We start from the raw sequence: 42,239 nt of genomic DNA, 5'->3' as shown, positions 1-42,239 counted from the left end.
CCCCCACAAGCGGGGTAGCTAAAAAGGCCCCGTCCCAAATTAGCTACCCTGTTCCGCTGTAACTCGTGGTGAGGTCGTGGGCCTAAAAAGGTGTGCGTGCGCTTGCCGTTCGTATCTGCTATCATTCCTAGTCTGTGCGCTCATGCGGGCGTGGCGGAATTGGTAGACGCGCCAGATTTAGGTTCTGGTGGGATTCCCGTGAAGGTTCGAGTCCTTTCGCCCGCACCAACGCACCTGCGTCGGCCTCGGCCGTCGCGACACTTTGTTGCATAAAGGTACCAGCACCTCAGATAAGCTGGGCAGTATGAGGAGGAACGTGTTGAACATCACCGCTTCTGACGTCAAGGACGCCAAGCTCACCGCTACGGTCACCATCCCGGCCGCCGACGTCGACGCCGCGATCAAGAAGGCCTACAAGGACACCGCCAAGAAGTACCGCTTCCCGGGCTTCCGTGCCGGCAAGGCTCCCCGTCCGGTCATCGACGCTGCTCTTGGCGCCGAGGCCACCCTCGCTCAGGCCACCAACGATCTGATCGCCGCCAACGAGCCCGCCGTCCTCAACGAGCTGGACATCGTCCCCACCAAGAACGGTGACTACAAGGAGCTCGACCTCGCCAAGGATCACGAGGACTACACCTACACCGTCGAGTTCTCTCTGCGTCCTGCCGCCGAGCTCTCCTCCTACGACGCCGTCGAGATCGAGATGCCTCCCGCGGAGGTCACCGAGTCCGAGATCAACAACCAGGTCGAGATGCTCCTCAACTACCGCGCTACCTTCGAGGACGTCGAGGATCGTGCCGTCGAGGCCGAGGACTACGTTACCGTCGACCTCAAGGCCGTCGAGAACGCCGACAACTTCGCTGCCGAGGGCCGCATGCTCATCGCCGGTAGCGACAGCAACCCCAAGGAGTTCAACGAGGCTCTGATCGGTGCTAACGTCGACGACGTCAAGACCGTCACCTGGACCGACGAGGTCGAGGATGGCGAGGAGGCCGAGACCCACACCGTCGAGGTCACCGTCAAGGGCATCAAGGTCCGCAACACCCCCGAGCTCACCGACGAGCTCGTCAAGTCCGACTTTGGCTTCGACAGCATCGACGCTATGCGCGACGCCATCAAGCTCGAGATCGAGCAGGACAAGGCTTCCCGCCTTCCGGCCGAGAAGGAGAACCGTTGCGTCGCCGCTCTCGCCGAGCGTCTGCAGCTCGAGGAGATGGACGCCGACTACGAGCAGTCTGTCTTTGAGGAGCTTGGCCAGAACTTCCTGTCCAACCTCGCTGCCCGCGGCATGACGCTGGACACCTGGCTGCCCGCTTCCGGCCTGACCATGGAGCAGTTCATCGGCGACCTGCACAAGCAGGCCAACGATGTTGCCCGTGAGTCCCTGGCGCTCGACGCCCTCGCCCGTGAGCTCAAGATCGAGGTCACCGAGGACGACGTCAACGCCGAGTTCGAGAAGGCCGGCGTCAAGGACGTCGAGGCTTCCAAGGCCGAGTTCATCGCCGATGGACGCATGCCTGCCGTCCGCGAGTCCATCCGTCGCTCCAAGGCCGTCGACCACCTGGTCGAGAACGCCAAGGTGACCGAGGTCGACGAGACCGCCAAGGACGCCGAGTAATTCTCGCCACCTTTCCCGCGAGCGCATGCAGGCGCCCGTGATGGGGTAAAGTTATAAACCGGTTATTCGGTTGCTTCGTACGGTGCCAGCCAATGCATAGCATGCGGGCACCGTACGTTTATCTAGAACCAATTTGGTCCGCAAGAGAGAAATGGAGATGCGTATGATCGCTAAGTTCGATTCCGCCCTCGTGCCATACGTTATCGAGCAGACGCCGCGCGGCGAGCGCAGCTACGATATCTATTCGCGCCTGCTCAACGACCGCATCATCTTCTTGGGCGAGGAGATCAACTCCGTCAGCGCCAACCTGGTCGTTGCCCAGCTGCTGCATCTTGAGAGCCAGGATGCCGAGAAGGATATCTCGCTCTACATCAATTCGCCCGGTGGCGAGGTCTACTCCGGCCTAGCGATTCTGGACACTATGAACTTTATCAAGCCGCAGGTCTCCACCATTTGCGTCGGTATGGCCGCGTCTATGGCCGCCGTGCTGCTTTCGGCCGGCGCCAAGGGCAAGCGCTTCTGCCTGCCGCACTCCAAGGTCATGATTCACCAGCCCAGTGGCGGTGCCCAGGGTCAGCAGACCGAGATCGAGATCGTGGCCGAGGAGATCAAGAAGACCCGTCGCGAGCTCAACCAGATCTTGTCCGACGCCTCGGGCCAGCCGATCGAGAAGGTCCAGGCCGATACCGAGCGCGACAACTACCTGACCGCTGCCGAGGCCCTCGACTATGGCCTGATCGACCGTATCGTCACCTCGCGCGATCTTGCCGCGAAGGACGCCTAGGATGGCCGGTAACATGCAGGACAACTTTGACGAGAACGGCAACCCCATCCGCTGCTCCTTCTGCGGAAAAGAGCAGGGTCAGGTGCGCCGCCTTGTAAAGGGCCCCACCAACATCTTTATCTGCGACGAGTGCGTTGCCGCCTGCTCCGAGATCTTGGAGGAGTCGCTGGCTTCGGACTTTATGGATGCCGCCCGCAACGGCAAGCTGCCGGGCTTCCTCAACGACCACGGTCAGGCTGCCGGGCAGCCTGCCATGGATCCCGAGGCCGAGGGCTTTGAGCTCGAGGACGACGTGCGTCAGGTCATTACGCACGTGCCGACCCCGCACGAGATCTATGACGAGCTTTCGGCCTATGTCATGGGTCAGGAAGACGCCAAGCGCGCCATGTCGGTTGCCGTGTACAACCACTACCGTCGCGTGATCGAGGGCGGCGCCGCGCTTTCGGCCTTTGACGAGGCCTCGGGTGCGGGTTCGCGGCTCGACGACGATATGGACGAGGTGGAGCTCGCCAAGTCCAACATCTTGCTGCTCGGTCCCACCGGTACCGGTAAGACCTTGCTCGCCCAGACGCTCGCGCGCATCCTCGAGGTGCCGTTTGCCATCGCCGACGCCACCGCACTCACCGAGGCCGGTTACGTGGGCGAGGACGTGGAGAACATCCTGCTCAAGCTCATCAATGCTGCCGATGGCGATATCGAGCGTGCGCAGGTCGGCATCATCTACGTGGACGAGATCGACAAGATCGCCCGCAAGGCCGAGAACCTCTCCATCACCCGCGACGTTTCGGGCGAGGGCGTTCAGCAGGCGCTGCTTAAGATCCTTGAGGGCACGGTGGCAAGCGTTCCGCCCACCGGCGGCCGCAAGCACCCCCAGCAGGAGCTGCTGCAGATCGACACGACCAATATCTTGTTTATCTGCGGCGGTGCCTTTGTGGGTCTGGACAAGATTATCGCCGATCGCGTGGGCAACAAGGGCGTGGGCTTCAACTCCGAGATCGCCGGCCCCACCTCGGTCGACGAGAACGACCTGCTGCGTCAGGTGCTCCCGCAGGACCTCAACGCCTTTGGTATGATTCCCGAGTTTGTGGGACGTACGCCCGTCGTCACCCAGACACAGGCGCTCGACGAGGACGACCTGGTGTCGATCCTGACCGAGCCAAAGAACGCCGTTGTGCGTCAGTACCGCAAGATGTTCCAGCTCGAGGACGTTGAGCTTGAGTTTGAGGACGCCGCCCTGCACGAGATTGCCCGCATGGCGCTTGCCCGCAAGACCGGCGCCCGCGGCCTGCGCTCCATCTGCGAGGACGTGCTGCAGCAGACGATGTTCGACCTGCCGAGCGAGGAAGGAGTCGCCAAGGTCATCGTGACCGAAGCCTCCGTAAAGGGCACCGAGCAGCCCCAGCGCATCTACGGGTAAACCTGCCAAAAAGGGACAGGTTTATTTTGGCAGGTTTTATCAGGGAGAATGACGTTTGCCCATATAAAACCGACCAAAAAAACCTGTCCCTAAACGGTAGGTTTCGCAAATGTGAATTTGAATAGCCTCCGACCACCCGCGGTCGGAGGCTATTTTATATATACGCAATAACCCCAACTACCTGTGTTATTCTGTGTGTTTGTTTAAGCCTCAGCGAAGTCGTATCAGACTGAAGTAATTGATACCTAAGGGGAGGAATGCAGACCCTGGCGGGCCTACATTCCTCCCCGGTGGGACGGGAGAGATATATGGAAGAGATGCCCAAAAACTACGATCCGTCGACCAACGAGCCGGCGATCCTGCAGAAGTGGCTCGACGGCGGCTACTACAAGCGCCGTGAGGGCGTGGGCGACTGCACTGTCACCATTCCGCCTCCCAACGTGACCGGCAAGCTCCACATGGGTCACGCCACCGACGATTCCATCCAGGATGCCATCATCCGCATGGCCCGCATGCGCGGTAGGTCCACCCGCTGGGTGCTCGGTACCGACCACGCCGGTATCGCCACGCAGACCAAGGTCGACAAGAAGCTCAAGAGCGAGGGCATCAGCCGCCTGGAGATCGGCCGCGATAAGTTTGTCGACGCCTGCTGGGATTGGACCCACGAGTACGGCGGCATCATCGTCGAGCAGATCAAGCGTATGGGCTGCTCCGTCGACTTTGATAACGAGCGCTTTACCATGGACGAGGACTACGCCCAGGCCGTGCGCAAGGTGTTCTGCGACTGGTACCACGACGGCCTGATCTACCGCGGCAAGCGCATCGTCAACTGGTGCCCCAACTGCACCACCGCCATCTCGGACGACGAGGCCGAGTACAAGGACGAGAAGGGTCACCTGTGGCACCTGCGCTACCCGCTGACCGAGCCGGTCAACGGCCAGGACTACATCGTCGTCGCCACTACGCGCCCCGAGACCATGCTCGGCGACACGGGCGTGGCTGTCTCCCCGAAGGACCCCGAGAAGGCCGCCTTTGTGGGTAAGACCGTCAAGCTCCCCATCGTCGACCGCGAGATCCCCATCTTTGAGGATTGGCATGTCGACGCCAACTTTGGCTCCGGCTTTGTCAAGGTCACCCCGGCCCACGACCCCAACGACTACGCCATGGGTCAGGCCCACGACTTGCCGCAGATCAACATCTTTGACGAGCATGCGGTGGTCGTCGAGGGCTACGGCGAGTTTACCGGCATGACCCGCGAGGAGTGCCGCGAGGCCGTCATCAAGTGGTTTGAGGAGCACGACCTGCTCGATCACGTCGAGGATCACGATCACTCCGTCATGCACTGCTACCGTTGCGACTCCGCACTGGAGCCGTGGCTGTCCGAGCAGTGGTTTGTGGCCGTCGACAAGCTCAAGGGGCCGGCGCTCGATGCCGTCAACTCCGGCAAGGTGACCTTCCACCCCGCGCGTTGGACGCAGACCTATACCACCTGGATGGAGAACCTCAAGGACTGGTGCATCAGCCGCCAGCTGTGGTGGGGCCACCGTATTCCCGTGTTCTACTGCGAGGACTGCGGCTGGGAGGATGCCCTTACCGAGGACACCGACGTGTGCCCTAAGTGCGGCGGTCATCACGTGCATCAGGACGAGAACGTGCTGGACACCTGGTTCAGCTCGCAGCTGTGGACTTTCGCCACGCAGGGCTGGCCCCAAAAGCCGGAGCTGCTCGAGGGACATCACCCCACGACGGCACTCGTCACCGCGCGCGACATCATCGCGCTGTGGGTCGCCCGCATGGTCATGAGCTCGCTGTACTTCCTGGACGAGGTGCCGTTTAAGGATGTCGTCATCTACCCGACGATTCTTGCCAAGGACGGCAGCCGTATGTCCAAGTCCAAGGGCAACGGCGTTGACCCCATGGATCTCATTGGCATGTACGGTGCCGACGCCATGCGTTACAACCTGCTGACGCTCTGCACCAACAACCAGGACGTCAAGTTTGACGCGAACATCGACAAGAAGACCAAGAAGCTTATCGACAGCCCGCGTACCGAGCAGGCCAAGTCGTTTGTGACCAAGATCTGGAACGCGAGCCGCTTCCTGCTTATGAACATGGAGGGCTACACGCCCGGCGAGCCCGTCGTGGAGACGCCGGCCGACGCCTGGATGTTCAGCCGTCTGGCCAAGGCCGTCAAGATGGTTACCGAGGGCATCGAGAACTACACCTTTGGCGACATGGCCCGCGGCGTTCAGCAGTTCTTCTGGAACGAGGTCTGCGACTGGTACGTCGAAGTCACCAAGGCGCGCCTGAAGGGCGAGGGCCGTCTGCAGGCGCAGCGAAACCTGATCTTTGTGCTCGATACCTCTATTCGCCTGATGCACCCGCTCATGCCGTTTGTCACCGAGGAGATCTGGGACAACATGCCGGCGAGCGTGCTCGACCTGGACGCCGAGGGCAACGTGGACCGCGCCGAGGCGCTCATGATCGCCAAGTGGCCCGAGCCTGCCGACTATGTCAAGTATGTCGACGAGGACGCCGAGCGCGCGTTTGAGCTGTGTCGCACCGTCGTTTCTGCCGCCCGCGCCACGCGTTCGCGTTATCGCTTGAGCCCCAAGGCCGAGCTCGACGTGGTCGTGCGTGCCGGTGCCGAGGATATCGAGAAGCTCGAGAGCCTGCGCTCGACCATCGAGCCGCTGGCCAATACCGCCTCGCTGGTCATGGGTACCGATGTTGAGAAGCCGGCCGCGAGTATCGCCGTGGTCGACAGCGGCGTCGAGGTCTTTGTGGTGCTCGAGGGAAAGGTTGACCTTTCGGCCGAGAAGGCACGTCTGGAGAAGGAGATCGTCGCGGCCCAGAAGGAGCTCGCCGGCTGCGAGAAGACGCTCGCCAACGAGGGCTTTGTGGCCAAGGCCGCGCCCGCGGTGGTCCAGAAGAAGAGGGACCGTGCAGCTGAGCTCAAGGAGATCCTGGAGGCGCTGACTGCTCAGGTTGCTGACTTCTCGTAAGCGTTACTGGGGGACGCGGTTTGGGGCTTTGCTCGCTACTGCGGACAGTCCTGCTCGCACGAAGGCCACATTAAGTGGCCTTCGGCTCGTGCGGAACTTGTATCGAGCAAAGCCCCAAACCGCTCCCATGGCGGTTACGTGGTTGCTTGCAACTGGTGGGTTAGGCCACTTGGTTGTGGCCTTGATTCTGCTGCAGAGCGATGTTTGGCTGATATTTTGAATGGGAGGGGCTCGTTGTTGATTCGGGCCTCTTTTTATGTTGAGGGGACTTTGGGTTATGGCTAAGCGTTCTGGCTTGTATACCGTTCCTTTTGAGTTTGATTTGCTTTCGTTTGGTGAAGCTGTGGGGCTTGCTGCCGATACGGGGCGGATTTCTGGGGATGCTGGTCCTCTGCTCGAGACAGTTGTCGATATGCTCGATGAGCTGGGGCGGCCGGACGAGTACTTTGATTGCATTCAGGTTGCCGGTACCAATGGCAAAACTTCGACCACGCGTTTTTCGGCTGCTATCCTTCGCGGCGAGGGGCTCAAGGCTGCGCTTTATACGTCGCCGCAGCTTGTTCGCTATCCCGAGCGCATGGAGGTCGATGGGCACGTCGTGAGCGATGAGGCGTTTGCCCGTGGCGTTTCTGCTGCTGTTGAGGCGGGGCATCGAGTGAATGCGCGCCGCGTGGTGGCGGGGGAGCGTGCCTATACCATCACGCCTTTTGACCTGCTGACGGCCGCCGCGCTTGTGGTGTTTGCCGAGGCTCGCGTGGATGTCGCCGTGCTCGAGGTCGGCATGGGCGGTCGCTGGGACGCCACGAGCGCGACCGATCCCGTCGCCGTTGCCATCACGGGTATCGGACTCGATCACACGCGCATTCTGGGCGATACGCTCGGGGCCATTGCGGGGGAGAAGGCTGCGGTCATTAAGCCCGGACGCCTGGTTGTGCTGGGCGAGGGCACGCATGAGCCGAGCGTTCAGCGCGTTATGGACAACCGTTGCCGTGAGTGTGATGTGGTGCCGCTGGTGGTGAGCCACGCCACGACCAAGGTGCCGGCGCATGTGGGCGATACGGTTGAGTTTAGCTGTACCACGCCGCGTGCGATTTATACGTCGAGCATGGTTAAGCCGGCGTATCAGCCGCAGAATGCCGCGTGCGCGATTATGCTCTGCGAGGGGTATCTGGGTCGCGAGCTCGACCACGAGGCGCTTGATGCTTCGCTTATGGGCTGCCCTACGCCGGGCCGTTTTGATGTGTTGGGAACCGACCCGCTCAAGCTGATCGACGCCTGCCATAACCCCCAGAGCTGCGAGAACTTTGTGAGCGCCTTGGATGAGATCGATCCGTGCGTAGAGAATCGCCCCACGTTGCTGTGCGCCGCGCTGGCAGACAAGGACGTGGCGGGTATCGTCGACGTGCTGATCCCGGCCTTCCCGCGCGTGGTCGTCACGCAGACCGATTCCGATCGTGCCCTGCCGGCGGAGGAGCTTGCTGCCCTGGTGGACTCCGATAAGCTCGCAGGCGTGTACCCCAGCGTGTCCGAGGCCCTCGCAGCCTTTGAGGCCGCAGGCGAGCCCTTCGTAGCAGCAGGCACCATCACCCTGGCCGGCGAAGTTGCCGGTCTGCTCCGCTAGATCCCTTCCGCAGGGTAGCTAGTTTGCCTGCTCGCCACGAAATGGGCCTATCTACTACGTTTGACCGGCTACCCTCAACTATGCCGAGAATCGCAAAATCAAAACCGCAGGTAGAAGGCTTGCCAATTTTCAAAAAATACCCGCATGGTCGCCCCATGCGGGTTAAACGTAGTAGATAGGCCCATTTCGTGGCGGCATTCATGTGATGCGGCAAAGGGGCTGTCCCTTTGCCGCATTGCCTAGTCTAGGCGGACCGGATCGTGGGGGTAGGCGTTGAGGATCTCGACGCCGCTCTCGGTGACCAGGGCAAGGTCCTCGATGCGGACGCCGGTGCGGCCGGGGAGGTAGATGCCCGGCTCGATGGAAAACGTCATGCCCGGCTCCACGACCTGCTCGTTGACGAGCGAGACGTCACCCGGCTCGTGGTCTTGCAGGCCGATCGAGTGTCCCAGACGGTGCGTAAAGTGCTTGCCATAACCCGCGTCCTCAATCACGTCGCGCGCGGCACGGTCCAGATCGCACATACGCACGCCCGGTGCGATGAGCGCCTCAGCGGCCTCGTTGGCGCGGCGCACGATGTCGTAGATGCGTGCCGTCTCCTCGTCCGGCTCGCCCCAAAAGAACGTGCGCGTCATGTCCGAGCAATAGTTGCGGCGACGCCCGCCAATGTCGAACAGCACCACGTCGCCACGCTTGAGTACCGTATCGTCTGGCTCGTGGTGCGGGTCGCCGGCGTTGGCGCCAAAGCTCACGATGGGCGGAAAGCTAAAGCCCTCGCAATCGTGCTTGCGATACAGGCCAAGCATCTGGTCGGCGATCTCGCGCTCTGTCACGCCTTCGTGGACGAGCTCGATCGCGTCGGCCATCACGGCGTCGTTAGCGGCCGAGGACACGCGCATAAGCTCCTGCTCGGCGGCGTCTTTGTAGGTTCGCGCGGCGGTCACGGCAAAATCGCCTAGGAAGAATTCGCTCGCGGCATGACGATCCATAAGGGGCATCAAGAAGCCGGAGCGCATGACGGTGTCGATGCCGAGCGGTTTGGTCGGATCAACCTCGCGAGCGATGGCGTCGGCCACGACGTCGGTATCGGTGTGGTACGCGATGCGGGCATTGTCATACTCGGGCAGCTGATGCAGCGCGTTGACCAAGATCACGGGCTCGCTACCGCGTGCGAGCAGTACGCCGCAAAAACGCTCGAACATATCGGCATAAAAGCCGGTCAGGTAATAAATCGACCACGGGTCGTTTACGAGCAGCTGCGCGCCGGGGTGCTGAGCCTCGAGCGCATCGAGCACGCGTGCCACGCGCTGGTCATCGACATGTGCCATACATCGTCCTTTCGTTAGGTTGCCACCATGGTATCCCCAATGCCAGGGTAGTCAATTTGGGACGGGGCTATTTTAGCTGCGTCAAACATGCGAGCTGATAGGTAAAAGTAGTCAATATGGTCCCGTCCCAAATGGGCTGGTTTCAAAACTATGGCGGATTACGGGGCTGGACCTGTATTACTTGACCATGGGAAAAATAGCGAAATTAAAACCGCAGGTAGAAGGCTTATCAAAAATCGAAAATTGCCGGTATGGGTGGGGGTCTCCGAATCAGCCCCGTAATCCGGCATAGTTTTGAAATGGCACTAAAGTAGGCACAAGCTAAATACCGATCCCAAGGCAAGTTGCGGTGGAATAGTTCCTTGATGCCGGGGTTTTGGCGGAAATCGGGAATTATTTCACCGCAATTGAGGAGGGGCGGGGCGGATGCGGGGTAGCTAAAAGAGCACCGTCCCAAACGAGCTGCTTAGGCCGGGTCGATGTCCATGCTGGCGATGAGGTCGGTACCGGTGTCTAGGAGGTTGGGGAGGACTACATCGCCCATGCGGATGGGGACTTTGACCACTAGGCCGCGGATGAGGTCCATGGTCTGGGCATGGAGTTCGAGCGGGATGGCTTCGGCCGTGCGCACGGGCAGCAGTGCCTCGTCGCCGCCTGATACTGCCACGGTGGTAGTGAGGACGCGCATGGGGCAGGTGAGCTCCTGATGTGCGAACTTATCGCCGCGCGGGCAGCTGTTGCCGGTCACGGCGCGCACCGTCGCCACGCGGTCGTCGGCCCCGCGCTCCACTTCCACCGTAAGGAGGCACTCGGATGGGCAGGTGGTGCAGTTGAACTGTAGCGTCTCGATCGCATTTGTGCTCATGGCTATGCCTCCTCGACGGGCTCGACGGAAAGGATAATCTCGCTGGCACCCAGGTCGAGCGCTCGCTGTATCACCTTTGCCGGCAGCGGGAAGCTTTCCATAACGCTCGGTTTAAACGCGCGGACCTTGCCCGTAAGCAGTTCCTCGTCGCCCGCCAGAATGCGCACGCGGGCGGCATCGACCGGCCGGCGCACGCGGAAGTTGAGCCTGGTGAGTGCCACGGCCGTAATGCGTCCTGGCAGCGCGTAGCCGGCAATGTCGGCAGGGGAGACCGTGAGCTGGCAGCCAGCGCCCGTCTCGACATCCGTGCCGGTCCCCAGCGCGTACGTCGCCGCGGCTGCACCGGCACGCTCGGACTCGGCCGTCACGTTATCGGCCAGGTCGTGCACGTGCAGCACGTTGCCGCAGGCAAAGATGCCCGGCACGCCCGTCTGCAGGCTCTGGTCCACCACGGCGCCGCGCGTGCGCGGGTCAAGCTCAACACCCGCGCCTACCGAAAGCTCGTTCTCGGGAATCAAACCTACCGAAAGCAGCAGCGTGTCGCACGGAACGATGCGCTCGGTCCCCGGAATGGGCGCCAGATTTTCGTCGACCTGGCTCACCTCGACGGCCTCCACGCGGTCGTGCCCAATCACGCGTGTGACGGTGGTGGAAAGGTGCAGCGGAATGCCAAAATCGTCCAAGCAGTTCTTCACATTGCGGCGCAGGCCGTTGGCGTATGGCATAAGCTCGTACACGCCCTCGACCGAAATCCCCTCGAGCGTGCAGCGACGCGCCATGATGAGCCCAATGTCGCCCGAGCCTAAAATGACGGCGCGCGAGCCGGGCTTGAGGTTGTCGATGTTGATGTATCGCTGCGCCAGGCCGGCGGTAAACACGCCGGCGGGGCGGCTGCCGGGAATCTTGATCTCGCTGCGCGTGCGCTCGCGACACCCCATGGCAAGGACGACGGCGCGCCCGGTGAGCTGCAACATGCCGGCGGGGCTCATGAGCGTGACGGTGTGTGCCGAGGCTTCGCTCGCCGCGCCACTTGCGCCCGTGCCTGCGACTTTGTCCTCGCTTGAGTCGATCCCAATCACCATACTGTCCAGGAACAGTGCGATATCGGTTTCGCGCACCTGGTTGATAAAGCGCTGTGCGTACTCGGGACCGGTCAGTTCCTGCTTAAAGTGTGAGAGGCCAAAGCCCGGGTGGATGCACTGGCGCAGGATGCCGCCCAGGTGCTGCTCGCGCTCCACGATGGCCACGCGCGCTCCGGCCTTGTGTGCGGCAAGTGAGGCCGCCATGCCGGCAGGTCCGCCGCCGATAACGACTACGTCGAACGCCTGCGTCTGCACGGCGCCGGCAGCAATTGATGCCCTGTCGGCATCTGCGCAAGTGCACTCGACGCCCGATACCGCACCCATATCGATACTCGTTGCCATCCTAGCGCACCCCCTTCAACGGTCCCTCTACCAGCCAGGAGCCATCGTCTTCCAACGGTACCTCGCTGGGGTCGCAGCCCAGCTCGCGGGCCAGAATCCGCACCACGCGGCTCTGGCAAAAGCCGCTCTGGCACCGACCCATGCCGGCACGGCAGCGGCGTTTGACGCCCTCGACCGAAACTGCGCCCGGGCGGCGTCGAATCGCGGCCACGATCTCGGCCTCGGGCACCGTCTCGCAGCGGCAGACAATCTGCCCCCACGCGGGGTCGGACTCGATCAGCTCTTCCTTGCGCGCAAGCGGCGCGCGGTCAAAGTCGTCCGGCGCACGGCGAATCGGATCCCAATCGACCCGCTCGCACAAAGCAACGCCCGCCTCGCGCAGCACCTGCTCCATTCGCTCGGCAATGGCCGGAGCGCTCGCTACGCCCGGCGACTGAATGCCTGCCGCCTGGAACAGCCCCGGCACCACGGCGGATTGTCCAATAAAAAAGTCGTTCGTTCCCTTAATGACCGGACGCCCGCCGGCAAACGCTCGCACCACGCGGCGCGTATCCAGATCGGGCACCAGCTTGCGCGCGCCGCCCAGCAGCGCGTTTACGTCGCCCGCATAGGTCTGCGTGTCGCCCGCCTCGCGCACAGCGGCCGTCGCGGTGATCACCGTGTTGCCGTGGACGGTGCCCGTAACGATGACGCCCTTGGAAACCGGCGTGGGAACGGGGTAGAGCGGCATGAGTGCGCGCGGCTCCTTGTCCAGCACCACAATGTTGCCCTGGCGCCAGACCATCTGGAACTCCTCGGCGCCCGCCATATGCGTGATGTCTGCGGCGCCGTTGCCCGCCGCGTTAATCAAATAGCGGCAGCGCACATCACCGGCCGGTGTTACCAGCGTAAAACGAGCGGTCCCGTCGCCGCTCCTGTCGCCAGCGCCGGGAGCTACCTCGATCGTCTCCACCGGTGCAGAGCGCACAAACGTCACGCCGTTGGCTACGGCGTTTTCCATCGCGGCGATGGCGACCTCAAACGGATCGACATAGCCGGTCGAGGGACACCACAGCGCGCACGTGGCCTGGGCGCTGGCGCGCGGCTCCAGCTCGTGGATGCGCTCGGCCCCGATGATCGCCAACTCGGGTACGCCGTTTGCCAGCCCGTTGCTTTGCAGCTGCTCCAGCTGCGCGCGGTCTTGGTCGCTAAAGCCCAGCACCATGGACCCGGTGCGGCAAAACAAAAAGCCCAGCTCCTGGGCCCACGTGCCATATAGCTCGCAGCCGCGGGCGTTGACCTGCGCCTTAACCGTGCCCGGCGCCGGATCGTAGCCGGCGTGCACCAGGCCGCCGTTGGCCTTCGACGCGCCCAGGGCAATGTCGTTGGCCGCCTCGACCACGCAGATGGACAGGTCATAGCGTGCGAGCTGCCGCGCGATGGCGCATCCGGTGATGCCCGCGCCCACAATCGCGATATCAAACGTTTCTGTCACAGTGCCTCCCAGACGAGTTGACAGGCTGTCAATAGGACTATCCTACGGTCTGCACACCCCCAGCGCAGCGGCAATGCGGCGAACAGCCCCGCAACACCCGCCAACGGCAGGCGAGGGGAGACCCAGGTCAATCGGTGACCTCGTCTGGCACCCCTGTTATCAAAGGTTTGTCTCGTTCTGTAACGGTAAGCAGAAGAGTTGGGTTCCAGATATTACAGATCGAGACGTTTGCCAGGCGGGCCCTCTGTTTGTCTTGATTTGTAACAGTAAGAGTAGAAAATCGGTCCTATGTGTTACAGATTTCCTATGTGTTACAGATTGAGATTTAAAGTCAGGGAGAGGTCATCTGTCTCGATCTGTAACATCTCGGTACCGTTTTGGGGTCTAGATGTTACAGATTTAGATGAACCCATCAGTCGGTTTCGAATGTCTAAATCTGTAACAGTTAGACCTGTTTTTGCCGAGTTGTTGTTACAGATTGAGATATTGAGATTGGACATTTTCCTTTGTCTTGATCTGTAACAGATAGAAGGGGTTCTGGCCCCTAGTTGTTACAGATTGAGATATTTAACGGAGGGCTCACCGCTCATCTCGATCTGTAACAGTAGGGACTGATTCTGGAGCCAAGATGTTACAGATCGAGATTGTAGTCGGGGAGAGAACGGTTTGTCTAATCCTGTAACATCTGGACCCGGATTCCGCTCTCACCTGTTACAGATTGAGATGTTTCTATCTGCCCATGCCTGCGACCTGCCAAATCGTTAACCCCCGTGTTACACTAACTCGAGTTGTAACTACCCCGAAAGGCCCACCTTATGTCCAAGTACATCTCCGAGCTCATGTCGCCGCAGCTTATGGGCGTCATCTATGCCTTTGTTGGCTTTATCATCGCCCTGTACGTGCTGTCGGTCGTCTATGTGTTTATTGACGCCCGTCGCCGCGGCGCCAGCGCTTACGTGGCATGGGGCATCATTGCCCTCATCCCGTTTGTAGGCCTCATCGCCTACCTGGTCCTGCGCCCGCACTCCTATGCGGCCGACCGCGAGGAGCAGGAGCTGGACATGGCCTTGCGCGAGCGTCAGCTTGCCCAGTACGGCACCTGCCCGCAGTGCGGTGCGCCCATCGAGAAGGACTTTGTGGTCTGCCCGGTGTGCGACACCCAGGTTCGCAACGTGTGCCCCAGCTGCCATCGCCCGCTCGACGCACACTGGAAGGTCTGCCCCTACTGCCGAACTCGCATCCAGTAGCGCATCCATCGCCGGGCCGGCCGCAAGCCACGGGCCCCGCGCGCCGCGCGCAAGCCGCACGCAGCCCCGCCCCCACACGATGAAGCATGCGTAGAAAATCGCCCGCCGTGCCATTAAGGTGCGGCGGGCGCTTGTATACCTAGGTAACCTGCCTATAATGATGCAAGTCAAAACGCACGCGCCGGCAAGCGCAATGCACACCGCACGGCGCCAAGCAGCACTTGCACCAGGCATCCGAGAGGAGAAAACATACCCATGAAGGCACTCTACAATGACGGTTCGGTGGCCGAGCTCCCGCAGGACGAGGTCACGCACGTCATCCGCCACTCCGCCGCGCATATCATGGCGCAGGCCATTAAGCGCCTGTACCCCCAGGCCGATTTTGCCTACGGCCCCGCGACCGACAACGGCTTTTACTACGACGTCGACCTGCCCGAGGGCGTCAAGATCAGCGAGGACGATTTCCCCGCGATCGAGGCCGAGATGAAGAAGATCTGCAAGGAGAACCTCAAGTTCACCGTGTACGAGAAGCCCCGCGCCGAGGCCATCGCCCTTATGGAGGAGCGCGGCGAGAAGTACAAGGTCGAGCACATCGGCGACCTGGACGACGACGCCCGCATCACCTTCTACCAGCAGGGCGACTACATCGACATGTGCGTCGGCCCCCATATCTGCTACACCAAGGCCCTCAAGGCCTTTAAGCTCACCGGCGTCTCGGGCGCCTACTGGAAGGGCGACAAGGACAACAAGATGCTCACCCGCATCAACGGCGTCGCCTTTGCCACCAAGGAAGAGCTCGACGAGCACATGCACATGCTGGAGGAGGCCAAGAAGCGCGACCACCGCAAGATCGGCCGCGAGATGGACCTCTTTATGATGCGCGACGAGGCCCCCGGCTTCCCGTTCTTCCTGCCCAACGGCATGATCCTTAAGAACACGCTGCTGGACTACTGGCGCGAGATCCACCACAAGGCCGGCTACGTGGAGATCTCCACGCCGCTCATCATGAACAAGCAGCTGTGGAAGACCTCGGGCCATTGGGACCACTACAAGGACAACATGTACTCCACCGTCATCGACGACGAAGAGTACTGCATTAAGCCCATGAACTGCCCGGGCGGCGTGCTGGTGTACGCCTCCAAGCCGCACTCCTACCGCGAGCTGCCCATCCGTGCCGGCGAGATTGGCCTGGTGCACCGTCATGAGCTGCGCGGAGCCCTGCACGGCCTGTTCCGCGTGCGCTGCTTTAACCAGGACGATGCCCACCTGTTTGTGCGCCCCGACCAGCTGACCGACGAGATTGTGGGCGTGGTCAACCTTATCGACTCCGTGTACCAGAAGTTTGGCTTTAAGTATCACGTTGAGCTTTCCACCCGCCCCGAGGACTCCATGGGTTCTGACGAGGACTGGGCACGAGCCGAAGAGGGCCTGCGCACCGCTCTTGAGCAGCTGCACATGGACTACGAGGTCAACGAGGGCGACGGCGCCTTCTACGGCCCCAAGATCGACTTCCACCTGGAGGACTCGCTCGGCCGTACCTGGCAGTGCGGTACCGTGCAGCTCGACTTCCAGATGCCGCTCAACTTTGATCTGGAGTACGTGGACGCCGACGGTACCAAGAAGCGCCCCATTATGCTGCACCGCGTGTGCTTTGGCTCCATCGAGCGCTTTATTGGCATTCTGATCGAGCACTTTGCGGGCAAGTTCCCCACCTGGCTGGCTCCCGTGCAGGTCAAGGCGCTTCCGGTCTCCGAGAAGAGCCGCGACTATGCCCACGAGGTGTGCGCCAAGCTGGAGGAGGCCGGCATTCGCGTGGTCTGCGACGACCGCGACGAGAAGATCGGCTACAAGATCCGCGAGGCCCGCAGCATCGACCGCGTGCCCTATATGCTCATCCTGGGCGAGAAGGAGGTCGAGGCCGGCAATATCTCCGTCCGCGATCGTTCCAACGAGACCGTTCAGATGAGTGTCGATGAGTTTGTGGCCAAGGTGACCGAGGAGATTAAGACTCGCGCCTAAGACAAACGCACAGAGCCAAACAAGAAAAGGCGATCGTCTATGGACAGTCGCCTTTTTTGGTGACGAGAGACGGCAAAGATTAGGCTTATAGGACAAAATGTGTGTCCACGTTGGGGGCATCGGCACAGGTCGATGCCCCTTTTTCAGCCGTTTGAATTCAGTGCCCGCTATTACCCTCTCGGACAGAATGTGTGTCCGGTTGCCTATCGTTCCCGCAGGCAGATAACCTTTTCCGGAACCGTCAAAAACCCTTTCGGAAGAGGTGTCCATGAAGGCCGTCTATTGCCCCTACTGCGGCGGTCGGGCCAAGCGCAACGGCAAGACCTCGTCGGGGTCCCGGCGGTGGAGGCGCACTGCCCGCGGCGCGTCGACGACGGTGAGGTGCGACGACACGGCGACAAGGTGTCGGCGGGGACGCTGTTCACCTACCTCGACCCCGCCCTGGCCAAGGCCGGCCCGCTGCCGTCGACCAACAACGTGATCGAGGGAGGGGTGAACTCGCAGCCGGGGGCCGTCCTGCGCAACCACCGGGGGCTGACGTCGGTCAAGCGCGTGAAGGCGGTGTTCTGGTGGTGCCACGCGCACTCGGGGGACGCGAGGACGGCGCGCGAGAAGCTCGCCGCGATGCCGACCGACGCGGACATCGACTTCCTGATCAGCGCCTGCCCCGCCTCGCCGTCGCGCGAGGACGAAGGGCCGGAGTGGGGCGAAAGGGCCGTGTGGGGGGCTCCACCACAGGGACCCGTACCCGTTCTGGCTGGATTAATGGATTAAAACGATGTTCTATCGGGACACACATTTTGTCCCATAGGCCTGAATTCTAATATTGTCTTTTTGACGGACTTGTTTCTCAGAATCATCCGAACCCTCCGTTCAAAGAGATGGAACAAAAGCAAAATCGTCCTTACATCGTCTTTTTGGTCGAGATCGAGGACCATACGTGGGCTATACCTTTTCGCTCGCATATTCGCCACGGGTACGCATTCTTTACCGATACCGAAAATAAATGCGGAATTGATTATTCAAAGGCTGTTGTAGTGGGCAAGCCAGGATATATAGACCAGCAGGCACGCCCGTACTTACGCCCGAACGAATTTGAAGCTCTTCGCGGAAATGAATTCGTCGTGCAAATAGGATTTGAGAACTATATCAAGCTTTACAAGCGGGCTGTTAAATCCGGACACCCACGCTATCGTTCGCTTATCAAGTATTCAACTCTACAGAATTACGATTTGTAATTGATGGTCTGACGTTTGAGCTCGAGCTAGCACATGTCTGCTCCTTAATGCAGCGGGGCATGAGAACTGCAGCTTTGAGAACCGATGCCGGAAGTATGCGGCAAATTCTGGAAACTCTGAGCACACACCCTATTTTGTCCAAAGAACCCGCAGGTAGATTGATCGCGGTGTTCCCGCGTGGTCGGCGTGTTTCAAATTTGCCGCATACTTCCGGATTTAACGGTTCAACGAGGTGCGTTCTGACGTGCTAACCTGGCAAATCGCTGCACTTTATCCGGCCAAGTCGTCCGTTGCCGGGATGTCAATCATCGCTCTCACCGTCCACAGATTGCAAAAACGATTTACGCCGAATTGTTCGCTTATCCCGGCGTACTTCGATTTGCCACGGATCCAATCTCGATACACTAATAGATACTGCTACCAGGCCATTTTCTGGTGCAGGTCTATTGGCTTTCCGTGGAGATCGGAGCGGCCATGTCAGTCGTTTTTTCCAGTCATCATCGTCTTCAGTTTCTGTTTGTTGCCATGGCCTGCCTTTGCGTTTTGCTGGGCGGGCCTTCTTATGCCGCGGGTGCGGATAGCCTTACCATCGCGGGCCAAACATACGACGAGCCGGGTGTCTCGGGCACCGGCTGGGCCTGGACCGATGCCGACCATCTGCAGCTTAACGGCTACGCAGACGAGGCCATTGGCGCGGACGGCGACCTGGTGGTAACGCTGGTGGGCCAAAATGTTGTGGACGAGGCGCAGGCCGAGGATGCGGACATGTGCACGAGGCGGCCTTGAGGTGTGGGGCAACCTTACGCTTTGCGGCGCGGACTCGCTGCGCGCGACGGGTTCGCAGTGCGGTGTCTTTGCGTTGGGCGCGCTGGTGATCGACGGCTGCTTGGTCGATGGCCGGGCTGACGGCAGGGGCATGATCGATGCTTCGGTGGCCGGCGTGCGCGGTGCCACCGTTAGCGTACGCGGCGGTGCGCATGTTGTTGCCGCCGGCAGCGGATCAGGCGACGATTGCCACTTCCTTGGTATGTACGCCTCCGATGGCCAGTTTGCCGTGGATGCCTCCTGGGTGGACGCGACCGGCGCCAAAGCCGGCGTTGCCTGCGAGAGCGGTTCACTTACCTCTGCACTGTTTGTGACGCCGATGGGCGGGGCGTTTGGTCGCACCAGCGTGATTGATGCCAACGGGTCTGTGACGCAGCATGTGGTAATTGAGCCCACGGGCGCCAATCCGCCGGCGGGGGAGACCCGGCCCGGTACCGATGAGTCCGCCGGCGGTGATCCGCGGGGGATACAAAGTCCGGTAGCGAAGAAAAACCCAAGGACGAGAACAAGCCCAGCGAGGATCTCATGCCTATGCCCGATCCGGCTCCTGGGCCGGACGAAAAGCCGGTGCCTGCTTCCGCCAAGACGCCTGCGACCAAGACTGCCAAGAAGACCAAGCCCGCATCGACACCGGCCGCCGCTCTCGCCAAAACCGGCGACGGCGATTGGATGATTGTTTCCCTGGCATGCGTAACGATGGGGATGCTGCTACTTTGTTTAGCTTTACTGGCTGCGAAGTGATTGTCGCTAGACATGCCTCAAGTGGCTCATTAGTTTCCACGCGCATCTACCCTGCGACCTATGGCGTGTCCGTTGATGCCGCTGGCGCGAATGTGACCTACCACGCGCTCAACATCTAGGCGAGCAATCGCCTATTGGCGCTATACTGCAGCCGTTGCCCACGATGTGGGAAACATCCGCATCGTGGGCTTTTGTTTTGAGGGGACGGTGCCACGTGGACGTGCAACAGCTAGAAGAGGCTTGGGCTGCAAGGGCCAACGCACGTGAGGCGCGACTGGTTGCAGCCTCGCATGCGCCGGCAGCGCTTGCGCTGTTGGGGATTGTGCGCCCCGGTGACCGCCTGGTGGCCTTTGCGGATGACTTTGCCAAAGCTTTTGTGCGCGGCTTTGATGGCTGCGACATGGCTATGGTGGGGGAACCGTCGGTTGCGGCGTTTGCTGCCGCGTCCGAGGGCTTTGATGCTTCGCTTGATGCCGAGGGGCCGCACCTGTGGTGGTTCGTCAACTCCATCGGCGGGCATGGCCTTCGTGTGCCCGATTTGCGCGCTCTGGGTCGGGCGGCTCGCGAGGTCCATGCGCTGCTCGTGGTGGATAACACGGTGGCGTCGGCTTTTGGCTGCGATCCGCTGCGGCTGGGTGCTGCGCTGTCGCTCGAGGCGCTCGATCGCGTGTGTGCCGGTGATTCTCCGCACAAGTTGGTTGCTGTATCGGTGGCGCGCTCGCAGCTCAAGCGCCATCGTGTGGATGCCGCAGCTGAGTGCGCGCATGCCCTGCTTGGGGGCTGTGGCTTGGCCAAGTTTGATTTGCCTGCTGAGGAGGCCGACGTGCTGGAGCGCGGGCTTTCCTCGCTTAACGCTCGCATGCAGGCGCATTTCGACCGCGCCCGTGCGCTGGCCGAGTATCTGGCTGCGAACGAGATGGTGCGCAACGTGCGCTATCCCGGGCTGAGCTCGCATCCTGACCATGCGGTTGCAACGGGAATCCTCGAGCATGGCTTTGGCCCGGCAGTTGAGTTTGACCTTATCAAGCGTAGCGCGGGAGAGTTGTTCGACGCTTTGCCGGGGGAGTTTCGCACGTCGTTCGCCGGCGGTGCAACGACGCGTCTTTCGGCCCCACGTGGCAAGCAGGGGGACACCATCCGCCTCTTCGCCGGCACCGACGATCCCCTGACGGTAGCCGCCGCCCTCGATAACGCCCTCCGATAGTAGCTAATTTGGGACGGGGCTTTTTTAGCTACCCAATGTCAATTATTGGCTATGAGTTAAGAATGCTCTGGATGGGTAGCTAAAAAAGCCCCGTCCCAAATTAGCTACTCTTTGATGGTGTCGATCAGGTCGTTGGCCCTTGCAGCTATGAGCTGGTTTATGTCGGCCTGCAGCTCCTCGTAGGCCGCTATGGCTCGCTCGCCGGCGGGGGTGAGGGTGGATCCGCGGGCGCCGTCGCGCTCGATGAGCTTGCACCCCAGCTGCCCCTCGGCCTCGTTTACAATGCGCCAGGCCTTGGAATATGCCATGCCCATGCTCTTTGCGGCACGGTTGATTGAGTGTTCGCGGGCGATACCCTGCAGCAGCAAGACGCAGCCGTGGCCGAACACGCCCGGCAGATCCTTGTCGCACGACCGAATGACCAGTCGCGCCGTCGTCTTGTACTCCATACGCTCCACGTCTCTCCGCTAAAGTGTTTGCTGGGCAAACGCAAAGCCTGCGTCAAACCCTCGTGTGCTCTTCTTAAATCATGCATTGTAGCAGTCAAAGTGCGTTAAGATACTTCCCCAGTATTGGGCGCCCAAGGTTGGGCTGGGTCCTACGAGGCCTGCAGCCGACCGGTCGCATGGAAAAAGGAGAAACATGGCTACGTTCTTTCCCGGTGAGTCCCACACGTTTTCGGAGTATCTGCTGGTCCCTGGTTACTCGTCCTCGCAGTGCATCCCCAACAACGTCTCTCTTAAGACGCCGCTGACCCGCTTTAAGCGCGGCGAGAAGCCGGCAATCACCCTGAACATCCCCATGGTTTCCGCCATCATGCAGTCCGTCTCGGGCGTCGACATGGGTGTCGCGCTCGCTACCGAGGGTGGCCTGTCCTTCATTTACGGTTCCCAGACCCCCGAGTCCGAGGCCGCCATGGTCAAGGCCGTCAAGGATCACAAGGCCGGCTTCGTTCAGTCCGATTCCACGCTGACCCCCGACATGACCATGGAGCAGGTCATCGAGCTCAAGGAGAAGACCGGTCACTCCACCATGCCGGTCACCGACGACGGCACTCCCAAGGGCAAACTCCTGGGTATCGTCACCAGCCGTGACTATCGCCCCAGCCGCGATGACCACCAAAAGAAGGTCTCCGAGTTCATGACCCCGCGTGAGCAGCTCATCGTGGGCGACAAGAACATCAGCCTCAAGGTTGCCAACGACGTCATCTGGGACAACAAGCTCAACGCCCTGCCCATCGTCGACGACAACGATCACCTTATGGGCATTGTCTTCCGCAAGGACTACGACAGCCACAAGACCAACCCCAACGAGCTGCTCGACGGCGACAAGCGCTACATGGTCGGCGCCGGCATCAACACCCGCGACTATGCCGAGCGCGTGCCGCTGCTCATCGAGGCCGGCGCCGATGTCCTGTGCATCGACTCTTCCGAGGGCTTCAGCGAGTGGCAGAAGCGCACCATCGAGTGGATCCGCGCCAACTACGGCGAGGACGTCAAGGTCGGTGCCGGCAACGTCGTTGACGCCGAGGGCTTCCGCTTTTTGGCCGACTGCGGTGCCGACTTTATCAAGGTGGGTATCGGCGGCGGTTCCATCTGCATCACCCGTGAGACCAAGGGTATCGGCCGTGGCCAGGCCACCGCGCTGATCGACGTCTGCCGCGCTCGCGACGAGTACTACGAGGAGACCGGCGTCTACGTGCCCGTGTGCTCCGACGGCGGTATCGTCTACGACTACCACATGACGCTCGCCCTTGCCATGGGTGCCGACTTTATGATGCTGGGCCGCTACTTTGCCCGCTTTGACGAGAGCCCGACCGAGCGCGTCAACGTCAACGGTCAGTACATGAAGGAGTACTGGGGCGAGGGTTCTGCGCGTGCCCGCAACTGGCAGCGCTACGACCTGGGCGGCGCCGCGAAGCTCAGCTTCGTCGAGGGCGTCGACTCCTACGTTCCCTACGCCGGCTCCCTTAAGGACGGCGTGGGCGGCACGCTCTACAAGATCAAGTCCACGATGTGCAACTGCGGTGCCCTCTCGATCCCCGAGCTCCAGAAAAAGGCACGCCTGACCCTGGTGAGCTCGACCTCGATCGTCGAAGGCGGCGCCCACGACGTAGTCGTCAAGGATTCGCAGCAGTCTGTGTCTTATCGATAGGATAAGAGCCGCACATAAAGGTTGAGTTCCAACCACGTTATTAAGATAAAGCGAGATGCCTGCAAGTCGTAGGCATCTCGCTTGTCGTATTTGCTATCATCAGTCAAGTTAACCTTAGGGTCGGTCGGCTTGGCTTTGTTCGCTACAAGTTCCGCACGCAAAGAAGAGCACTTAATGTGCTCTTCGTCTTGCGCAGGACTGTCCGCAGTAGCGAATAAAGCCAAGCCGACTGACCCCAGCTAAGATTAAAGGAGCTGATATGTGCGATTGCACAGATCATAAGGACGAGATCCCTGCCTACGACGCGCAGGCCATTGAGTCCAAGTGGATGAAGGCCTGGGAGGACTCCAACCTCTTTGCCGTCGACACCGACGCCAGCAAGCCCAAGAAGTATGTGCTCGAGATGTTCCCGTATCCTTCGGGCGACCTGCACATGGGCCACGCGCGCAACTATACCATCGGCGATGCCATGGCCCGTCAGGCCCGCATGCGCGGCTTTGACGTGCTGCATCCCATTGGCTTTGACGCCTTTGGCCTGCCCGCCGAGAACGCCGCCATCAAGCACAACACGCAGGCTGCCGCCTGGACGTATAAGAACATGGACCAGGCGCTCGCCACGATGAAGCGCATGGGCTTCTCCTACGATCTGGATCGCATGGTCAAGACCTGCAGCCCCGACTACTACCGCTGGGGTCAGTGGATCTTTGAGAAGATGTGGGAAAAGGGCCTGGTCTACCGCAAGAAGAACCCGGTCAACTGGTGCCCCAACTGTAAGACCGTTCTGGCCAACGAGCAGGTTACCGAGGGCAAGTGCTGGCGCTGCGGCACCGAGCCCGAGAAGCGCGACCTTGAGCAGTGGTACTACAAGATTACCGAGTACTCCCAGGAGCTGCTCGACGATCTGGAGAAGCTCCCCGGCTGGCCCGAGCGCGTTAAGCAGATGCAGGCCAACTGGATCGGCCGCTCCGAGGGCGCCGAGGTCGACTTTGCCCTGTGTGATGCCAACGGCGATCCCATCGAGGGCGACGAGGGCAAGATCACCGTCTTCACCACGCGTGCCGACACGCTCTTTGGCGTCTCCTTCTTTGTCCTGGCTCCCGAGTACGCTCGTCTGCACGAGCTCGTCGAGGGCACGGAGTACGAGGAGGCCGTGACCAAGATCGTCGAGGACTCCAAGCATATCTCTGCCGTCGAGCGTGCCCAGGGCACCCTCGAGAAGCACGGTGCCTTTACGGGCCGCTACGTGGTTAACCCCGTCAACGGCGAGAAGGTTCCTGTGTGGGTTGCCGACTATGTCGTTGCCGATTACGGCACCGGCGCCGTCATGGCCGTTCCCTGCGGCGACCAGCGCGACTTTGAGTTTGCCCGCAAGTACGACCTCCCGATCGTCCCGATCATCCTGGACGATGACGACCGCGCTGCCGTTGAGGCCAGTGGCGAGACCATCGATACCTTCCATGCCGAGACCGTCGACTGGGATTGCGCCCACGCTGCCGAGGGCACGCTCGTCCAGTCCGGCAAGTACACCGGCATGCGCGGCGGTAAGCACTCCGAGGGCGAGGCTGCCATCGTGGCCGACCTCGAGGCCATGGGCTGCGGTCGTCGTAAGGTCGAGTTCCGCCTGCGCGACTGGCTCATCAGCCGTCAGCGCTATTGGGGCAACCCCATCCCGGCCATCCATTGCAAGCACTGCGGCATTGTGCCCGTGCCCGAGGACCAGCTGCCGGTGACGCTGCCCGAGAACCTGGACCTGGGCGCCGGCGAGACCCTCGCCGAGTGCAAGGACTTCTACGAGACTACCTGCCCGGTCTGCGGCCGCCCGGCCAAGCGCGAGACCGATACCATGGACACCTTCACCTGCTCCAGCTGGTATTACCTGCGCTATACCGACCCGCACAACACCGAGCTGCCCTTCTCCCGCGAGGCGGCAGACCGTTGGATGCCCGTCGATAACTACATCGGCGGCATCGAGCACGCCATTTTGCACCTGCTCTACAGCCGCTTCTTTACCAAGGCGCTGCGCGACCTGGGTCTGCTCAGCGTGGACGAGCCCTTTACCAACCTGCTGTGCCAGGGCATGGTCAAGGACGAGAACGGCGACACCATGTCCAAGTCCAAGGGCAACGTCGTGCCTCCGAGCTCGGTTATCGAGCCCTACGGCGCCGACACCATGCGTCTGGCGATCCTGTTTATCGCCCCGCCCGAGAAGGACTTTGACTGGGATCCCAAGGCCGTCGAGGGCGCCAACCGCTTCATCAAGCGCGCCTGGCGCATCGTCTGGCAGCTGGCCGAGACCGCGGGCGATGCCGGCTCGCTCGATAAGGGCGCCCTGTCCAAGCCCGCGCTCGAGCTGTACCGCGAGCGCCATCGCACGCTGGCCAAGTGCACCGAGGACTTCGATCGCGGCCAGTTCAACACGGCCATCTCGGCGATGATGGAGCTCGTGAACGCCGCGAGCGCCTATATCAACGCCGTGCCCGTCGCGGAGCGCGACGCCGCACTTACCGCGCTCGTCGCCTGCGACATCGTCTCCGTCCTGGCGCCGATCTGCCCGTTCGCCTGTGAGGAGCTGTGGCACGCCGCCCTCGGCCGCGAGGGGAGCGTCTATACCGCCCCGTGGCCGGAGTTCGACGCTGCCGAGGCCGCGGCAGACGAGGTCGAGATCGCCGTCCAGGTGCTCGGCAAGATGCGCGCACGCGTGATGGTGCCGGCGGGCGCCGATGCCGCCGCCATGCAGGCTGCCGCGGAGGCCGCCGTTGCCAAGCACATCGAGGGCAAGACGGTCGTCAAGGCCATCTGCGTGCCGGGCAAGCTTGTGAACCTGGTCGTAAAGTAGCTCGACCCGCGGAATAACTGCAGAGCGCGTTGTTCCGTTGCGGAATGAGAGAGCGTGGTGTGGATCCGGATGACAATTTCGGATCCACATTTTTCTACCCACAAGGCGGTGGAAAGCAGTCGCCAGGACCGCCGAAGAAGTTTTTTGACAGCCGAAGATAACGCTGTGTTGCTTCGCCCTGCCCAAAGTTTACCGGGGCTTTCGGTCGATCGCGCGACCGCACTATAGTGCGGTAAAGGTCCACCTTGACAGGTAGACCTTATAGTTCGCTCAATGTGAATGGGAGGCGCCATGTACCTAGATTCCCATCCTGGAAAGCACTATTGCGACGGGTGCCGGAACTTATTTCCAGACGAACAGTTGCATCAAATCGAGGGAAAGAATGGCAATTTCTGCGTCGATTGCATGAAGGGGTTCTATGGAAAGACTGCTTGCGTTGTCTGCGGGAAAGAAATCGACTTCATCGACTCTATTCAAAGCGAGAGGGGCTTGACGTGCCCTAGGTGCTATTCGGAGATGTACCCAAACGGGAGGTTCTACGAATGAGTTCCCCACAGAAGCGCACGATCGACGCCGCTAGCGTTCTTTGCGGCGCGTCAGCCGCAGTTTGCGCCGTCATTGCGGCGATCATAGCAATCTGGGCTTTCTCGGGAGGGCATGATGCAACTCGTATTGGATTGGCTCAAATCCAATACGATGTTGTGTATGATTTCCAATGCCTTTCTGTATTTAATCGCCACAGAATCATCGAAGAAGGAACGAACGAATGGAATGAGGCAACGCCGCAAGAAAGGCGTGCATCACAAGAAGCGAAGTGGGATGTCGCTAGAATCGCAGGTGATGCGCGGATTCGTGCTTTCAGGTATACGGGCGGTGCAAGCATCCTTCAAGTCTTTTTCTCTGTTGGCCTATGGCTCCTGTCCTCCTTATCCTGCCGTCGGTTATATCTTTCAAGTCGCATGAGTTCCAGGAAGCTGACGGGTCCTGCATATGTGCTCGTATGCGTTGTGCTGTGTGTTTCAATTTTTCTTTTGGTTAACTTCATCGGCTCATCGCTGGGAATTCTTTTTTCCGAGGATATCGGCCCCTATATTGGAAGCAAGGCAATTCATGGATGGAAGTTCGGAGTTCTTTCATTGCTCGGGACGGTGGGGGCGGAGTTTAGCAGGAACCCATTCCTTACGAGTGTCGTTCTTGTGGTTCTGCTTTGGGGTCCCATGTTTTGGCTTTGGTCAAAAGCTGTCGCGCTTATCTCTCGCAGCATGAGCTCAGATGAGGAGGAGAGCCAAGAGGGCAATTCAGCTCAATGCGAGGTCTCGCCTGATGACAATCGTCTATGAATACGGTTGATTGGAGCGCACTTGGATTACACGAAGTTGTCTGTAATGCCCTGTAGCCACAATTGCGTTGTGCGGAATTTGTGGCGGACGCGGGCGGGAACAGCTTTGCTCCATTGTGCAAAATTGCCTCGTATGCTGGGAATGTGTTATAGTCCACCTAAATGAAGTTGTCACGTGAAGGGAGTGCGGGTTCGCCCGCGCTCCCTTTTCATGAAAGTGAGGTGTCACATGGTCAAGAGCAAGGTGGAGCAGGACATCATCGATGCTCTGGAGGCCCGCGCCGCCGAGCACGGCATCGACATCGTCGACGTCGAGGTCGTCGGTGCCACCAAGGCCCCGTGCGTGCGCGTGCGCCTGGATAAGCTCGAGGGCGATCCCATCAACCTCGACGAGGTCACCGCCCAGACCGCCTGGGTGTCCGAGACCGTCGAGGCCCTGGATCCCATTTCGAGCGCCTACACGCTCGAGGTCAGCTCCCCGGGCATGAAGCGTCCGCTGCGCCGCCCGTCCGACTTCGCCCGCTTCGTGGGCGAGGACGTCGAGCTCACCACCACGGCCATGGAGGGGCGCCGTTCCTACAAGGGCGCCATCGCCGCCGCCACCGACGCGTGCGTGACCATTCAGCCCGAGGGCGAGGATGCGGTCACCATCGCATTTGACGACGTAAAGAAGTGCACCTTGAAGCCGGTCTTCGACTTCAAGGGCGTGAAGGAAGGGAACTAACCATGGCAGATGCCGATTTCACCATGATGGAAGCTCTCATGGAGCTGTGCCAGGAGAAGCACATCGACCAGCTCTACCTGATCGACCGCCTGGAGCAGTCGCTCGCCAAGAGCTATGCCGAGATCCTGCATCTTGAGTGGGGCGCCAAGGTGACCATCGACCGCACCACCGGCAAGATCTATGTCTACCGCCTGGAGCCGATCGACGATTCCATGGACGAGGAGGGCAACTTCACCGAGTTCGAGGAGATCGACGTCACCCCCAAGAACACCAGCCGCATCGCCGCCCAGCACGCCAAGGCCGAGATCAACGCCATCGTGCGCAACTCCGCCCGCGAGCAGATCTACGAGGAGTTCTCCGGCCGTATCGGCGACCTCATCAGCGGTACCGTACTGCAGTCCACACCCGACTTTACGATCGTCAAGATCCGCGAAGGCGTCGAGGCCGAGCTTCCGCACTTTGATCAGCGCCGCTACGAGAACGAGCGCAACGAGCGCCCCATGGGCGAGCGCTATCTGCACAACCAGCACATCAAGGCCGTGATCATTGACGTTCGCGACCCCAACTCCACGCTTCCGCCGGTCCGCGGCGAGCACAGCCGTCCGCCGATCGTTATCTCGCGTACCCACCCCGAGCTCATGCGTCGTCTGTTTGAGCAGGAGGTGCCCGAGATCTATGAGGGCACCGTCCAGATCAAGTCGATCGCCCGCGAGCCCGGCCAGCGCTCCAAGGTCGCCGTCCACTCGCTCGATGACCGCCTGGATCCCGTGGGCGCCTGCGTCGGTCCTAAGGGCAGCCGTGTGCGCGCCGTCGTGGGTGAGCTGCGCGGTGAGCGCGTCGACGTCATCCTGTGGGATGCCGATCCGGCCGTCTACGTCGCCAACGCCCTGTCGCCCGCCAAGGTCACTCGCGTCCTTATCGACGAGGAGAAGGCCTATGCCGGCGTCATCGTGCCCGACGACCAGCTTTCGCTCGCCATTGGCAAGGAGGGCCAGAACGCCCGCCTGGCCGCACGCCTGACCGGCTGGCACATCGACATTAAGTCCGAGACCCTTGCCGCCGACATCCTCAAGAACGTTCCCGTTCACGAGGAGCCCGCCGCCGACCTGATCGGTGACGAGGAGGATGACGACGCCCGTCGCTGCGAGTACGTGTCCGAGGACGGCATCCAGTGCCGCAACCAGGCCCGTCCCGGTTCCCGTTTCTGCGGTGTCCACGACACCGACGCCTTCGATGATGCGGAGGACCTGATCTAGCGCGCGGTTGCGCTGGACAGGTTCCGGCGCACATCCCACGCTCGTTCAGTCTCTAGGCACCCAAGGTGCCAGAAAGGGTAGGTGAAGTCATATGGCAAAAGTCCGTGTGTCCACCCTGGCCAAAGAGTTCGGCATGACCTCCAAGGAACTGATGGGTCACCTCGCCGAAATGAAGATTCCCGCTAAGTCTGCTTCCTCCGCCCTGGAGGACGCTTATGTTGCCATGGTCCGCAAGCAGCTTGCCTCGGTGATCGAGGCCCGCGCCCAGGAAGTCGAGGCCGCCAAGCAGGCTGAGGAGGAGGCTGCCGCCGCCGAGGAGGCGGCGCGTGCCGCCGAGGCCGAGCGCGAGCGCATCGCCGCCGAGAAGGCACGCGAGGAGGAGCGCCGCCAGTTTGCCGCCGCCCAGGCCGCCGAGGAGGCAGCCCGTGCCGAGGCCGAGGCCAAGAAGAAGGCCGAGCAGGAGCGCCTTGCCCGCGAGAAGGAGGAGGCTGCTCGCGAGGCCCAGCGCCGCGCTGTTCCCGCTTCCGACTCCGGTTCGCGCTTCCGTTCGCTGCTCGATCAGATCGCCGCACAGGAGACCGTGCTCAAGGAGAAGAAGGACGCCGAGGACAAGGCCAAGGCCGAGCGCGGCAACCGTCGCGGCGGCAACAACGATCGTCGTGGCGGCCGTCGCAACGACCGCAACGCCTCCGAGAGCCGCCCGCACAGCCATCGCACCAACGCCAGCAACAATGTCGCTGCCGGCATGGATTTCCCCAACCCCGATAAGCAGGGCAAGGGCAAGAAGCGCAAGGGTGGTCACAACAGCGAAGAGGACCACTACAGCCGCATGGCGCGCGAGGCCGAGGAGTACAGCCGCGAGAAGGTTCTCGAGGAGGCCCGTGCCGCCGTCGAGGAGGCCTCTCGCGAGTCCACCGGTCGCCGCAAGAAGCGCAAGGAGAAGCGCGAGCGCGAGGCCGCTAGGGCTCAGGAGGAGCGCAAGATTGAGGAGGCGCTGGCCCAGGGCGTGAACCCCGAGGAGCTCGACGCCATCAAGGTCTCCCAGGGCGTTACCGTCCAGGAGCTTGCCGAGGCGCTCGACGTTCCGGCCAACGACATCATCAAGCGCCTGTTCCTGCTGGGCACGCCGCTCACCATGACGCAGTCTATGTCCGACGACCTTGTCGAGCTCGTTGCCGACGACTTGGGCCGTCAGATCAGGATCATCACCCCCGAGGAGGAGAACACCTTCTCGTTCTACGACGATCCCGCCGACCTTAAGCCCCGCGCCCCGGTCGTCACCGTCATGGGTCACGTCGACCACGGCAAGACGAGCCTGCTCGACGCCATCCGCCACACCGGCGTTGCTGCCGGCGAGGCTGGCGGCATTACCCAGGCCATCGGCGCTTCGCAGGTCATGATCAACGACCGCAAGATCACCTTCATCGATACCCCGGGCCACGCTACCTTTACGGCCATGCGTGCCCGTGGCGCCAAGGTGACCGACATCGTCATCCTGATCGTCGCCGCCGACGACGGCGTCATGCCCCAGACGGTCGAGTCGATCAACCACGCCAAGGCCGCCGGCGTTCCCATCGTCGTCGCCGTCAACAAGATCGATAAGCCCGGCGCCAACCCCGACCGCGTGCGCCAGGAACTCACCGAGTACGGCGTTATCCCCGAGGAGTGGGGCGGACAGAACATGTTCGTCAACATCTCGGCCAAGCAGAAGATCGGTATCGACGACCTTCTGGAGACCGTGCTGCTCCAGGCTGACGTGCTCGAGCTCAAGGCCAACCCCGATACCTTCGCCTCGGGCAACGTCCTCGAGGCCAAGCTCGACAAGGGCCGCGGCTCGGTCGCCACCGTGCTCGTGACCCGCGGTACCCTGCACGTGGGCGATACGCTGGTCGCCGGCCTTACCTATGGCCGCGTCCGCGCCATGCTCGACCCCAAGGGCCGCGCCGTCACCGAGGCCGGTCCCTCCGACGCCGTTGAGATCCTGGGCCTGCAGTCCGTTCCCAACGCTGGCGACGAGTTCCGCGTATTCGAGGACGAGCGCGAGGCGCGCGCCCTGGCCGATGAGCGCTCGCTCAAGGCCCGTATCGAGGAGCAGAGCCGCGTGAAGCACGTCACGCTCGAGAACCTCTTCGAGACCATCGCCGACGCCGAGGTCAAGGAGCTCAACCTGATCATCAAGGCCGACGTCCAGGGCTCCATCGAGGCCCTTCAGGACTCGCTCGACAAGATGGATCAGTCCGAGGTCCGCATCAACACGATCCACTCCGCGGTCGGTGCCATCAACGAGACCGACGTTGTCCTGGCTGACGCCTCCAACGCCATCATCATTGGCTTTGGCGTGCGTCCCGACGGTAAGGCCCGCTCCGCTGCCGAGCGCGAGGGCGTCGAGATTCGTTGCTACGACGTTATCTACAAGTGCCTCGAGGAGCTCGACGCTGCCCGTATCGGCATGCTCAAGCCCACCGAGGTCGAGGTCTCCACGGGTACCGCGACCGTCCTGGACACCTTTAAGGTGCCCAAAGTCGGTATCGCCGCCGGTGTCCGCGTCGAGGAGGGCGAGATCGCCGCGACCGATTCCGTGCGCCTGGTGCGCGACGGCATCGTTGTCTTTAACGGTAAGATCGCCTCGATGCGCCACTACAAGGACGAGGCAAAGAGCCTCAAGAGCGGTTCCGAGGGCGGCATTGGCCTGGAGAACTTCCAGGACATCAAGCCCGGCGACCAGATCGAGGGTTACCGTATCGACCAGGTTGCCCGTACCGAGTAGGGGGTAGCGCTATGAAGCAAACGCAGGCAACCCGCCGTCTGGGCGAGCAGCTTCGCGAGAAGCTCGGTTATATCCTTCTCTTTGAGGTTTCCGATCCGCGTCTCGACCTGGTCACCCTGACCGCGGTCGAGGTCGCGGTGGACCGTTCGTTCGCGCGCGTGTACGTGTCGTGCGATGCGAGCCGCTACGATGAGGTCATGGAGGCGCTCGCCAGCGCCAAGGGCCGCATTCGCAGCCTGTTGGCTCGCTCGCTCGACTGGCGCGTCACGCCCGAGCTCGATTTTCGCATCGATCGCTCGACCGATGAGGCCGAGCGCATTACGCGTGCGCTGGAGAATGTCCCGGCCACGCTGGCGATCGAAAAGGACGAGGACGGCTATCCCATAGCGGATGCCGCCCAGGAGGCAGCTTTAGATGACTAATTCCGCCGACCTCGTCTCGTGCGAGTCTGCAGATATTAAACGACGCATCCTCGAGCTTATCGAGGGTGCGTCCTCCATTGCGATCTCGGGTCATACCTCTCCCGACGGCGATGCCCTGGGCTCCGTGTTGGGCCTGGGCCTCTCGCTCATGAAGGCGTTCCCCGACAAGGACATCGCGCTGCTGCTCGCAGACGACGATCCCGTTCCGCGTATTTACCGCTTTATGGAAGGCGCCGATCGTCTGGTGCCGGCTTCGAGCTTTACGGGCGATCCCGACCTGTTTATCTCGGTGGATGTGCCGGTTGTCGAGCGTCTGAACAACTCGGCCGACGTGCTCCGCCGCTCCAAACATGTGGTGTGCTTTGACCACCATCCGGCGCGCGAGGAGTTTGCCGAGGTAAGCCTGAGGCGTGTCGATGCTGCGGCGTGCGCCATGATCATCGACCGCTTTTTGGATGATTGCGGCATTGTCGTTCGCGATCGCATCGCCACCTGTCTGCTCTGCGGCCTGGTTACCGATACCGGTCGTTTTCAGTATCAGAATGCCGATGCCGCCGCGTTCCATGCGGCTTCGCGCCTGGTGGCGCACGGTGCCGACCCGGCGCGTGTCGCGCTCGAGGTCTATCAGAGCATGCGCGTCGAGTTCTTGCACCTCAAGTCCATCGTCATGGGCCGCATCAAGACGGTCGCGCACGGGCGCGTGGCGTATAGCTACGCGTACGAAAGCGACCTTAAGGAATGTGGCGTCACCTCGGATGAGTGCGACGGCTTGGTCGATGTGGTGCGCTCGGTGATGGGTGTCGAGGTCTGCCTGTTCCTTAAGGGCATCGAGGGCGATACCAAGGTGCGCGGAAACCTGCGCTCCAAGGGCGACATGGATGTCTCCGAGATTGCGGCCAACTTTGGCGGAGGCGGACATCACGCTGCTGCCGGCTTTACCAATAACGGAACGATTTTCGAGACGCTCACCGCGGCACTTCCCATGCTGGCCGAGCTGGTGGGGGAGGATCTCGCTTCGGTGACCGTCGAGCTCTAACTTTTTGGATGGTACATGGCTCGTCGTACGCCTTCTCAATTGAATATGCTGCTCGCCGTCGATAAACCGGTGGGCTGCACGTCCCACGACGTGGTATCGCGGTGCCGGCGCGCCCTCCATGAGCGGCGCGTCGGTCATGCCGGCACGCTCGACCCCATGGCGTCGGGTGTCATGGTGGTGGGCGTGGGCCAGGCTACGCGTCTGCTGGGCATGCTTACCCTCGATACCAAAAGTTACGTCGCCGATATCTCGTTTGGCGCCGAGACCAATACCGACGATGCGGAAGGCGAGGCCGTCCGTACGGTTGCCATTGCACCCGAGCTGCGCGATCCGGCCTATGCCCGTGAGCGCTTGAGCGCCATGCTGGGCCCTCAGATGCAGATCCCGCCGGCGTTTTCGGCTATTTCGGTCAACGGCGTGCGCGCCTATAAGTCTGCACGTGAGGGCAATGCCGTTGAGTTGCCTGCGCGCCCGGTCGAGGTATATTCTGCCGACCTGATCGCCGTGAGTGGCGAGGGCGATTCCTGCATTTGGACCGTTGCCTTCTCGGTGAGCAAGGGCACCTATATCCGTGCGCTCGCTCGCGACCTGGGTCGCGCCTGCGATAGTGCCGCGCATATTTCCGCGCTGCGCCGTACCGCTTCTGGCATTGTCTCCATCGGTGCCTGCTATGCGGTCGAGGAACTTTCTGCCGAGTCCGCTGCCGGCTTTGCCTTGGACCCCATTGCGGCCCTCGGCGCCACGCGTGTCGACTTGCCGGGCAATCTTGCGGAAGATCTGCTGTGCGGTCGTCGTATTCCTATTGATCGCGCGCTCGCCGGCTTCGATGCGTCGAAGGCACCGTTTGCGCTGGTGCTCGATGGCGGGCTCAAGGCTTTGGCGCGTATCGAGGATGGTCGCTTTGTGATGGAGCACGTCTTTCCGCAGGCGATCGGCGGTGTTCGATGATGCTGGACCCTCACGAGCTCGCGCGCACATTTTTTGTGGGCGCGGCGGCGGAGGCCCGCATCGTTTTGGCTGATGCTTTTGGTGACTGCGAGTCTATGGGTGCCGCCTCGATTGCCATCGGCGTGTTCGATGGCGTGCATAGGGGACATCGTGAGCTGATCGACGCGGTCATTCGCGATGCGCGCGTCCGCGGCTGCAAAGCGGTAGTCGTAACGTTTGACCCTGATCCAGATGTTGTGGTGAGCCCTGCGCCCGCTCAAAAATTGATGACGACGGCCGACCGCCTGCATGCCCTGGCTCAGACTGGGGTCGATGCCGTGGTGGCTGTTCCCTTTACGCCTGCGGTAGCGTCGCTCGACCACGTGGGCTTTCTTGAGCTGTTGGCGCATGTTGTCGACATTCGCTCCATTCGCGTTGGCAGCGATTTTAGACTGGGCCGCGGCGGTACCTCGGGCGTTGCCGAGATACAGGCATGGGGTGTCGAGCGCGGTGTTGACGTGTATGGGCACAATTTGCTGTGCGAGGCCGGCGAGGCTATCTGCGCCACCCGCATTCGACGTGAGCTGAGCTTGGGCCATGTTGAGCTGGCAGCCGATCTACTCGGCCGTTCCTATATGGTGCGTGGCAGTGTGATCCGCGGCCGCCACGAGGGCTCCGATATGGGATTTCCTACGGCAAACCTGTTGGTGCCAAACGGAATCCAGCTGCCTGCCGATGGCGTCTACGAGGGCCTTGTGCTGGTCGACGATACCGTGTGGCCCGCTGCCGTCAACGTGGGCATGCCGCCGACGTATGCCGACGATGCCGCTTCGGCGCATCTCGAGGCCAACTTGATCGGGTATGCGGGCGACCTGTATGGACGTTCGGTTTCGTTGGCGTTTACGCGTTGGCTGCGTCCTTCGCGCGTGTTCGATTCGCTGGACGAGCTTATCGCGACCGTCGAGGGTAATATTGACGATATCCGTTATAACTTGGGTGAGCAGGGGGTGAGCATCCGTGATTAGCGATGAGGAGAAAGACCAGGTGCGCGCTGCGTCCGACCTGGTTGCCATCGTGCAGGAAACGGTTGAGCTCAAGCCCCGCGGCCATGAGTTTTGGGGTTGCTGCCCCTTCCATGGCGAAAAGACCCCATCGTTTCACATTATCCCCGCTACGCAGGTGTGGCACTGCTTTGGCTGTGGCGAGGGCGGCGACGTTTTCACCTACATCATGAAGCGCGAGAACCTGAGCTTTCCCGAGTCGATTCGCTACCTGGCCGATCGTGCCGGCATTGAGCTGCACGATACCGGCGCGCAGCGCGATCGCGGCACCAAGCGCGCCCGCATCTATGATCTGTGTGCCGAGACGGCCCAGTTCTATCACACCATGCTCATGCGCGGTAAGGACAGCCGTCCGCGTGAGTACTTTGCCAGCCGCGGTATGGGTGGCGACGTCTGCCGTCGCTACTGCCTGGGCTTTGCGCCGGGTCGCAATATGTTGGTGGCCCATCTGTCGCAGAAGGGCTTTACCCCGCAGGAGATGATCGACGCCAACGTGGCCGTGAGCCGCGGGCGCGGACAGCTTGCCGATCGTTTTTACGACCGCGTGATGTTTCCCATCTTTGACGAACAGGGTCATAACATCGCCTTTGGCGGTCGTATTATGGGCGACGGCCAACCCAAGTACCTCAACACCGCCGAGACGAGTGTGTTTCATAAAAAGAGAAACCTCTACGGCTTTAACTGGGCCAAGGAGTTTATCGTCGCGCAGGATACCGCCATCGTGGTGGAGGGATATACCGACTGCATCGCCTGCTGGGAGGCGGGGATCAAAAACGTCGTCGCCACGCTGGGCACGGCACTGACGGAACATCACGTAAAGACGCTCACCCGTTTTGCCAAGCGCATCGTGTATATGTTCGATGGTGACGCCGCCGGTCAAAAGGCCGCGCGCCGTGCGATTCAGTTTATCGAGCAGGACTCGATGGACCTGCGCTGCGTGGTGCTTCCCGACGGCAACGACCCTATGGAGTTCGTCACGGCGCATGGTGGCGAGGCACTGCAGGCACGTATCGACGCCGCCGAGCCCCTCATGGACTTTGTGTACCGCTCACTGCAGGAGTCGAGCGACATTACCACGCCGGGCGGTCGCGCCAAGGCGCTCGAGGATGCGCTGACGCTCATCTATCCGCTGCGCGATAGCTACATGATCGATACGTACTTTATCCAGATCGCCGACCTTCTGGGCCTGGATTTGGAGACGGTGCGCTCGAGTTCGGGCCGTGTGTTTCGCGATGTCGCCAAACGCGAGGATGCCGAGCGTCGGCGCGAGCAGAACTACGAGCGCCAGCGGGCACAGGCCGAGCGCGCAGGCAGCGCGGGCGGTCGGGTGTCCGGTCCGCAGGGGGCATCTCGCGGCGCCTGGGCGTCGGGGACGACGCCGCCGGTATCCACACCGGTCGAGGAGGAACCGTACGACTATGTACCGCTCGAGGCCTACGGGGCCGCGCCGGTCGAGGTCGTCGACGATATGCCGCCGATCGATGTGCCTGCTGGCATGGACGCGGCGCCCGCGGGGTCTGCTTCGAGCGCTTCCGTTCCGGCGACGCCGATCGTGCTGACCGATCTGGAGCGGAAGTCTCTGGCGGGGGAGCGCGAGCTGTTGACGATGCTCACCAGCTACCCCGACCTATTCCGCACGTACGCCGATCGCATCTGCTCGATTGAGTGGGTGGACCCCCGTCACGAGTCCATCGCGTGGGCCGTGCTCGCGACGCCGCCGGGCACCGATCCCGCGGCGTGCATGGACGCCGCGCGCGCGGTGTGTCCCGAGGCGGCTTCGCTTGTCAGCGCCGGGCGCATCTCGGCGACGAGCAAGCATCCCACCGAGACGAACATCGTCTTTATGCTCGATACGCTTGAGCTTTACACCATCAAGCGCCGTATGCGGGCTGCCCAGGCCAAGCTGCGCCAGGACCGGTCGCTCGACGATGACGCGCGCCGTGCATTGACCATGCAGGCCGCGCAGGATTCTTTGCGCCAGCGCGAGCTCCAGAAGTCGATTGGCGGCGTGGCCGATCCGTTCCGGTTGATTGGTTTGGAGACTGCGGGTCCCGATCAGGCCTAGATGTTGTGGTCAATCGGCATGTTATCTGCTATATCCAGTCTGAATTTTGGGTATAGACGTGTAAGTGTGTGCTAAAGTAATGTGTCCTGTGGACTACGAAGGGAGAATCTGTGCCAAATAAGACTGAGAGCACGGGTACTGGGCTGGAATCCTACGTTGCTAAGCTCATGGGCAACGGCTCAAACAGGACTTCGGTAACCGAGGACGAGATCCAGGTCGTCCTGAAGGATATCGATGTTTCTGACGAGCAGCTCAACGCGGTCTATTCCGCGCTGCGCAACAGCGGCATCCAGATTATCTCCGCGAGCGGAAACGACGACGCCCCCATGGACGTCGACGATGACGATAACGATACCGACGATTTCGATGACGACGAGGAGCACGATTCCGGCTCGCTCGACGATCATGAGCTTAAGATGGCCCGTCAGGCCGATGCCGAGATGGGTTCTTGCAAGAGCAAAAAGAAGCGCACCGTCCGCACGTCCCGTTCGCGTTCTCGCGTGCGTGGCATCGATGCCTCCACGGTGATGCTGACCGGTGACCCGGTTCGTATGTACCTTAAGGAGATCGGCAAGGTCGACCTGCTGACCGCCTCCGAAGAGGTCGATCTGGCCATGAAGATCGAGGCCGGTCTCGAGGCCACCGAGAAGCTCGAGGCCGCCGAGGCGGGCGAGATCGAGCTCACTCGCGCCGAGATGCGTCGTCTGACTCGTATCGAGAACGTGGGCCTCGAGGCCAAGCAGGCGCTCATCAGCGCCAACCTCCGTCTGGTCGTTTCCATCGCCAAGCGCTACGTCGGTCGCGGCATGCTGTTCCTGGATCTGATCCAGGAGGGCAACCTTGGTCTGATTCGCGCCGTCGAGAAGTTCGACTACCAGAAGGGCTTCAAGTTCTCCACGTACGCCACGTGGTGGATCCGTCAGGCCATCACGCGCGCTATCGCCGACCAGGCCCGTACCATCCGTATTCCCGTGCACATGGTCGAGACCATCAACAAGCTTGTCCGCGTGCAGCGCCAGCTCCTCCAGGATCTGGGTCGCGACCCGACCCCCGAGGAGATTGGTGCCGAGATGGACATGAGTGCCGACCGCGTCCGCGAGATTCAGAAGATCTCGCAGGAGCCCGTGTCGCTCGAGACTCCTATCGGCGAGGAAGAGGATTCCCAGCTGGGCGACTTTATCGAGGACTCCCAGGCCATCGTTCCGCCCGATGCCGCCAGCTTCTCCATGCTGCAGGAGCAGCTCACCCAGGTGCTCGACTCGCTTGCCGATCGTGAGCGCAAGGTTATTGAGCTGCGCTTTGGACTTGTCGACGGACATCCCCGCACGCTCGAGGAAGTCGGCCGCGAGTTTGGTGTCACGCGCGAGCGCATCCGCCAGATCGAGTCCAAGACCCTGGCCAAGCTCCGCCACCCCAGCCGCTCCAGTAAGCTCAAAGACTATATTGAAAGCTAGTCAAGCAAGAAGCGCCCTCAAGCACATCCGCTTGAGGGCGCTTTCATGTAACAAGGGCCGGCAGTTGGGGCACGGGTAGTCTTTTTGGGACGGGGCTTTTTTAGCTGCCCTATCTCAATGAGCGGCTCAAGCTTTAAAGGCCCCAGATTGGGTAGCTAAAAAAGCCCCGTCCCAAAAAGACTACCCTGGGCGTCTGGTTGATTAGTCGTTGGGGACGTTCTTGATTGACTAGTCGTTTAAGAACGTCCTCAATGACTGGGTCGGAAAATTTCTCAAAAAAGTTCTTGCCCTGAGCTGATTCGTCCGTATAATAAACTTCGTTGCTTGAGAGCATGCACCTATTCCTCGGTAGCTCAATGGTAGAGCACGCGGCTGTTAACCGCGCTGTTGTAGGTTCGAGTCCTACCCGGGGAGCCAGAATTTCTCAGCCCAATCTGCTGGGCTTTAAATTCCTCGGTAGCTCAATGGTAGAGCACGCGGCTGTTAACCGCGCTGTTGTAGGTTCGAGTCCTACCCGGGGAGCCAGATTGTAAAACCCGTCGCTTTTGCGGCGGGTTTTTTCATACTGCGATTGCTTAACACAAACGTTGCCATATCAACATTTCGTGTCGAGGATGTAATCCCGCGACCCACCACCTCAACATGGCGCGGTCGTTGTAGAATATTGCAATGATTGCTCCCACGACATGGTGCCGCGAGCACCAGATAAGGAGATTCTTGTGTCTGAGACCATTAACGGCAGCCTGAGCGTCTCGAACGACGTTATTGCCGATATTGCCGGTTATGCCGCGATGACGTGCTATGGCGTCGTCGGTATGGCCGAGCAGCTCCAGGGCGCCGAGAGCGTGCGCCTGCTTGCCGGTCAGCGCCTCCGCAAGGGCGTGCTTGTCTCCGCCGACGAGAACGGCCTTACGGTCGACCTTCACGTCGTGCTCGAGAACGGCGTCAACATGAAGTCCGTCTGCCACAATCTTTCGAGCTCCGTTGCCTTCACCCTGCAGGAGATCGCCCAGATCGATCCCGCCAGCCTTAAGATCGGCATTCACATCGACGCGCTCAAGAGCCGTCTGAACTAGCATCCGAAAACGGAGATTCAAATACTCATGATTGTAAAGACCATTCGCACCTGTTTTCCGATCGCTGCGGCTGCCGTTTCCGACAAGGCCGAGGAGATCAATAAACTCAACGTCTTTCCCGTGCCCGACGGCGACACCGGCACCAACATGTCGCTCACGCTCGCCTCGGTGACTAAGGAGCTTTCTGCCCTTCCCGCCGATGCCGATATGGAGGCCATCGCCGGCGCCATCACCCACGGCTCCCTCATGGGCGCCCGCGGCAACTCCGGCGTTATCACCTCGCAGATCCTGCGCGGCGTGGCCGAGGGTCTCGTCTCTGCCGATGAGCCCATCACGTCTGCCGACATCGCGCATGCTTTCCGTCGCGCCGTCAAGGTCGCCTTCCAGGCCGTCCGCAAGCCCATCGAGGGCACGATTCTTACGGTCCTGCGCGACGTCTCGACCAAGGCCGACGAGTGCGAGAAGAAGAAGTTCTCGGCCGAGGACGCGCTCGACGCCATCGTCGTCGAGGCCTACCAGTCTGTGGCTCGCACGCCCGACCTGCTGCCCGTTCTGAAGGAGAACGGCGTGGTCGACTCCGGCGCCTTTGGCTTCGCCATCTTCCTGGAAAACTTCGTTGCCGCTGCTCTGGGCCGCAGCACCGTTGTCGAGGATTTCTCCACCACGTTTGATTCCGCTGGCTCTGCCCGCGATGCGGCCCTCGGTCGCGTCGAGATCGAGGCCAACGACGACTGGGAGGGCTCGGAGTTCCGCTACTGCAACGAGTTCCTCTTTAAGGCCGACGCCCCGTTTGACGAGGACGAGTGCCTTAAGTTCCTGGGTTCCATGGGCGACTGCGAGCTGCTCGTGGGCGCCTACCCCGACTACAAGATCCACGTGCACTCCAACACCCCCAACCTGGTGCTCGAGCACATGCTGCAGCTTGGCCAGATCTACGAGGTCTTTATCCACAACATGGAGATGGAGGCCCACGACCGTACCGCTAAGATCCACGAGGACCAGGAAAAGGCCGCCGAGCCCGCCAAGGCCCTGGGTTTTGTCGCCGTTGCCGCCGGTTCCGGTGAGGCCGACATCCTCAAGTCCCTCGGCGTCGACGTAGTCGTTTCGGGTGGCCAGACCATGAACCCCTCGACCGCCGACCTGCTGGGCGCGGTGGACCAGGTCAACGCGACTTCGGTCATCATCCTGCCCAATAACGGCAACATCCGTATGGCTGCCGAGGCTGCCGCTTCTGCCTGCACCGACAAAAAGGTCGCCGTGGTTCCCACCAAGACCGTTCCGCAGGCGTTCTCCGCTCTGTTCGCGGTGCTGCCCGATTCCGAGCTCGAGGACGCCGTTGCCGCCATGGTCGATGCCATCAGCGAGGTTCGCGATGGCGAGGTCACCCGTGCCGTGCGCGATTCCAGCGCCTCTGACGGCTCGCCGATTCGCTCCGGTGACGTCATGGGTATCATTGCCGGCTCCATCGACGTGGTCGGCTCCGATGTGAAGCAGGTCACGCTCGACTGTATCAACCGCATGCAGGAGGAAGAGGAGGGCGACGCGCTGACGATTCTGGCCGGCGAGGAGCTGTCCGATGAGGCCTTCCAGGAGATCGTCGACGCCATCGAGGAGGCTCAGCCCGACCTGGAGATTGACGCCCATCGTGGCGAGCAGCCGCTCTATCCCGTGATCTTCTCGATCGAGTAGGCATCTGCCCATGTCCGAGCTGTGCTCCGTGCCGCGCGTCTCGGAGCGCTTTGCCCAGAGCAATGCGCTCGACGAGGATATCGCGCGACTCAAATATGTTTCGGGTAAACGTGAGGAGGCCCTTCGCCGTCTGGGAATTAGGACGGTGGGGGACCTCCTTCTCCATATCCCTCATCGATATCTGGACTTTACACGCTCCTGGTCCATCGAGATGGCGCCTATCGGTACGGTGTGCACGATCGTCGCCACGGTCGATCGTATCGTTCAAAAGCAGCCCCGCCCGCGTATGCAGGTTACCGAGGTCTCGCTTGTGGACGAGACGGGCGTGCTGCAAGTCGCTTTTTTCCGCCAGCCCTGGATTGCCCAGCAGCTCAAGCAGGGCGACCGCCTGGCCGTGATGGGTAAGGTCGAATTTGCCTACGGCTTTAAGCAGATGGCCTCGCCGCATTTCGAAAAGCTCGAGGACGGGCGTGCCGCGGGCACCATCCTGCCGGTTCACTATGTGAGCGACGGTGTGAGTCAGGCTTGGATGCGCCGTATCGTGAGCGGCGCGCTCGAGATTGTTGGCAATCCTTTCGACCCGATTCCCGCGCCCCTGCGCGCCAAGCGCCGCCTTATGAGCA

Annotated in this window: 31 protein-coding genes, 3 tRNA genes and 1 pseudogene (1 of these 35 only partly in view); 30 read left to right on the top strand and 5 right to left on the bottom strand. The window is 61.4% G+C overall.

Annotated elements, in window-relative coordinates; genetic code table 11:
* The first annotated feature begins 144 nt into the window (after positions 1 to 144).
* The 6 genes from ACQRAQ_RS02935 to ACQRAQ_RS02910 all read left to right on the top strand — a co-directional run bounded on the left by ACQRAQ_RS02935 (position 145) and on the right by ACQRAQ_RS02910 (position 8,445).
* A tRNA-Leu gene (locus ACQRAQ_RS02935) sits at positions 145 to 228 on the top strand.
* 88 nt (positions 229 to 316) lie between these two features.
* Positions 317 to 1,618, top strand: coding sequence for a trigger factor (tig, locus tag ACQRAQ_RS02930; RefSeq protein WP_370450562.1), 1,302 nt, complete (start codon positions 317 to 319; stop codon positions 1,616 to 1,618).
* 163 nt (positions 1,619 to 1,781) lie between these two features.
* A complete protein-coding gene (locus tag ACQRAQ_RS02925) occupies positions 1,782 to 2,402 on the top strand; it encodes an ATP-dependent Clp protease proteolytic subunit (protein WP_022095182.1) in 621 nt (206 codons plus the stop codon).
* A gap of 1 nt (position 2,403) precedes the next feature.
* Positions 2,404 to 3,819, top strand: coding sequence for an ATP-dependent Clp protease ATP-binding subunit ClpX (clpX, locus tag ACQRAQ_RS02920; protein WP_427793836.1), 1,416 nt, complete (start codon positions 2,404 to 2,406; stop codon positions 3,817 to 3,819).
* A 308-nt stretch (positions 3,820 to 4,127) separates the two neighbouring features.
* The gene (locus ACQRAQ_RS02915; protein ID WP_427793834.1) at positions 4,128 to 6,824 is read left to right on the top strand and encodes a valine--tRNA ligase; all 2,697 of its coding nucleotides are present in this window, start codon (positions 4,128 to 4,130) and stop codon (positions 6,822 to 6,824) included.
* A 277-nt stretch (positions 6,825 to 7,101) separates the two neighbouring features.
* Positions 7,102 to 8,445, top strand: coding sequence for a bifunctional folylpolyglutamate synthase/dihydrofolate synthase (locus tag ACQRAQ_RS02910; protein ID WP_427793832.1), 1,344 nt, complete (start codon positions 7,102 to 7,104; stop codon positions 8,443 to 8,445).
* Positions 8,446 to 8,684: 239 nt separating this feature from the next.
* On the opposite strand, the gene ACQRAQ_RS02905 is transcribed toward ACQRAQ_RS02910, so the two are convergent.
* The 4 genes from ACQRAQ_RS02905 to ACQRAQ_RS02890 form a co-directional block, all read right to left on the bottom strand.
* The gene (locus ACQRAQ_RS02905) at positions 8,685 to 9,773 is read right to left on the bottom strand and encodes a M24 family metallopeptidase (protein ID WP_427793830.1); all 1,089 of its coding nucleotides are present in this window, start codon (positions 9,771 to 9,773) and stop codon (positions 8,685 to 8,687) included.
* Between the two features lie 466 nt (positions 9,774 to 10,239).
* Positions 10,240 to 10,638, bottom strand: a complete 399-nt coding sequence (locus tag ACQRAQ_RS02900; RefSeq protein ID WP_427793828.1) for a DUF1667 domain-containing protein — start codon at positions 10,636 to 10,638, stop codon at positions 10,240 to 10,242.
* A gap of 2 nt (positions 10,639 to 10,640) precedes the next feature.
* Positions 10,641 to 12,062 carry an NAD(P)/FAD-dependent oxidoreductase gene (locus tag ACQRAQ_RS02895; protein ID WP_427793826.1) on the bottom strand — a complete coding sequence of 474 codons (1,422 nt, stop codon included), beginning with the start codon at positions 12,060 to 12,062 and terminating at the stop codon, positions 10,641 to 10,643.
* 1 nt (position 12,063) lies between these two features.
* Complete coding sequence (locus ACQRAQ_RS02890) at positions 12,064 to 13,536, bottom strand: NAD(P)/FAD-dependent oxidoreductase (protein WP_427793824.1); 1,473 nt, start codon at positions 13,534 to 13,536, stop codon at positions 12,064 to 12,066.
* Between the two features lie 815 nt (positions 13,537 to 14,351).
* On the opposite strand from ACQRAQ_RS02890, the gene ACQRAQ_RS02885 reads away from it, so the two are divergent.
* The 7 genes and pseudogenes from ACQRAQ_RS02885 (at position 14,352) to ACQRAQ_RS02855 (ending at position 20,810) form a co-directional block, all read left to right on the top strand.
* Complete coding sequence (locus tag ACQRAQ_RS02885; protein ID WP_006234085.1) at positions 14,352 to 14,783, top strand: double zinc ribbon domain-containing protein; 432 nt, start codon at positions 14,352 to 14,354, stop codon at positions 14,781 to 14,783.
* 255 nt (positions 14,784 to 15,038) lie between these two features.
* The gene (gene thrS / locus ACQRAQ_RS02880) at positions 15,039 to 16,802 is read left to right on the top strand and encodes a threonine--tRNA ligase (protein WP_427793822.1); all 1,764 of its coding nucleotides are present in this window, start codon (positions 15,039 to 15,041) and stop codon (positions 16,800 to 16,802) included.
* A 342-nt stretch (positions 16,803 to 17,144) separates the two neighbouring features.
* On the top strand, positions 17,145 to 17,576 hold the full coding sequence (locus ACQRAQ_RS02875) for a hypothetical protein (RefSeq protein WP_427793821.1): 432 nt from the start codon (positions 17,145 to 17,147) through the stop codon (positions 17,574 to 17,576).
* 89 nt (positions 17,577 to 17,665) lie between these two features.
* Positions 17,666 to 18,040 (top strand): annotated as a pseudogene (gene tenpIN / locus ACQRAQ_RS02870) (type III toxin-antitoxin system TenpIN family toxin); the annotation flags it as partial.
* 474 nt (positions 18,041 to 18,514) lie between these two features.
* Positions 18,515 to 18,826 carry a hypothetical protein gene (locus ACQRAQ_RS02865; RefSeq protein ID WP_427793819.1) on the top strand — a complete coding sequence of 104 codons (312 nt, stop codon included), beginning with the start codon at positions 18,515 to 18,517 and terminating at the stop codon, positions 18,824 to 18,826.
* A gap of 564 nt (positions 18,827 to 19,390) precedes the next feature.
* Positions 19,391 to 19,606 (top strand): hypothetical protein, encoded by a 216-nt coding sequence (locus ACQRAQ_RS02860; RefSeq protein ID WP_427793817.1) that lies wholly within the window; start codon positions 19,391 to 19,393, stop codon positions 19,604 to 19,606.
* A 214-nt stretch (positions 19,607 to 19,820) separates the two neighbouring features.
* Entirely contained in the window at positions 19,821 to 20,810 is a 990-nt protein-coding gene (locus ACQRAQ_RS02855; protein ID WP_427793816.1) for a PLP-dependent transferase, read from the top strand.
* Between the two features lie 104 nt (positions 20,811 to 20,914).
* Here the strand turns inward: ACQRAQ_RS02855 and ACQRAQ_RS02850 are convergent, their stop codons facing one another.
* On the bottom strand, positions 20,915 to 21,259 hold the full coding sequence (locus ACQRAQ_RS02850; protein ID WP_427793814.1) for a winged helix-turn-helix domain-containing protein: 345 nt from the start codon (positions 21,257 to 21,259) through the stop codon (positions 20,915 to 20,917).
* Positions 21,260 to 21,452: 193 nt separating this feature from the next.
* On the opposite strand from ACQRAQ_RS02850, the gene ACQRAQ_RS02845 reads away from it, so the two are divergent.
* The 17 genes from ACQRAQ_RS02845 to recG all read left to right on the top strand — a co-directional run.
* On the top strand, positions 21,453 to 22,964 hold the full coding sequence (locus ACQRAQ_RS02845) for an IMP dehydrogenase (RefSeq protein WP_154515410.1): 1,512 nt from the start codon (positions 21,453 to 21,455) through the stop codon (positions 22,962 to 22,964).
* Between the two features lie 259 nt (positions 22,965 to 23,223).
* Positions 23,224 to 25,800, top strand: a complete 2,577-nt coding sequence (gene leuS / locus ACQRAQ_RS02840; RefSeq protein WP_427793812.1) for a leucine--tRNA ligase — start codon at positions 23,224 to 23,226, stop codon at positions 25,798 to 25,800.
* A gap of 542 nt (positions 25,801 to 26,342) precedes the next feature.
* Entirely contained in the window at positions 26,343 to 27,140 is a 798-nt protein-coding gene (locus ACQRAQ_RS02835) for a hypothetical protein (protein ID WP_427793810.1), read from the top strand.
* Between the two features lie 228 nt (positions 27,141 to 27,368).
* Positions 27,369 to 27,863, top strand: a complete 495-nt coding sequence (gene rimP, locus ACQRAQ_RS02830; protein ID WP_118103499.1) for a ribosome maturation factor RimP — start codon at positions 27,369 to 27,371, stop codon at positions 27,861 to 27,863.
* A gap of 2 nt (positions 27,864 to 27,865) precedes the next feature.
* A complete protein-coding gene (gene nusA / locus ACQRAQ_RS02825) occupies positions 27,866 to 29,119 on the top strand; it encodes a transcription termination factor NusA (RefSeq protein ID WP_427793808.1) in 1,254 nt (417 codons plus the stop codon).
* 91 nt (positions 29,120 to 29,210) lie between these two features.
* Positions 29,211 to 31,886 carry a translation initiation factor IF-2 gene (infB, locus tag ACQRAQ_RS02820; protein ID WP_427719633.1) on the top strand — a complete coding sequence of 892 codons (2,676 nt, stop codon included), beginning with the start codon at positions 29,211 to 29,213 and terminating at the stop codon, positions 31,884 to 31,886.
* A gap of 11 nt (positions 31,887 to 31,897) precedes the next feature.
* A complete protein-coding gene (rbfA, locus tag ACQRAQ_RS02815) occupies positions 31,898 to 32,308 on the top strand; it encodes a 30S ribosome-binding factor RbfA (RefSeq protein ID WP_006234038.1) in 411 nt (136 codons plus the stop codon).
* The gene (locus ACQRAQ_RS02810) at positions 32,301 to 33,344 is read left to right on the top strand and encodes a DHH family phosphoesterase (protein WP_427793807.1); all 1,044 of its coding nucleotides are present in this window, start codon (positions 32,301 to 32,303) and stop codon (positions 33,342 to 33,344) included. The genes rbfA and ACQRAQ_RS02810 overlap by 8 nt, the downstream gene beginning before the upstream one ends.
* A gap of 15 nt (positions 33,345 to 33,359) precedes the next feature.
* On the top strand, positions 33,360 to 34,292 hold the full coding sequence (truB, locus tag ACQRAQ_RS02805; protein WP_427793805.1) for a tRNA pseudouridine(55) synthase TruB: 933 nt from the start codon (positions 33,360 to 33,362) through the stop codon (positions 34,290 to 34,292).
* Positions 34,289 to 35,296 carry a riboflavin biosynthesis protein RibF gene (gene ribF, locus ACQRAQ_RS02800; RefSeq protein ID WP_427793803.1) on the top strand — a complete coding sequence of 336 codons (1,008 nt, stop codon included), beginning with the start codon at positions 34,289 to 34,291 and terminating at the stop codon, positions 35,294 to 35,296. The genes truB and ribF overlap by 4 nt, the downstream gene beginning before the upstream one ends.
* A complete protein-coding gene (gene dnaG, locus ACQRAQ_RS02795; protein WP_427793802.1) occupies positions 35,289 to 37,397 on the top strand; it encodes a DNA primase in 2,109 nt (702 codons plus the stop codon). The genes ribF and dnaG overlap by 8 nt, the downstream gene beginning before the upstream one ends.
* 110 nt (positions 37,398 to 37,507) lie before the next feature.
* Positions 37,508 to 38,851 carry an RNA polymerase sigma factor RpoD gene (gene rpoD / locus ACQRAQ_RS02790; protein WP_370450567.1) on the top strand — a complete coding sequence of 448 codons (1,344 nt, stop codon included), beginning with the start codon at positions 37,508 to 37,510 and terminating at the stop codon, positions 38,849 to 38,851.
* Positions 38,852 to 39,193: 342 nt separating this feature from the next.
* Positions 39,194 to 39,268, top strand: a tRNA-Asn gene (locus tag ACQRAQ_RS02785).
* A 33-nt stretch (positions 39,269 to 39,301) separates the two neighbouring features.
* A tRNA-Asn gene (locus ACQRAQ_RS02780) sits at positions 39,302 to 39,376 on the top strand.
* Positions 39,377 to 39,537: 161 nt separating this feature from the next.
* A complete protein-coding gene (locus ACQRAQ_RS02775) occupies positions 39,538 to 39,927 on the top strand; it encodes an Asp23/Gls24 family envelope stress response protein (protein ID WP_187361832.1) in 390 nt (129 codons plus the stop codon).
* 27 nt (positions 39,928 to 39,954) lie between these two features.
* Positions 39,955 to 41,616 carry a DAK2 domain-containing protein gene (locus ACQRAQ_RS02770; RefSeq protein ID WP_427793801.1) on the top strand — a complete coding sequence of 554 codons (1,662 nt, stop codon included), beginning with the start codon at positions 39,955 to 39,957 and terminating at the stop codon, positions 41,614 to 41,616.
* Between the two features lie 10 nt (positions 41,617 to 41,626).
* Positions 41,627 to 42,239, top strand: partial view of an ATP-dependent DNA helicase RecG gene (recG, locus tag ACQRAQ_RS02765; protein ID WP_427793800.1) — the 5' portion only. The gene runs 1,565 nt beyond the window's last position; 613 of the gene's 2,178 nt are visible here — the first part of the coding sequence; it begins with the start codon at positions 41,627 to 41,629; the stop codon falls past the right edge of the window.

The sequence above is a fragment of the Collinsella sp. SGI.178 genome, from assembly GCF_050313495.1.
GTDB lineage: Bacteria > Actinomycetota > Coriobacteriia > Coriobacteriales > Coriobacteriaceae > Collinsella.
Note: the sequence above shows the minus strand (reverse complement) of the source record. Positions and strands in the feature narration are given on the sequence as shown.

Coding starts and splice junctions, on each gene's coding strand:
- ribF (WP_427793803.1), top strand. CDS start 34,289: ATGATGCTGGACCCTCACGAGCTCGCGCGCACATTTTTTGTGGGCGCG.
- ACQRAQ_RS02915 (WP_427793834.1), top strand. CDS start 4,128: ATGGAAGAGATGCCCAAAAACTACGATCCGTCGACCAACGAGCCGGCG.
- ACQRAQ_RS02900 (WP_427793828.1), bottom strand. CDS start 10,638: ATGAGCACAAATGCGATCGAGACGCTACAGTTCAACTGCACCACCTGC.
- nusA (WP_427793808.1), top strand. CDS start 27,866: ATGGCAGATGCCGATTTCACCATGATGGAAGCTCTCATGGAGCTGTGC.
- ACQRAQ_RS02905 (WP_427793830.1), bottom strand. CDS start 9,773: ATGGCACATGTCGATGACCAGCGCGTGGCACGCGTGCTCGATGCGCTC.
- rimP (WP_118103499.1), top strand. CDS start 27,369: ATGGTCAAGAGCAAGGTGGAGCAGGACATCATCGATGCTCTGGAGGCC.
- infB (WP_427719633.1), top strand. CDS start 29,211: ATGGCAAAAGTCCGTGTGTCCACCCTGGCCAAAGAGTTCGGCATGACC.
- leuS (WP_427793812.1), top strand. CDS start 23,224: ATGTGCGATTGCACAGATCATAAGGACGAGATCCCTGCCTACGACGCG.
- clpX (WP_427793836.1), top strand. CDS start 2,404: ATGGCCGGTAACATGCAGGACAACTTTGACGAGAACGGCAACCCCATC.
- ACQRAQ_RS02845 (WP_154515410.1), top strand. CDS start 21,453: ATGGCTACGTTCTTTCCCGGTGAGTCCCACACGTTTTCGGAGTATCTG.
- ACQRAQ_RS02865 (WP_427793819.1), top strand. CDS start 18,515: ATGTCAGTCGTTTTTTCCAGTCATCATCGTCTTCAGTTTCTGTTTGTT.
- truB (WP_427793805.1), top strand. CDS start 33,360: ATGGCTCGTCGTACGCCTTCTCAATTGAATATGCTGCTCGCCGTCGAT.
- ACQRAQ_RS02860 (WP_427793817.1), top strand. CDS start 19,391: ATGCCTATGCCCGATCCGGCTCCTGGGCCGGACGAAAAGCCGGTGCCT.
- ACQRAQ_RS02770 (WP_427793801.1), top strand. CDS start 39,955: ATGATTGTAAAGACCATTCGCACCTGTTTTCCGATCGCTGCGGCTGCC.
- ACQRAQ_RS02810 (WP_427793807.1), top strand. CDS start 32,301: ATGACTAATTCCGCCGACCTCGTCTCGTGCGAGTCTGCAGATATTAAA.
- rbfA (WP_006234038.1), top strand. CDS start 31,898: ATGAAGCAAACGCAGGCAACCCGCCGTCTGGGCGAGCAGCTTCGCGAG.
- ACQRAQ_RS02910 (WP_427793832.1), top strand. CDS start 7,102: ATGGCTAAGCGTTCTGGCTTGTATACCGTTCCTTTTGAGTTTGATTTG.
- ACQRAQ_RS02835 (WP_427793810.1), top strand. CDS start 26,343: ATGAGTTCCCCACAGAAGCGCACGATCGACGCCGCTAGCGTTCTTTGC.
- ACQRAQ_RS02850 (WP_427793814.1), bottom strand. CDS start 21,259: ATGGAGTACAAGACGACGGCGCGACTGGTCATTCGGTCGTGCGACAAG.
- thrS (WP_427793822.1), top strand. CDS start 15,039: ATGAAGGCACTCTACAATGACGGTTCGGTGGCCGAGCTCCCGCAGGAC.
- ACQRAQ_RS02775 (WP_187361832.1), top strand. CDS start 39,538: ATGGTGCCGCGAGCACCAGATAAGGAGATTCTTGTGTCTGAGACCATT.
- ACQRAQ_RS02895 (WP_427793826.1), bottom strand. CDS start 12,062: ATGGCAACGAGTATCGATATGGGTGCGGTATCGGGCGTCGAGTGCACT.
- ACQRAQ_RS02885 (WP_006234085.1), top strand. CDS start 14,352: ATGTCCAAGTACATCTCCGAGCTCATGTCGCCGCAGCTTATGGGCGTC.
- ACQRAQ_RS02925 (WP_022095182.1), top strand. CDS start 1,782: ATGATCGCTAAGTTCGATTCCGCCCTCGTGCCATACGTTATCGAGCAG.